The organism is Paenibacillus wulumuqiensis (assembly GCF_000971965.1).
Taxonomy (GTDB): Bacteria; Bacillota; Bacilli; order Paenibacillales; family Paenibacillaceae; genus Saccharibacillus; species Saccharibacillus wulumuqiensis.
This window is the reverse complement of the sequence record NZ_KQ040792.1, coordinates 461,374-519,044: the sequence shown is the minus strand read 5'-3', so window position 1 is coordinate 519,044 and position 57,671 is coordinate 461,374. Positions and strand designations below refer to the sequence as shown.

45 protein-coding genes (1 of these 45 running past the window's edge) are annotated in these 57,671 nt (G+C 50.0%); 16 read left to right on the top strand and 29 right to left on the bottom strand.

Annotated features, from left to right (window positions below; translation table 11 throughout):
* Positions 1-92: 92 nt before the first annotated feature.
* Positions 93-578 carry a hypothetical protein gene (locus WH45_RS02250; protein WP_046212747.1) on the bottom strand — a complete coding sequence of 162 codons (486 nt, stop codon included), beginning with the start codon at positions 576-578 and terminating at the stop codon, positions 93-95.
* Positions 579-772: 194 nt separating this feature from the next.
* On the opposite strand from WH45_RS02250, the gene WH45_RS02245 reads away from it, so the two are divergent.
* Positions 773-1,492, top strand: a complete 720-nt coding sequence (locus WH45_RS02245; protein WP_046212746.1) for a 3-ketoacyl-ACP reductase — start codon at positions 773-775, stop codon at positions 1,490-1,492.
* Between the two features lie 227 nt (positions 1,493-1,719).
* Entirely contained in the window at positions 1,720-2,304 is a 585-nt protein-coding gene (locus tag WH45_RS02240) for an LOG family protein (RefSeq protein WP_046212745.1), read from the top strand.
* Positions 2,305-2,450: 146 nt separating this feature from the next.
* On the opposite strand, the gene WH45_RS02235 is transcribed toward WH45_RS02240, so the two are convergent.
* From WH45_RS02235 to WH45_RS02225, 3 genes are all read right to left on the bottom strand, one after another.
* Complete coding sequence (locus WH45_RS02235; protein ID WP_046212744.1) at positions 2,451-4,157, bottom strand: methyl-accepting chemotaxis protein; 1,707 nt, start codon at positions 4,155-4,157, stop codon at positions 2,451-2,453.
* 407 nt (positions 4,158-4,564) lie between these two features.
* On the bottom strand, positions 4,565-6,106 hold the full coding sequence (locus WH45_RS02230) for a PucR family transcriptional regulator (protein ID WP_046212743.1): 1,542 nt from the start codon (positions 6,104-6,106) through the stop codon (positions 4,565-4,567).
* Positions 6,107-6,152: 46 nt separating this feature from the next.
* Positions 6,153-7,100 (bottom strand): aminopeptidase, encoded by a 948-nt coding sequence (locus tag WH45_RS02225; RefSeq protein WP_046212742.1) that lies wholly within the window; start codon positions 7,098-7,100, stop codon positions 6,153-6,155.
* A gap of 238 nt (positions 7,101-7,338) precedes the next feature.
* Between WH45_RS02225 and WH45_RS02220 the strand changes: the two genes are divergently transcribed.
* From WH45_RS02220 to WH45_RS02210, 3 genes are all read left to right on the top strand, one after another.
* Positions 7,339-7,872 (top strand): cysteine hydrolase family protein, encoded by a 534-nt coding sequence (locus WH45_RS02220; RefSeq protein WP_046212741.1) that lies wholly within the window; start codon positions 7,339-7,341, stop codon positions 7,870-7,872.
* Positions 7,873-7,995: 123 nt separating this feature from the next.
* The gene (locus WH45_RS02215; protein ID WP_046212740.1) at positions 7,996-8,841 is read left to right on the top strand and encodes a basic amino acid ABC transporter substrate-binding protein; all 846 of its coding nucleotides are present in this window, start codon (positions 7,996-7,998) and stop codon (positions 8,839-8,841) included.
* 3 nt (positions 8,842-8,844) lie between these two features.
* The gene (locus WH45_RS02210) at positions 8,845-9,513 is read left to right on the top strand and encodes an amino acid ABC transporter permease (protein WP_046212739.1); all 669 of its coding nucleotides are present in this window, start codon (positions 8,845-8,847) and stop codon (positions 9,511-9,513) included.
* Positions 9,514-9,618: 105 nt separating this feature from the next.
* On the opposite strand, the gene WH45_RS02205 is transcribed toward WH45_RS02210, so the two are convergent.
* From WH45_RS02205 to WH45_RS02140, 16 genes are all read right to left on the bottom strand, one after another.
* On the bottom strand, positions 9,619-12,531 hold the full coding sequence (locus WH45_RS02205) for a type 2 lanthipeptide synthetase LanM family protein (RefSeq protein WP_052723577.1): 2,913 nt from the start codon (positions 12,529-12,531) through the stop codon (positions 9,619-9,621).
* Positions 12,532-12,644: 113 nt separating this feature from the next.
* Positions 12,645-12,815, bottom strand: coding sequence for a class II lanthipeptide, LchA2/BrtA2 family (locus WH45_RS23705; RefSeq protein ID WP_200897648.1), 171 nt, complete (start codon positions 12,813-12,815; stop codon positions 12,645-12,647).
* Between the two features lie 80 nt (positions 12,816-12,895).
* Entirely contained in the window at positions 12,896-15,082 is a 2,187-nt protein-coding gene (locus WH45_RS02200; RefSeq protein ID WP_082096491.1) for a peptidase domain-containing ABC transporter, read from the bottom strand.
* Positions 15,083-15,092: 10 nt separating this feature from the next.
* A complete protein-coding gene (locus WH45_RS02195; RefSeq protein WP_046212738.1) occupies positions 15,093-18,248 on the bottom strand; it encodes a type 2 lanthipeptide synthetase LanM family protein in 3,156 nt (1,051 codons plus the stop codon).
* A gap of 88 nt (positions 18,249-18,336) precedes the next feature.
* Positions 18,337-18,513: a plantaricin C family lantibiotic gene (locus WH45_RS23330; RefSeq protein WP_152663464.1), complete on the bottom strand. Its 177-nt coding sequence runs from the start codon at positions 18,511-18,513 to the stop codon at positions 18,337-18,339.
* 204 nt (positions 18,514-18,717) lie between these two features.
* Positions 18,718-19,380: a response regulator transcription factor gene (locus WH45_RS02190; protein WP_046212737.1), complete on the bottom strand. Its 663-nt coding sequence runs from the start codon at positions 19,378-19,380 to the stop codon at positions 18,718-18,720.
* A gap of 22 nt (positions 19,381-19,402) precedes the next feature.
* Positions 19,403-20,668, bottom strand: a complete 1,266-nt coding sequence (locus WH45_RS02185; protein WP_046212736.1) for a sensor histidine kinase — start codon at positions 20,666-20,668, stop codon at positions 19,403-19,405.
* Between the two features lie 39 nt (positions 20,669-20,707).
* A complete protein-coding gene (locus tag WH45_RS02180; RefSeq protein WP_046212735.1) occupies positions 20,708-20,896 on the bottom strand; it encodes a hypothetical protein in 189 nt (62 codons plus the stop codon).
* Between the two features lie 15 nt (positions 20,897-20,911).
* Positions 20,912-21,643, bottom strand: a complete 732-nt coding sequence (locus WH45_RS02175; protein ID WP_046212734.1) for an ABC transporter permease — start codon at positions 21,641-21,643, stop codon at positions 20,912-20,914.
* Positions 21,621-22,556 (bottom strand): ATP-binding cassette domain-containing protein, encoded by a 936-nt coding sequence (locus WH45_RS02170; RefSeq protein ID WP_046212733.1) that lies wholly within the window; start codon positions 22,554-22,556, stop codon positions 21,621-21,623. The genes WH45_RS02175 and WH45_RS02170 overlap by 23 nt, the downstream gene beginning before the upstream one ends.
* Positions 22,557-22,671: 115 nt before the next feature.
* Positions 22,672-24,045 (bottom strand): sensor histidine kinase, encoded by a 1,374-nt coding sequence (locus WH45_RS02165; protein WP_235338221.1) that lies wholly within the window; start codon positions 24,043-24,045, stop codon positions 22,672-22,674.
* Positions 24,042-24,713, bottom strand: coding sequence for a response regulator transcription factor (locus tag WH45_RS02160; protein ID WP_046212732.1), 672 nt, complete (start codon positions 24,711-24,713; stop codon positions 24,042-24,044). Before WH45_RS02160 ends, WH45_RS02165 begins: the two co-directional genes overlap by 4 nt.
* Before the next feature lie 269 nt (positions 24,714-24,982).
* Positions 24,983-26,359: a TrkH family potassium uptake protein gene (locus tag WH45_RS02155; protein ID WP_046212731.1), complete on the bottom strand. Its 1,377-nt coding sequence runs from the start codon at positions 26,357-26,359 to the stop codon at positions 24,983-24,985.
* A 19-nt stretch (positions 26,360-26,378) separates the two neighbouring features.
* The gene (locus tag WH45_RS02150) at positions 26,379-27,515 is read right to left on the bottom strand and encodes a nitric oxide synthase oxygenase (RefSeq protein ID WP_046212730.1); all 1,137 of its coding nucleotides are present in this window, start codon (positions 27,513-27,515) and stop codon (positions 26,379-26,381) included.
* 370 nt (positions 27,516-27,885) lie between these two features.
* On the bottom strand, positions 27,886-28,368 hold the full coding sequence (locus WH45_RS02145; RefSeq protein WP_046212729.1) for a Dps family protein: 483 nt from the start codon (positions 28,366-28,368) through the stop codon (positions 27,886-27,888).
* Positions 28,369-28,510: 142 nt separating this feature from the next.
* Positions 28,511-29,278, bottom strand: a complete 768-nt coding sequence (locus tag WH45_RS02140) for an AIM24 family protein (RefSeq protein ID WP_046212728.1) — start codon at positions 29,276-29,278, stop codon at positions 28,511-28,513.
* 502 nt (positions 29,279-29,780) lie between these two features.
* Between WH45_RS02140 and bacA the strand changes: the two genes are divergently transcribed.
* The 3 genes from bacA to WH45_RS02120 all read left to right on the top strand — a co-directional run bounded on the left by bacA (position 29,781) and on the right by WH45_RS02120 (position 32,649).
* A complete protein-coding gene (gene bacA, locus WH45_RS02130) occupies positions 29,781-30,617 on the top strand; it encodes an undecaprenyl-diphosphate phosphatase (protein ID WP_046212726.1) in 837 nt (278 codons plus the stop codon).
* 227 nt (positions 30,618-30,844) lie between these two features.
* The gene (locus tag WH45_RS02125) at positions 30,845-31,216 is read left to right on the top strand and encodes a hypothetical protein (RefSeq protein ID WP_152663463.1); all 372 of its coding nucleotides are present in this window, start codon (positions 30,845-30,847) and stop codon (positions 31,214-31,216) included.
* Positions 31,217-31,308: 92 nt separating this feature from the next.
* On the top strand, positions 31,309-32,649 hold the full coding sequence (locus tag WH45_RS02120) for a hemolysin family protein (protein ID WP_046212724.1): 1,341 nt from the start codon (positions 31,309-31,311) through the stop codon (positions 32,647-32,649).
* A gap of 137 nt (positions 32,650-32,786) precedes the next feature.
* Here WH45_RS02120 and WH45_RS02115 read toward each other — a convergent pair whose 3' ends face one another.
* Together WH45_RS02115 and WH45_RS02110 are read right to left on the bottom strand one after the other, a co-directional pair.
* On the bottom strand, positions 32,787-33,851 hold the full coding sequence (locus WH45_RS02115) for an anthranilate phosphoribosyltransferase (protein ID WP_046212723.1): 1,065 nt from the start codon (positions 33,849-33,851) through the stop codon (positions 32,787-32,789).
* 20 nt (positions 33,852-33,871) lie between these two features.
* The gene (locus tag WH45_RS02110; protein WP_046212722.1) at positions 33,872-34,471 is read right to left on the bottom strand and encodes an ANTAR domain-containing response regulator; all 600 of its coding nucleotides are present in this window, start codon (positions 34,469-34,471) and stop codon (positions 33,872-33,874) included.
* 425 nt (positions 34,472-34,896) lie between these two features.
* Here WH45_RS02110 and nirB point away from each other — a divergent pair, with 425 nt between their 5' ends.
* Genes nirB through cobA form a run of 3 tightly spaced genes read left to right on the top strand, consistent with a single transcriptional unit; the run spans position 34,897 to position 38,548 of the window.
* Positions 34,897-37,365 (top strand): nitrite reductase large subunit NirB, encoded by a 2,469-nt coding sequence (gene nirB / locus WH45_RS02105; protein WP_046212721.1) that lies wholly within the window; start codon positions 34,897-34,899, stop codon positions 37,363-37,365.
* An 18-nt stretch (positions 37,366-37,383) separates the two neighbouring features.
* Positions 37,384-37,713 carry a nitrite reductase small subunit NirD gene (gene nirD / locus WH45_RS02100; protein WP_046212720.1) on the top strand — a complete coding sequence of 110 codons (330 nt, stop codon included), beginning with the start codon at positions 37,384-37,386 and terminating at the stop codon, positions 37,711-37,713.
* Between the two features lie 43 nt (positions 37,714-37,756).
* Positions 37,757-38,548 (top strand): uroporphyrinogen-III C-methyltransferase, encoded by a 792-nt coding sequence (gene cobA, locus WH45_RS02095; RefSeq protein ID WP_046212719.1) that lies wholly within the window; start codon positions 37,757-37,759, stop codon positions 38,546-38,548.
* 306 nt (positions 38,549-38,854) lie between these two features.
* Here the strand turns inward: cobA and WH45_RS02090 are convergent, their stop codons facing one another.
* Both WH45_RS02090 and WH45_RS02085 read right to left on the bottom strand, forming a co-directional pair.
* Entirely contained in the window at positions 38,855-39,808 is a 954-nt protein-coding gene (locus WH45_RS02090) for a nucleoside hydrolase (protein ID WP_046212718.1), read from the bottom strand.
* 217 nt (positions 39,809-40,025) lie between these two features.
* Complete coding sequence (locus WH45_RS02085; protein ID WP_324292912.1) at positions 40,026-40,928, bottom strand: diacylglycerol/lipid kinase family protein; 903 nt, start codon at positions 40,926-40,928, stop codon at positions 40,026-40,028.
* A gap of 450 nt (positions 40,929-41,378) precedes the next feature.
* On the opposite strand from WH45_RS02085, the gene WH45_RS02080 reads away from it, so the two are divergent.
* Complete coding sequence (locus tag WH45_RS02080; RefSeq protein ID WP_046212928.1) at positions 41,379-42,245, top strand: YitT family protein; 867 nt, start codon at positions 41,379-41,381, stop codon at positions 42,243-42,245.
* Between the two features lie 626 nt (positions 42,246-42,871).
* A complete protein-coding gene (locus tag WH45_RS02075; RefSeq protein ID WP_235338220.1) occupies positions 42,872-43,522 on the top strand; it encodes a DNA-3-methyladenine glycosylase family protein in 651 nt (216 codons plus the stop codon).
* A gap of 182 nt (positions 43,523-43,704) precedes the next feature.
* Here the strand turns inward: WH45_RS02075 and WH45_RS02070 are convergent, their stop codons facing one another.
* From WH45_RS02070 to WH45_RS02060, 3 genes are read right to left on the bottom strand one after another with little or no spacing between them, the layout of a single operon-like run.
* Positions 43,705-45,660: an ABC transporter ATP-binding protein gene (locus WH45_RS02070; protein ID WP_046212715.1), complete on the bottom strand. Its 1,956-nt coding sequence runs from the start codon at positions 45,658-45,660 to the stop codon at positions 43,705-43,707.
* Positions 45,657-47,393 carry an ABC transporter ATP-binding protein gene (locus tag WH45_RS02065; RefSeq protein ID WP_046212714.1) on the bottom strand — a complete coding sequence of 579 codons (1,737 nt, stop codon included), beginning with the start codon at positions 47,391-47,393 and terminating at the stop codon, positions 45,657-45,659. The genes WH45_RS02070 and WH45_RS02065 overlap by 4 nt, the downstream gene beginning before the upstream one ends.
* Positions 47,386-47,856 carry a MarR family winged helix-turn-helix transcriptional regulator gene (locus WH45_RS02060; protein ID WP_046212713.1) on the bottom strand — a complete coding sequence of 157 codons (471 nt, stop codon included), beginning with the start codon at positions 47,854-47,856 and terminating at the stop codon, positions 47,386-47,388. Before WH45_RS02060 ends, WH45_RS02065 begins: the two co-directional genes overlap by 8 nt.
* A gap of 376 nt (positions 47,857-48,232) precedes the next feature.
* On the opposite strand from WH45_RS02060, the gene WH45_RS22695 reads away from it, so the two are divergent.
* Positions 48,233-50,770 carry an S-layer homology domain-containing protein gene (locus tag WH45_RS22695; RefSeq protein WP_052723575.1) on the top strand — a complete coding sequence of 846 codons (2,538 nt, stop codon included), beginning with the start codon at positions 48,233-48,235 and terminating at the stop codon, positions 50,768-50,770.
* 157 nt (positions 50,771-50,927) lie between these two features.
* On the opposite strand, the gene WH45_RS22690 is transcribed toward WH45_RS22695, so the two are convergent.
* Positions 50,928-51,779, bottom strand: a complete 852-nt coding sequence (locus WH45_RS22690; RefSeq protein WP_052723574.1) for an alpha/beta fold hydrolase — start codon at positions 51,777-51,779, stop codon at positions 50,928-50,930.
* Between the two features lie 100 nt (positions 51,780-51,879).
* Positions 51,880-54,165 (bottom strand): ATP-dependent DNA helicase, encoded by a 2,286-nt coding sequence (locus tag WH45_RS02040; protein WP_046212712.1) that lies wholly within the window; start codon positions 54,163-54,165, stop codon positions 51,880-51,882.
* A 553-nt stretch (positions 54,166-54,718) separates the two neighbouring features.
* Between WH45_RS02040 and WH45_RS02035 the strand changes: the two genes are divergently transcribed.
* Together WH45_RS02035 and WH45_RS02030 are read left to right on the top strand one after the other, a co-directional pair.
* Positions 54,719-56,974 (top strand): helix-turn-helix domain-containing protein, encoded by a 2,256-nt coding sequence (locus WH45_RS02035; RefSeq protein WP_200897647.1) that lies wholly within the window; start codon positions 54,719-54,721, stop codon positions 56,972-56,974.
* A 550-nt stretch (positions 56,975-57,524) separates the two neighbouring features.
* Positions 57,525-57,671, top strand: partial view of a tripartite tricarboxylate transporter substrate binding protein gene (locus tag WH45_RS02030; protein ID WP_046212711.1) — the beginning only. It continues 885 nt past the right edge of the window; the window shows 147 of its 1,032 coding nt (coding positions 1-147); the start codon lies at positions 57,525-57,527; the stop codon falls past the right edge of the window.

Below are 57,671 nucleotides of genomic sequence, written 5' to 3'. Positions count from 1 at the left end.
CTAATCTATAATCATCATCGTCCAATTAACCGCAGCAGCACTGGGCTGGACCGGAAAGCCAGCTTCCATGGGAACACTCCATCTCAGCGGCATCAGGCGATCACTTCCAGGCCGGTACCTTCAGCAGCAGCACGGTCAATTGCGTCATAATAAGCTTCCAGCGAGCAGTCCACGATCTGTTCGAATACATAGCTGCTCACCTCGGGAACGAGCACACGGGCAAATTCCCATGCATTTTCCTCGATCCGCAGCGCGATGCGTGCACGCAGCAGCGGGTCGGTACACTCGTCGAGATCATCTGCCAGCTGTTCGAGCATCGGGTCCTCGGCATGGCCGAGTTCATGTGCCAGGATGATGGTGAAATAATCATTCACATGTTTTAAGGAACCGAATAAGTTAAAGCACTGTTCTTCGATTTCATGGAGATACAATGTGATCATGCGGCTGTTCATGCCGAACTTTCCGCCTACGGAACGAGGACCCGGAAATCTTTTTCTGGTGCGAACCCGTACATCACTATTTGCGCGATGAAGAAGAGTCTGAATGGTTGTTTTGACGTGACGTTGGTCCACAGGCATCCCTACACTTTCCTGAAATTTAGTTCGGTCATTTCAAGTTTTTGAAATTATTGAACTATTATACAAGAATATGTCGGAATATGTAACCAATTTGATTACCCTTTTACAAATATCGTGAAACATTTTTTTTGCGGGAACATTAGTAGTATACTATTGCCGTAGGATATTATCGTGAAAATGGAGGTTATCTCATCATGGAATTACGCAATAAAACAGCCATTATTACCGGTGCCGGCAAAGGGATCGGTAAAGCAATCGCCGAGGCACTCGCACGCGAAGGCGTCAATCTGGGTCTGCTCGCGCGCACAGCTGCCGATCTGGACGAACTGAAAAGCACACTGTCCGAACAGCACGGTGTACAGGTATTCACTGCTGCCGCTGACGTGTCCAACTCCCAGGAAGCCCGTGCTGCCGTCTCCGAACTGGCCGCTTCACTCGGTCATGTGGACATTCTGATCAACAATGCCGGTACGGCTTCCTTTGGCAAACTGGCGGAGATGGACCCGGAACAATGGGAACAGATTATCCGTGTCAACCTGATGGGCGCTTATTATGTGACCCATGAGCTGCTGCCGGCGATGATCGAACAGGGCAGCGGCGATATTATTAATATTGCTTCTACTGCCGGTGAGCGCGGCTTTGCGACAGGTTCGGCGTACTGTGCATCCAAGTTCGCCCTGCTCGGCATGACTGAAGCCCTGATGCAGGAAGTGCGCAAGTCCAATATCCGTGTCACTGCGCTCAACCCGAGCACCGTGAATACGCCGCTGGCGGTCAATGCCGGTCTGCCGATCGGCGATGAAGATCGTATGCTGCAGCCGGAAGATGTGGCTGAACTGGTACTCGCCGGTCTCAAGCTGCCTTCCCGTGTCGTACTGAAAACAGCCGGCATCTGGACCAATAATCCACAGTAATTCTTACCTTTTCCACCCTGCTATCCCCTGCCATGTATCATCCGGCAGGGGATTTTTGCTGTCGGATTGATGAAGGGTAGGCGTGCAGCGGAAAGCCTGCCCTATGTTTATTTTGTATAAAACGTTATTTATTTTGCATAAGACCTTATTTCCCAATGAACTGCGTAAATAAAGGTTATATATACTATGGTATACTGTAAATTATTCCCTTGTAAGGAGTGAACAGCATGAAGTCGATCTGTGTATTTGCAGGATCAGCAGCAGGACATCATCCCGATTACCTTCAGTATGCTGCACAGCTGGGTACTCATATTGCCGGTCTCGGCTACCGCCTGATCTACGGCGGGTCGCGTCTGGGTCTGATGGGTGCGGTAGCGGATGCGGCGCTGGCTTCCGGCGGCAAAGTGACCGGTATCATGCCGGGCGGACTGCTGCACGGCGAGCGGGTACATCAGGGATTAACAGAGATGATACAGGTGGGCAGCATGCACGAACGCAAAGCCATGATGCAGGAGCAGGGAGATGCCTTTATCGCACTGCCCGGCGGGCTCGGTACACTGGAGGAACTATTCGAAGTATTATGCTGGTCCCAGATCGGCATTCACAATAAACCACTCGGTCTGTACAATATTCGCGGCTACTACGATCCGCTGCTGGAGATGGTCCGGCACAGCATGAACGAAGGCTTTACCGGGGAATCCTGTCTGAGCCGGCTGTTCGTCTCTGACGATCCGGAGGAGATTATCCAAGCGGTCAGTCATGAACTGCCGATCACCTCGGATCTGCGCTGGAATCCGACCGGCTGCCAGTAAGCTGCCAGCTGCTCTTTTACTGACCAGTATGGTAGGCGGATTACGCATATTGGTTACTGCATCAAGCAGCAGACATTGCCTCGATTATTATAAATGCCCGCTGACGCACGGTGGTAATTCCACCGGTTCAGCGGGCATTTGTATGATTAGGATAATACTTTGGATACGGCAGATTGCAGCTGGCTGGACATCGCATCCAGTTCCTGTGAACCGGCGGCCAGTGTCTCCAATTCGCTCGCTGCCGTCTCGGAAATTGCCAGTACACGACTGGAAGCGGACAATGTATGCTCCATCGTCTCTTCCAGCTTGCTCATCATGCCGGTCACGCGCTTGGCATGTTCTACCTTCTCACGGGCAATCACGGACACTTCCTGTACGCTCGCTGCCGTTGTACCCACCGCCTGCCAGATCGCTTCCAGCGCTTCCCCGGAAGACTGGGCGGCTGCGCGTCCGGTATCCAGATGCGTCCGCCCCTGCTGAAGCATATCAACCGCCTGCTGGAGCGAATCGCTCATCTTGCTCGTAAATTCCTCGACCGAGTTGGCTCCCTCGCTGGCCTGTTCTGCCAGCTGGCGTACCTCGGAAGCAACCACGGCAAAGCCGCGTCCCGCTTCCCCCGCACGCGCCGCTTCAATCGAAGCATTGAGTGCCAGCAGATTGGTCGAACCGGCGATACCGGAAATGGTATGGGCGATCGATTTGATTTCCTTGGAATACTCCGCCAGCTGACCGACGATACGGGCATTTTCCACCGAAGAGCGGGCAAAACTGTCCAACGCATCAATCGTCTGGGCCATCGTTTCCTTGCCCAGCTGGGCGGTCTCACGGGTATACTGGGAATCCTGTACGGCGCCATTCACACGTATGGCTGCACGCTGGATCAGCTGTGACAGTGCATTCATCGTCTCCATCGAATCATGCAGTACCCGGCTGCCGGCTTCGGCGTTCTCGTTCATTTCCTTGTTGCTGACAACGACCTGGCTGTACGAGCTGCTCATCTCCTCCAGGGAACGTGAGAACTGCTCGGATGAGGAGCTGATCTGACTGGCCGAAGAATACATATTCTGGCGGATATCCTGCATCAGATGGGACAGATTGTCCATCATTGTACGGATCGAGGCGGACAGTCTGCCGATCTCGTCCCGGCTCGTTACTTCCGGCAGTTCCACCTGCAGACTGCCGCCGGCGACCTGCTCTGCGGCACGCGTGATCATGACGAGCGGACGCAGCATACGCTTGGTCAGCAGCCAGATTACGACAATCGCTGCGATGACTTCAAAAATGATAAACAGAATAATTCCCCGTTCAAACTCGTCACTGGCCTGCTCATACGGCGCATTCGGCACACCGACATACCAGATGCCGATAATATCACCGGCTGCATTGTGAAGCGGTACATAGGCGGCCTGATTGACCTGACCGACAACCTCGGCTTCACCGGTGTATGGCTGTCCCTGCTTGAGCACGATATTGCCAACCTTATCGGAAATTTTCGTGCCGACAGCACGGCTGCCGTCCGGCTTGATCACATTGGTCGCTACACGCGTATCCTGCAAAAAGAGTGTCGCGGTATCGCCTGTTTTCTTGCCAAAGGTATCCAGCCAGTCAAAATTATCGTTCATAACAGTCGTACCTTTGTACAACTTGCCATCCCGTGCTGACCACTCCCCCGGATACATGGCATCAATCAGCAGCATGCCGGTGTCCAGATCACCGAGCAGTTTTTTCTGCGCAGCTCCCACGATCTGATGATCCGCTTTCTTCACGGCATAATATCCGAGCATTCCGCTGCCGATGATAATCACCAGACTGATGAAAATCACCATTTTCTCCCTAAATCCCAATCTTTTCATAAACCCCTGATTCCCCCTCGGACATCGCTTTGTCCTCTGATCCACAATTGTGCCAGTTTCTTATGAACCTGAATATATTCTGCAGATTCTAGGATGCTGTATTCGATGACAGGTTCCGAAGCTGCTATTAACTAACTCAACACTACCTTTAATCGGAGGTAAGGGAAGATTAGTTAATATTTATTTACTTAAAATTTGAAATTCGGCGGGGATTTCAGCAAATTTCAGCAGTGATAGAATGGGATCTGCCGCTTGCCAGGTTGCGGTGGATTCCTTTATCCACTCCGGAAAGGAATAAAGGAAGGGCATGTTCTCCGGCTAGCCTGCCTAACAAAAAAGCAATGCCCCAGCTTTTTCAGCCGGGCATTGCTTGGTGTTGAAGAATCTATGGCAGACAGAACATCGAGTCAGTCTTCCGGATGCTCCATCAGGTAGTAATAGATCAGGCACATATGAATGATAAACTGCTGGTGCGGGTCGTTCAGGTCGATGCCGGTGATATCACGGATTCGGTCGAGCCGGTACTTGACCGAATTGCGGTGGATAAACAGGTGGTTGGCTGTATCCATCAGGCTGCCGCGGCTGTCCAGGTAAAAGAACAGTGTGCGCAATAGATCACTGTGATGCTCTTCATCGTACTGCCGGAGCCGACCGAGCTTGCGGTCGAACAGTTCGCCAAAGCCTCGCTCATCGACCGAGCCGCGCAGCAGGTGGTAAATCTCCACATCCTTGAATGCGGTCAGTGAACCGCCTCCGCTCAAGCGGCGCGAGATGGTCAGTGCGCTGCGTGCCTCGCTGTATCCATGGTGGATATCCCACAGCCATTTCGGCCGGCCGATGCCTGCGCGGTAGCCATGCAGATGGCCCTGACGGTCATTTAACCAGCCAGCGATAATGGTATCCCACGGGATCTCCTTCTCTTCGCCATCTGCAACTTGTTCCTGCTCCGAAGGTGGGGTAGGCAGGAACAAAATGGCACGGTTGCTGCGGAATTCCACATGGGGACGAACTCCATATTTGTCCGCCTCGATGGACAGTAGATGATTCATCCACTCTTCCTCGGGAGCCGTCTGGCCTTCGATCACGACAATCTCCCACTGCTGCGCCGGATTCATGCCCAGCTGGCGTCCGCGCTGCTCCACTTCCTGGCGCGGTGGAACCGGCGGGGTCATCAGTTCATCGATAAAGTTGCCGCGCAAACGGCTCTCCGTATCCTCGATGATCTTGTTGCGCATCAGCTCCAGCGCCAGTACCAACCGTGCCTGCTCCACACCGACCTCTTCCATCGCGTCCAGCTTTTCCTTATCCACGATCAGGCGGGCAACGCTGCGCCGATCTACATTGATATTCCAGCTGAGCGGATGATCTGCCTGCCGGTAATCCCATCCTGCCGGGGAAGAGACGATCGTGACGCCGGTATTATCAATCACGGCGACCGGTGCCTTGAGCAGATCGGATACATGGTCATTGACCGCCTGGATGCCGATATTCTCCAGCACCATCATGGTCAGCTTGCGGTACACTTCATCCGACCGCCGCAGCATGGAAGCCTGGCGATCCAGCACCTGTTCCATCACCGCCTGGGTAATTTCCGTATACGGAATATCCGGCGGCAGCTCGATCAGCGGCAGTCCGCATTCTTCACTCAACCGGATCGCCTCCTCCGGTATGCCCTGCAGAAAATGCGCCGGCTTGATCGCAAGACCGGCTGCCCGCCCTTTTGACAAGGCGACGATCATATTGGACAGTCGTCCGGGTTCATGCCGGATCGGATAGGCGGTTGTCATCAGCAGCACACCTTCCCGGACCCAGCCGTCCAGATCCGGGGTCTCCATAATATCGATAAATTGTACCGGCCGCTCCAGTCCGCGCGCTCCGCTGATGACGCTGGCGCTCCGAAGCAGCGGAATCTGCAGCAGTTCGCGCAGTGTTACTCCTGTTGTCTTCATTTCTGTTCACCGCCGTTATCGCAAATTGGTACTCTGTGTCCGTCCGTTAGTCCAGCAGTTCGCCGGCACGCATGATCAGCTGATCATCCAGATACACATCCGGCTGCTTCACCACGATATCGATATGTACGCCTGCCGCGACCGTACCGCCAAATGTATTATTGCTGCCAAAGGCCACATGGATCGTTCCATATACTTTCTCGTCTTCCAGCACGATGCCGGTGATACGGGCTTTGTCATTCGTACCGATCCCGAACTCGCCCAGCATGCGTCCCTGGTCATCTCCGAGCATACGCAGCAGTTCATCGCCTTTGTCTCCTTCGGCGGCCGTCAGTCTGCCGTCTGCAACCGTCAGCAGCAGCGGACTGCTCAGCGCGCCGAGCCCTGCTACCGAACCGTCTGCCAGAATCTGTCCTTCCGCCGTGCCTTCCAGAGGTGCGATATACGCTTCACCGGAAGGCAGATTGCCGGATTCACCGGGATTCAGATACAGACCGGTACTCGGTACGCCTTCTCTGCTGTCGATGGAGAAATTCAGGCTGTAGCCGCCCTTTTCGATCCGTACGGTGGAAGCGCGGGTCAGCATCGCTGTGACTTTTTCCGTCAATTCCTTGACTTTGGAATACTCGGCCGTGATTGCACCGTGGGTGAACATATCTTCGGTAATGCCCGGCATCGTCGCCACACGTGCACCAGCAGCTGCTGCCTGTTTGCGGGCAGAGGTATGGGTCAGGGAATAGCGGGTGACGCAGACGGCTACCGAAGCATTCATCATCGCCATGGCAATCGAGGCTGGCGGTTCTTCGCCTGATTTGCTGCGTTCCTGCATGACCATCAGCATCGATTCGGCGCCGAGGCGCTTGCCGGCTTCATACAGGGATTCTGCCAATTCCTTGCGGCTGTCATCGGTTACGACAACCAGGGTTTCGCCGGGCTGAAGACCCAGACAGTCAGTCAGTACGTTTTTGCTGATTTCAATCCGTTGTTCGTTCATATGTCTCCATCCTTTTCGTTCTTTTTCTCCGGCTCCTGGGAGCGGGTTGGGTTATACATATATTGTTCCATAAGTCCGCTCAAAACGCTAATTATTCAGCAGACTTATGCTGATCTGGAACCGCTGTGCAGAAGTGCCGGAATCGAACCGGGAATTTACATCCATGACAATAGCCCGATTTGCGGTATAATGAATGCTTGTTACATACTTTACTATGCTAAAGAGAGGATGATTCACCATGAAGCAGGCACTGATTATTATCGATATGCAGGAGATTTTTTTCACGGGTGAGGAAAATGCATTATACCGCCGTGAACCGCTGGTTGCGAACGTGAATGAGCTAATTGCGGGAGCACGCCGTCAGCAGGTACCGGTGGTCTTTATCCAGCATACCAGCTATACGCCGGGTGAGGATCTGTACGTAGATACGCCGGACTGGCAGATCTGCAGCCGCCTGTCCCGCATGCCCGAAGATACGGTTATCCGTAAAACCCGCTGGGATTCCTTTTACCGGACCGAACTGCTGGAATGGCTGCAGCAGCATGGGATCGAACAGCTTATCTTCGCCGGAGCCCAGACCGAATTCTGTCTGGACACGACTCTGCGCGCAGCCTACAGTCTCGGTTACCAGCATAATATTGTAGCAGCGGAGAGTCACAGCACACTCGATAGCAGGACACTGACTGCCGAGCAGATTATTCTTCATCATGAAAACGTATGGGATGGAAGATTTGCTGACCTGAAATCTATGGATACAATTTTCATTTCGTGATAAACAAGATATTCTCAAATGTATATGTAAAATAAACTAACATATATCGTATATTTTCATTGTTATCCCTTATATTTCTTGCTAGAATCTCTAATATACATTCAAATATTAGGGGGTTACATAGTGAAAAAGGGATATTTGTTAATTTTACTAACATTGGTAATAAGTCTGGTATCTGCCTGCGGGCAGCCACCTGCACAGGACCCTGCTCCTGCTGCCAGCAGTGAGACCGGTGAACCTGCCGCAGCCAGCGGACCTGTCAAATTCGCTACCGATGCTTCCTATGCACCGATGGAATTTATGGATCTGGATCAGGTCAAAGGATTCGATATCGACTTTATCGCAGCAGTCATCAAGGAAGCCGGACTGGAGCATGAAGTGACCAATGTCGGCTGGGATACGATGCTGGAGAGTGTACGCCAGGGCACCGAGTATCAGGCAGGCATCTCTTCGGTTTCCATTACCGATGAGCGCAAAGACAGCTATGAATTTTCCCTTCCCTATTTTGAATCGACCAATATCATTATGGTCAAACAGGGCAGTCCGGTAAAATCCGCGCTGGATCTCAAGGACAAAAAAGTCGCTGTCCAGAATGGCACTACCGCCGATATTCTGATGACAGGCATCATGGGCGACAACAGTGCCGGTCTCAGCAAGTTCGAAAGCAATGCGCTGGCATTGATGGAGCTGGACAGCGGCGGAGCCGATGCGGTCGTCGCGGATATTGCAGTGGTGCGTGAATATATCAAAAACAACCCGGATAAAAATCTGGTGAGCATCGCAGACTCCCAGAACTTTGATTCCGAGTATTACGGCATTATTTATCCCAAAGGCAGTGATCTGAAAGCCAAGCTGGACCCGGCGATTCAGAAGGTCATCGACAACGGAACGTACGCAGAGATCTACAAAACCTGGTTTGGCGAAGAACCGGATCTGACCAACCTCAAAGCAGCCATGGCCAAAGGCTAAGCCATGCAGGAGTTTCGTTTTGATATCATCCTGTATTATCTGCCCATGCTGCTGCGGGGAACCCTGCTCACGATCGGGATCTCCATTCTCTCCATTATTCTCGGCTCTCTGCTCGGTTTAATCGTCGGCTTTGGCCGGATGTCGGCACGCGCCTACTTCCGGCTGCCGGCGGCCTGTTATATCAATTTCTTCCGTGGTACGCCGCTGCTCGTCCAGATTCTGATCGTGCATTTTGGCGTCGTACCGGCGCTGGTCGGTCATACGGATGTGATGATCGCTGCTGTCCTGTCGATGACGCTCAATTCGGCGGCCTATACGGCAGAGATCTTCAGAGCGGGTATCCAATCGGTGGAAAAGGGACAGACCGAAGCTTCCCTGTCGCTTGGCATGACACATCGCCAGACGATGCGCTACATTATCCTGCCCCAGGCGATCAAGCGAATGGTACCTGCGTTTGGTAATGAATTTATCGTGCTGATCAAAGACTCTTCTCTGCTCACGGTCATCGCAGCCAAAGAGCTGATGTATTATGCCAATGTGATGCGTGGCCAGTATATGCGCATCTGGGAACCATATCTGACAGCAGCGATCATTTACCTGATCCTCACCTATTCACTGAGCAAGCTGCTCAACTGGTGGGAGCGGCGGATAAGCCAATTTGAACAATCTTGATATCTCAAGTCTTATAGCAACATGAAAATAAGCTCCAACGCATGGTTACATGATCCTGTAACTTTGCATTGGAGCTTATTCTTGTCATTCAGTGTGTGATCTCAATCAATCCAACAATAATACGGAAGGCAAATTGCCGGAATAACGACGCAACAGTGCATAGAGCTGACCGGTACGTCCAAGCATTAATCCGGGGCTGTAAGCATCATTGGCAACTCCATTTCTCCAACCTGTTGTATGCAAACTACAACGAAAAGTATCCATCCAGTTCGTGGCAAATAATTCGATTCGTTCCCGTTCACACACAAATTTTTCACTTTGTGAAAGCGTGTATAAAATATCAGCATTGCCCATTGTACCATGACAAAGTGAATTCCCCTGTTGATGTTCCTGTCCATGGAGCAGCAGATCGGAGAGCGATTCATTCAGCCAGTTCGGTGTTATGAATCCTTTTGTAGAATCGGCAATTTGACTGCGTCCAAGTACAATTCCTGCAGAACCGTGACACCACATCGGCGATGAACATCTCTGTCGGTTATCACGATTATCCTGCCATTGTCCGGTTGTCTTGCAATAAAATTGATCTTCAAAAGCAAGAGTCTGACCAATGATGTCCAGCACAGCCTCATCCTGTTCTACATGCGCAAAATATTCGGATAATGCATAGGCAATCCCTGTGATTCCATGAGAAAATCCTGCAAGAGGCTTACCGGTACCTGTATCGGGCAACCAATACGCTTTATCTTTCTCAACAATGACACGTCTGCACAGTTCGCAGCAAACCTGCTGTGCTGTTTGCTTGATCCGTGGCAGTAGTGTGGACTTGTACAGATTTACCAGTACTTTAAGAACGCCTGCTAGCCCTCCCATAAAATCGTTTTGCCGAATAGAAGGCAATTGTTCTGCAAGTCCATCCATATACTCATTATATAATCTCTGCCGTTCCTCTTCAGTGTATACAGACAGATGACGCAATCCATTAACGTAATACATATAGCAGGTGGAACCATAAAATGCGGAGTAGCTATCCTTATAAGCATTCAGCGGATACATATGTCGAATAGAACGATCGATATCGGCTACCATAGTCTCTGCCTGTTTGTCGTCAAACACTTCAGCATAGGCAGCATAATATAGGCCCATACCTGCAAGTCCATTGTACAATCCGAACCCCATCGGTCCTATTGTATGCTGTCCATCCGGCATGGAAACAACTGACAGCCACTGTGCATAGTCCGCAACTTCAAGCCGCTGTTGTGTAATATTTTGCGTTTCCAGACGAATAAATTCTTCAATGGAAGCGGATAGCGGAACACTGGATATTTTACTTGATCGGTTGGTAGACAATGATTTCTCATTTGCAGGTTTGGCTTGCTGATTTGCAACCATGACACTCATAGACATGCTGATTAGTTGAACCTGCTGCCTGATTTCTGCCTCATTAATGCCAGCCAGCCGTTCCAATACTTCATCGCTGGCACTATGATGCAAAATATTCACAGGTACATTTTCCCCTGTTGCTGACCAGAGCTGACGTGAAGATAATCTTGTAAAAAAGTAGGGAACATCTCCATCCATCATGTCCTTCAGCTCGGAAGGGAAAATAGCTTCAAAGGCATCATAACGTACATAGGCATTTCCAATAAAAGACAACACCCGTTTTCGCTCTTCCTCCTTTCGAAGATAATCAGGATGATATAAAGCTTCCAGATAGGTACTATATAAATAAGTAGGACGCATAATGATACGAATTTCCGCTTCGGCATATTTCTTAATCAGCGTTTTCAGATACGTATCCTTGCTCAGCCAGCCTAGCGTATCAGCAAAACTTTCTACAAGAATATGTTCATAATCATAGGCATATTGAACATATCCGTCATATGTCGGCATATTGCCATGACTAACCATTTCCTGTGTTTGCCGCTGAATGGAGATCCGGTCGCTTCCTATATTCACAACAGCTTCATTTTCAATTTTGCGCTTGTCCACATCGATCAGGGCACCAATATGATGCATTCCGCGTTCATCCGCAAAACTCGTGTAATCGAAGACTGCAGATTTCAGGATTGTTTTATTTATAATTCGCGATACATCCAGTGTAGGATGGCTTTCTTGATTTTGGGTATTGAATCTCGGACTGCCTTGAAATAAAGTTTCCAGATCAATTAGTATTGGACTTGCACCTGCAGCAATTACATTTTCATAATGGAAATCCGAGCTTTGAAATGCATAGATAAAAGCAAGCTGCATACCAAACTCATGATAAAATCTAGCTACTTCTTTAAACGAAGAGCAGGGTCGCGATTCCACATATTCCTGCCATCCGTATGTACCGCAATCTACAGACAAAGGTGTTTGCAGATTAGTGCTGCAGGTAACATTTACATGCTCAATCCATTCCCGATAAAACAAATCGACCTTCAGGGATCGAGGTTTGTATACCAGCTTTGAAGAACCAATATCCAATATGGCTACACTTTTCCCCTGCTGATGATCATCACCTGCCCCTGTACTCAGTTGACTTAATATACCCGAAAGGTGGAACGTCCGGCAAATGTAGTCATATTGTTCCACAAATCTAGAAATAATATGAAGGTTAAATGCAATAAACTGTTCGGTAGACTTGTTAATCAGCCGCCGCAATACCGGATATCTATTCATTATCCTTTCTACATTTTCTGTATCTCGCAGACTCTCAGCAAAATAGTCATAGTATCTGGAATTGCAATGCTCATCGTACTCATCAAATGTTTGATGGAATTCATAAATAATGGTCTTACCGACCATTCGATACAGCTTTTTTTTGTAATTGGTCATTATGGAATGCAGCAGCATATCTTGATCAAGCACTTCCTGATCCAATTGCTGCAGTCCCGAGCGGATACGGGTATAAACTGGCTGCATGTAGTAAGCAATAAAATGCTTAAAATAATCCTGCTCATCAAACAACGATGCCGGCATATGTTTTGTACTACCGGTAAGCATCAGCTCGTTGTACGGATCATTCAATGTTTTCATATCAATCGCCCCTTTCTTTCCAAATTGGCTACGTTGCTGACAATCTGCAAATGCAAAAAGAAAGGAATACCACAATACAGTATCCCTTTCTTTTTGCTTACCATCATACCGGTTTAGCCGTTACAGGATTCCACGATGGAAGCGCAACGAGTTGTCGGACAAATGGCCAGAGATACCGGAATGATTGTAGCCGGTGTACCGTTTGGTGTGGATTCGGCACCGCCTGCCAGTTCTTTCAGTTCTTTTTCGGACACCTGTGCGATTATCAGCTCTTGTTTTTTCATTTTAATTTCCTCCTTGTTATTTGGGTTTTGGATTATTGATTATGGATTAGCATTCTGACACTGAACAGCCGATACGTCTCTTAAATCGTTTGACCGTTTACAGCATCACCTCCTTTCAGCAAACCACTTATACTACCACTATGTTCCTGCGCGGATACGCGCCGCAGTTTACCTTTGTCTAGTTCGTATACATGATCCGCATGCTCCAGCCAGCTTTTGCGGTGTGTAATGGAAATAACAGTAATTGGCTTGGCATATAGATTGCGTAAAATGGTCTCTTCAGTAGCAGCATCGAGATTGCTCGTACCTTCGTCCACAAGCAAAATCCGTGGCTTTTTGGCTAGTACACGTGCAATAGCTATACGTTGTCGCTGTCCACCGGAAAGAGTGACTCCATTTTCACCAATAACGGTATAGTAACCCATAGGCATCTTTATAATTTCATCATGGATACAGGCATCTCTAGCCGCTTGAATAATATCCTCCATTCGCACATGCTCATTAAAATAGCGTATGTTGTTCAGAATCGTATCATTGAATAAATGCGTATCTTGAACGAGATAACCCATATGCTCACGCAGTGCACACAGATTGATATCCCTGCTATTGGTCGTTCCATAATGGATACTACCTCCAGCTGGCTCATACAATCCGGCCAACAATTTGAACAGAGTGGATTTGCCACTTCCCGTTTTACCAATTAGAGTTACTTTTTCAAAGGGATGCACATCCAGATTGATTCCGTCAAGTTCATAATGTTTTCCGTTATGACTGAATCGTATATCCCGAAGCTGAATGACATGCCGATCAGGCTGGAATTGCAAGCTTTGATCCTCGTTCAGATTCTCTTCATCTTCGCAGATAATGTGCTCTACCCGGTTAATCATTTCTTCCACCATTTTCATGGATTCCAGACTGCCGATGATAGAACCCAGCGGTGTCATAAAACGTCCTGCAATATTGGAAAATGCCACAAGCGCACCGAGTGTAAGTCCATTTCCCGGTAATCCTGCCATACCTATCACAAGAATACATAATGGCAGAGATAAGTTAATGGAATTGGAGATCGACCCGAGTAATGAGGAATATCCCATTCTTTTCTCAAAATGACTTAGCTGCAGTCCAAAATTATCCTTCAGCTGTTGTTCAATCGGTTCTGTCTTGCCAACTGTCTTAATAAATCCTACTGAGCGCAGCACTTCAATTAACTGTGCCTGAAACTGTGCCTGGCTTCCCACTTCCTGTTTGGTAAAGGTTTCGATTTTGGGTAGCAAGTATACCGTACTGATAATCTGGAAAACTGCACCTGCCGCCACAATTAGCGACAGCATCGGCGAGTAGGCAAGCATGACCACAAAGAAGGTAACCAGAAGACTAATATCCAGCAAAAAAGTAGAGGCAAGACGCGAGATCACTTCACGTATGACTGCGATATTATAAATTCTCGTCGAAATATCTCCTGTTGAACTGGATTCAAAAAATTTTAGAGGCATCACGAATAGCTTGTGCAGTACCTGTTCTGTCAAAGCACGGTTAATGTGTACTTGTAATCGAACAATAAACTTCATACGTAACAGGGACAGTCCGAAAAATAGAAACAAGGATGCCGCTACCGCTCCGCCCAGCCAGGGTACAGACCACTTCTGCTGTTGCTGGGAAGAATCAATAACATATTGGGTCAAAAAGGGAGCTGCCAGATTAAGAATTTGAAACACTACAGTCAGCAGTATAATGTACACCAACAGCTGTTTGTCCCCGCGCAAATACTTCCATAGCTTGTATACCAACCCTCGCCTTCGCATTGCTACCGGATTTATCAATCCATTATCCTGTGCTTGTATAGTTTTACTTGATTCAAGCGTTACACATGTTCCACTATAAGAACGAATAAAACTCTCGATAGATATGTCACTTCTTCCATAAGCGGGATCAATGATGGTGATCTTCAGATCTGTGCACCTTTCTACAATCACAAAATGGTTGTAATTCCAGTGCACCATAATAGGTCTTATTTCAACCAGTTTGCTTATCTCTTCGCATGTTTGCAAACGGTATGCCTTCAACTCATAACCGCGCTGTGCTGCAGCTTGCTTTAATAATGAAAGGCTTGCTCCATCACGCCCCAGCACAGGACCGTGACCGCGAAACTCGGCTGTATCAATCCGCTTTTTTCTTATTCCACTTGCGAGCATAGCTAGACAGGCGATTCCGCAATCATATTGATTCAGTTGCAAAATAACGGGTAGTTTTCTCGCAAATAACTGCATATGCCTCCTCCTACTCCGATAACGGTGTATGACTCAGTTCCAGGTCCAAAATATTGGGCAGTTCCGGATGACAGGCATACAGCATTCCATATGCAATACCGGCAAGTCCAAGCATCATATTGGGAGTTTCCACTTCATTTCCGACACCGCACTGATATTTCAGACGGCTAGTTGCACTTTCGATAATCAAATTTTTGCCCACATTTAACCAGGCTGGACGGTTGGTTTTTCGACCATACTGCATCAAAATCATTCCATTACCCATGTCTCCATGACACAGACTTTGCTCTCTTCCAAATCCGTCATGCAGTATATTGGGCAGTGCCATCTGTTGATCATGTACCGCCTGTAGAGCAACCTCGGAGTCACTCGAATTTGCCAACTCCAGACGAGACATCAAAATGCCGGGCGAACCATGACACCATGCGGATGTAGCTGCTTCCTGCACAGGTTTGCGCAAATCATTCCAGTTCCCATGGCTTGATTGGTTGTTTTCAAAATTCAGTCCCTTTTTTATTATTGTCTTCAGTTCCTTGTTATCCGTATATCTTTCCCACAATTGCAATGCATAGATCATGCCGGCGTTACCATGTGAAAAACCTGTCAGCGGCTTACCGGCAATGCCTTTCCACGTCACCTGTTGATCATCAATATAAATGGCACTGTCGAGAAGATGTTTTACACAACCTTCAGCCAGATCATGAAACAATGGATCCTGCTCGATCTCATATCCTCGTGCCATAACAGCCAGTGCACCGGAACTGCCGCCGATCAGATCCAATTCTCTATCATATGGCAGCAGTTTGGGAATAAGACTCGCAACGGTTCCTGCACCTTCATAAAAATGTCGCTTGCCTGTCATCCGGTAAAAATTTAGCAATGTATAAACAATCGAGGCAATTCCCGAGTATGCTCCAATTGATATACGCTCTCGATTATCTGCATTAATCTCCAGATTGGAATAACGTTCAATGACATCATCCATAATATGCTCTGCCCGCTGGCGATATTCCAAACCTTCCCCGGCTTTCCATAAACTCAGATTCAGAAGAGCCATCCCCGACAAGCCATCATACAGGGAATCACCCATAACAGACAAATTCCATTGTAGCTCTTCCACGCCTACAGGCATGGTGTTCAGCCAGGCATAAGTAGGTTTGTCCGATATACAGCTGTGATAAGCGCCAGCATGGATATACTCAGTCAGTCGTATAGCCTTCTCCTGAAGTAATGCTTTATATCCAGCTGCGGGTTCTTGCGTATAATCACTGTATTCTTTGCTAACAAATTGCTTGAGTACCGTTTGCTTTTGCTCCTCTGCCGCTAGCATAGATAGCTCAATGATTTGTAACTGAAAATCCTTATCTTCCATTGAAAGTCCAGAGATACGCCGCTGGACCATTTCCAGAGGAGATTCCCTGAAAAAGTCACCTATTTCTTTTCTTTTAGCCGTGTACAAATGTCTCTGGTTGAGATGAATGCTGAAATAAGGAATATCATTGTTAAGTAAATCAACAAATTCATGTATAACAAGTTTTTCGTAATCCGCTTTCCCTTTCGAATCCTCCCATATCTTAGACAGAAATACTTCACGATCAATAGAATTATGCAGAAACCGAGGATGAAAACTAAGTTCCAGCAAGGAAGCATATTTTACGGTAGGTTTGGGTATGAAGCGGATAATGGCTGCTGCTCCATGATCCTCAAGCAGCTGACATAATGCCTGTTTGTTACGAAATAACAGCTCGTACATCATCCCAAATCCCTGTTTAAGCTCCTTCACATATTGTTTTGGGTTGATAGCAAGCGTGTTCTCCAGCAAGGGCTGATTATAGCTTTCGTCTGTTTCGGTATATTCACGCTGAACCTGCATATAGGCGGTTTTGGCGTGTTTTAGTTGCGGTACTTTCAAGATGGATTGCGTTTTCCCTTGACGACCAATACCACTAATATCCGCTTTCCCTGCAAACAAAAATGGAAGTAGGCCAAGCGCACGAACCGATTCGTTCAATTTTTTCTCAGCTTGCTGATAGGCGGTAGCTTCTTCTTGATCTCGTTCGTACATTGGATGAAAGAGTGATTCCAAATCAATTAATACAGGTTGATCTCCATGTGCAATCAAATTTTCGGAATGGAAATCCACAGCTTGCAAAGTGTACAATAATGCCATCTGTGCTCCCATTCGCGTATAGAATTGTTGAACCTGCTGCTGATTGGCGCAGCCTTGGAAAGAAATATACTCTGCCCAACCATAATGCTTCCGTTCCAGTACTCCAGGCGCCTGTAGCTGCAAATCCGGAGCATTGGACATTTCGTTGGTAAAATGAATGATTTTCTCGTACAGTTTGTCAATAGATAGACTGCGCGGCTTGTAAATAAGCTGTCCACAGTTCAAAACCAGGCGGGTAACTTTGCGTCCATCTGAATGAGAGTCACCTATTCCCATTTCGATATCACGTATCTGTACAGCCTTTGATACTGCAAATAAGGCTGCAATTTGATCGTAATCTCTTTCAAATCGGGCAAATAACTCGTTCAAAAATTTTCTGTATTTACGTATTTCTCCTCCGAGTGCTCTCAGCAATACTGGATATTTTTCGAAAAATTTCTCCATATATGCTTTGTCCTGCAAACAATGATGGTGGTAATACTCATATTGTTGCTCGGGTGTTGTTCCCAACAACTTCCCTTGTTCACGGTTTATATTCATATCCAGAACGAGAGTGCGGTATGATATTTTAAGAATACTTTTTTCAAGCTGCTCCATGATCCGGCTTTGGATATGTGTAACGTTCTCCAGCCGCTGTTCATTGATGCGTGAGAACGGTAACAGTTGAGAAAAGTACGCTGTAATTTTCAAGGCAAAGGTATGGAACATAATATTGTCATTAATCTGATCAGGCTTAACCTGCTGAGAAGCTATAGTACACTTTAGATGCTCAAACACTTTCATTTTGAATCCAGATGTATGTAGCCCTGTATAATACAATTGTTTTACCTCTTCAAGATTGGATACCGACATAACATGCTGGATGCTTTCCTCAGCCAGTTCTTTATTTTGTTTATAGATCAATTCCAGATTACGATCGAGCAACTGGCATTCCGTATCTAAAACTTGTGGTCCTTTTCTTTCCTTGCTCATTAACAGATTGGTCATGGTTGTCATCAGATTCACATCCCCTTTTTTAGAAAAGGGAGATGTGTGCATCTCCCTGCATTATGGACTTGTGCTGTACATGGCTAAAGCTTTTCAATTAACAAAAGCAAGTATGTGTTGGACAAAGGCCGCATTCCCAAGTAAGTGTACATACCTTGCCGTCGTTACCCTGGGAAAGCCCCTGTACTTCTGCTCCTCCACTGAGTTCACTCAATGAAATTTCATTCAGTTCCATTTCGAGATTACCAGCGAAGTCATACCATTGTTCTTTCATTAAAATTCCTCCATTTCGTTTTTTTGGGAATATATTGTTTCATCATCCATATATTCCCTTGAGAACATCATAATCGATCCATGCGATTCCGTCAGCGAAAAGGTACCTTCGGAATAACGCCTTTAATTTGCGGTTTTCCGAAGGTATACGATGCGGACACGCAAAAGGAGCAGTGTTCGTAAACACTGCTCCTTTTTGCTGCCATCAAATCATACTAACGGATAAAAGGGAATATCTTTTGGCTTTAATCAACGCTTCAGTTCTGGACTTTACGCCTAGCTTGTTATACACACCTGTTAGAACATACTCTACTGCACGCTGACTGATTAGCAGTTTGGCGGACAATTCCCGATTAGTCATACCTTCTGCTACGCCCATTAAAATATCTTGTTCACGTTCATTTAATGTAATATCGCGTAGCGGTTCTTGCGCATCTTCCATGGGCTGCTCAATTGTACTGACTTCCTTCCTTCTGAGTTGCTTAAATAAATATGTAGGGATCAGCGTATCCCCGTGCATCGCACATTCAATGGCCCTAACCATTTGTTCTTCAGGCAATGACTTGCTAATAAATCCGCAAATTCCAATATTCACCATCATATTGAAATGAGTCGCAATATCAAAACCGGTATAAATAATGATTCTGGATGCAGGTTCATAATCCAGTATAAGCTTGGCCAACTCCATTCCATTCAGTTCTGGCATATACAAATCTAACAGGATTAAGTCATATTGCCGATTATGCAAGTGCTCCATAACCTGTCCGCTACATGATAGCAGCGTAACCTTCATGCTGCCCCGCCTTTCCAAGATTGCTTTTGTTCCTTGTGCTACACCGATATGATCATCAACCAAGAGAATATTCACGAAGTGACTCCTCCTTCAATGTCTATGATGTATATGATTCCGAAAGGAATTCACATTTAAAAAGCAGACCTTCATTGATATTGGAAACGATTGCGTATGTTCCGTTCATGCTCTTAATGCGCTCTTTGATTCCTGTCAATCCAAAATGGGTCTTCTGTTTATTTACTTTGTCCCAATCAATCCCTACGCCATTGTCCTCATATACCAATATGATTCTGTCTTCTTTTTGTAACAAACTTAATATAATATACTGGGCTTGCGCATGCTTGGCAGCATTATTCAATAATTCCTGGGCAATCCTGTATATATTGATATTGAACACTTCCGAAAATGAATCTTCAATATTTATACGACATATTAATTCAATTTCGCATCGATTTTGATTCCTATGTTGATCGACAAGCAGATTTAGACTTTCAACCAAACGCAGCTGTTGCAAAAAAGGAGGACTTAAATCAAAGCAGCAATCCCGCAGGTAACCAATATTGTGTTGCATTTGATTGTGCAATTGTTGTATGTCTGGATGCACATTACGATGGTGTTCAATGATTCGATTCATATGAATCATTTCTTGGATTAGATAATCATGAATATCGTGCGAAAGCTTTTTTCGCTCAGCTTCTGCAATCGAAAAGAGCATTTGTGCAACCAACGGTGAGGAATGGATCGAAGAAGCATGGGTGTGGATCAGTTTATCAACATTGCTATGAACGAGCAGCTGATTATGCAGCAGCAGCTGTACATGACATGCCAGCAGCGTAAAATATTTTTCCGTTGCGACGTCTGGAAGTGCTACTTTTTTACCGACACTATATAGATAGTAATGCTCCTGTAATCCTTCTCCCACCGATATGATCCAGTAGTCATCTGCATATTTCCACTGTCCCGGCGTTAATGATTCCAGTGACTTTCGTTCAAAAAATAGGGGTAGCCCATTGAAATTATTCTGCTGTTTATCATAAACAGAAATGAATATGTCCTGTTCTGACATAATCTCTTTCATTTCATCTTTGAGCAAGTTAATGATTTCCACAGCAGTGGCTGCATGTTGACATTTGCCTGCAAACTGGAGCAGCCGCTGCCCGGACAATTCCGGACAGGAAGTACTTTTTTTCTCTTTCCAAATAAGCACAAAGGCTATAAAAATCCCTACAAGCATTACTGTAAAAAATACATGGGAATAAGCGGAATATGCATACTGCATATGAGAAAAAATAAAAATCGGCACTATAGCAACCCATAATATGCCCACATACTTTATTGAACGAATCAGATGGCTATTCTCCATCCTATCACCCCATTTGTTAGAGTACGAAAGCACCCTTCTTTAGATGCTGCTCCATATGTAAGCAGCAAACAAAACAATATACATGGCAAAGGACCCTGTCATCCATTTTACAGGCTTTTTGGATAAATCAAGAATTCCTTTGATTCCATTGTTCAGGATCATTCCTACAAAAATAAATAATGTACAAGCCAACGCCAGCATAGAAAGTACAAATAGTACAGGTTCCACGATACTCATCCTTTCCTACATTCTTGTTTTATGAGAATACACATACAGACCTGCCAGGGAAATGGTCACATACGCAAACATAATGAATGCACCGCTGGCAGATAGAAGCACACTGGAATATCCCATGCTATGCTCGACCATTTGAATACTGAATCGGTAAATGAAAGAGAACGGAAAAGCAATGGATACATCGCTTGCCAACAAGATCGTCATAATCATAAAAGCAGCCACCCCGCTAACCATGACTACAATGATATTACGACTGACAAATGCAATCAGCGCCGCTACCGGAATCGTCAACAAACTGAGCGTAGTTGATGTAAAGGAAGTCAGTGGCAACTTCCAAAACTCGGAGGTTGTCATACCACTACCAAAAACGACGAACAATGTACCCAGATGAATGATATGATTTATAGCGGATATTAGGAATAACAAGATAAAAGCAGCAATTAGCTTGGACATTATGAGCTTGAAACGCGGATATGGATAAGACATCCAGTTCAATACGGTTTTATTTTTGAACTCCAGATAAAAGTAAAACCCCGAGAAAATGAAAATTACGGTCGGAAACAAAACCGAATATTGATTGAATACAAACATGTAAAATCGTGTCCATGTTTGTTCTCCCCCCATCGACAGCAAACCGATACCGTTAATAAGAAAAGGCAAAAAACTCAGAAAAAAGATAATATACAGTGATTTGAGACGCTTTAGCTTCATAAATTCATTCCGCAGCAGCAGATTCATAGCGATACTCCTTTGCAAGCAATTTCAAATACAGGTCTTCTAGGGATAATTTATAGCCTTCCAGTTCCTGTGCATTGGCTCCCAGCTGCAGCACATGTTTGCGCACTTCAATTGGGGGTAGAACGGATATAAACTCGACGACGTCGGGTCCTTTTGACAGAACGTGGCTGGAAAAATCCATAATGGCTTCTACTTGCAAAGTATTTGCAGTAGGTAAACGGTACAAATGCATTTCCTGTGTATTTTTGAAAAAAGCAGATTCGAAAATGATTTTCCCTTGGTTCATAATAATCAGGTCATCGGCCATCAGATTGATCTCACTCAGCATATGACTGGAAATAACGATAGTTGTGCCATTACGCAGCACTTCCTGAATGAGCATTTCCCGTACTTCCTTGATACCGTAAGGATCGAGTCCATTGGTCGGTTCATCAAGTAGCAGTAACCGTGGCGAATGGGCAATTGCCCTCGCTATGCCAAGACGTTGTTTCATTCCAAGTGAAGTTTGCGAAAACAACTTGTGCCTGTGTTCGTACAGCCCGACTTTTCGCAGTACGTCATCCACTTCCTTGGCTTGCTGCCGATGCAGATATCGAAGATGAAGCTCAATATTTTCAGATAAGGTCAGGTTATCGTAAAACCCTGGATATTCAATAATACTGCCGATTGTTTCGATTATTTTCGGGTCAGGCTGTTTGTAGAGATTACGGTCATCAAACCAGACGCTTCCGACACTTGGTGGAAAAATGCCCAGCAGTACTTTTAGCAGTGTGGTTTTCCCGGCACCATTTGGTCCCAGCAAACCGTAAATGCGGCCTTTCTCAAGCCGCAAATTAATATCCTGCAAAATGGCTCTGCCCTTGATGGATACGCCAAGCTGTTCAGTTCGCAATGCAGCATTCTGTTCTGTCATATACTTCATCCTTCCTTGAAAAGGTATGATTTCACTGTACATGCTGTAGTTTAAAAATAGTGGTAGCTTTCGTTTAAATTCCGTTTAAACTTGCAGGCAGCAAAAAAGGCGGAAACTACTCGATCTGAGCAGTCTCCGCCTTGCCGGATTTTAAATGAATATAGACAGATGTTCCTTCATCATGACTATCTATTGTACAGGCCAGTTCCATCTGTGCACACATCATGTCTATAATAGACATCCCAATCCCTGCACCCTTACGGGTAGAATGGGAGTGAATGCCCGGGCCATGATCCCGAATAGCAATCGCTATACCGGATGCAGTATTAATTGTACCGACAAAAACATAGCGTCCCTGTGCGGCATGACGTCTTACATTTTGAAAAACATTGTCCAGAATACGACGCAACCAGAGTTCATCTGCTTGCCAAATCATACTTTGCTCCAGCTGAACTTCAACCATAAAGTGATCCTGTTCAAAAATCGGATACCATGCGCTTAGCGAAGAACGGAGCACTTTGACGACATCGATTGATTGCCTATTCAATGGAAGTTTGCCGGCAGCCAGTAGCGAAAAAGAAGCTAAATTATCAATCAACTCGCCAACATAGGCTACCTTATCATTGATGACCTGCACAGACAGTTTTCCTTTTTCCGTCAATGGCTGTTCACTCAACATAAAGGTGTGACCGCGGATTACCGTCAATGGTGTACGCAAATCATGAGACAAATCGGCAATCAACTTGCGCCTCAGTTCCGCCTCTTCTGATTCCTTTTGTTTGCTGTTCCTCAGTTCATTCACCATTTTGTTAAAAGAATGTTCTACCTGACCAAGTTCATCTTCGTATTTCACATCCAGATTACGTGGTATACCATCATGATCCGTTTTTTGCATATGCTTTTGTAGGGTAACCAGTCTTTTCTGGATTCGTGCAAAAAAGAGCCAGGAACTAAATACAAACAATGCACAGACAAAAAATATGCCAATAAACCAGAAATGGGCATACCGGTCGCGCAAAATTTCCCATTGCGAGCCGATGATGGTACGCGGAGTCTCCAGATAGGCATATCCGCGCGCCTCGCTTCCCTGTAGGTAAGCAGCCAGCACCAGATGCTTATGGTTAGCCTGCTCATTCCAACGTATAATTTCGCTGACATCAAGCGGCTCATGCGGCAATTTCAGTTTGTCGGACGACGCATACAAAATGTCACCCTGATCGCTGATCCAGGCAATTTCAGAATAGCGATAATCTGGTGTTCTCCGCAAATGATCAATAATATCTTCTGTAGATTTGTTTTTCCAGCTTGCTATATCTTTTTGCCAACTGCTCTGCAGTTTGTTTTCTTCATAATAAATATGTTCTTGCTGATTCAATACATAGGTTAAAGTCATATAATAGATAAAATTCACTACCATAAAGGCTATGGGAAAAAAAAGCACTGACAGGATAATATGGAGCAGATATTTAGTCGATAGCTTCATATTCATTGTTTGATCCGATACCCAATTCCACGAATTGTTTCCAGAATCTCAGGTTCATTGGGATTATGTTCAATTCGCTGCCGCAAATAACGTATATGTACCATCAATGTTTTATCGCCTTCCATATAAGGCTGATCCCAGACATTCTCATACATTTGTTCTTTAGTCAAAATCTGGTTAGGATGGCGCAGCAAAAGATCAAAAATCTTGAATTGTTTGTCTGTCAAAAAGATTTCTTCTTCGGTTTGCTTGTTAACGATACGCTTCTCCTGTCGGTAAATAAGCAGATGTTTCAATTCCAGACAATCAGCCTCATTTTTGTTAAAACGACGCAGCAATACTTCGACTCTGGCCACCATCTCTTCTGGATGAAATGGTTTGGTCATATAATCATCAGCAAATTCGAGCCCTTTAAGCTTATCCTCAATAGCTGTCCGGGCAGTCAGAAGCAAGATCGGCAGCTGTGGATTGAGAACCTTCAGACGCTGTCCCACCGTAAACCCGTCGAGGCCTGGCATCATAATATCAAGAATGACCATATCAGCTTCGTTAACATATTCCTCATATTCATGAGAGGAAGTTAGCCAAACCGCTTTGTAGCCACGCTGCTTCAACATTTGACTAACAAAACCACCGATTTCCAGATCGTCTTCCATGTACAAGATATGACTCATTTCCGTTCCTCCTTCTGCAATATAACACAGGATACAGGATCAATTAAAAAAAGCTTATACCAATAAGGAGATTATTGCAAATATTGCAAAATCCTTCCGGTATAAGCGAAAATCTCTCATGCTATATCCATATTTGCTTTAATCGACAAGCAAAAGCCGGTTGCAAAAGATTGGCTGCTCCTACTTTACTATACCTGCTCTATTATCCCTGCGTACGAGCTGCATTTTCTCCAGGCTGCAGCTCGTGTTTACCGAAAAAACAATGGCCATCAACCAATCAACACCTTTTCTTCCGGATAGCTGTACTTGGCCGGACGTTTCGTCTGCGCCAGTGCAAAAGCCAGTGCCAGCGGACCCAGACGTCCGATGAACATCGTGATAATTATAATCAGCTTACCTGCAGGAGACAGATTCGGCGTCAGGCCCATCGAGGAACCTACCGTACCAAACGCGGACACCGCTTCATAGAAAATCGCCAGGAATGTAACGCTGGAACCATTCTCCGTAATCGCCAGCAGGATCGTCAACACACATACAATACCAAACGAGATCATAATAACCGCCAGCGCCCGGAATGCCATTTCGAAGCTGATTTTCCGCTGAAAGGCGTGAATCTCCGTACGCCCGCGAACGACGCTGTACAGACAGAGAATCAGGACTGCAAAGGTGTTGATTTTGATGCCGCCTCCCGTTGATCCGCTGGCTGCCCCGATGAACATCAGAATAATAAAAACAAATTGGGTCGCAGCCATCAGGCCTCCAATATGGATAGTGTTGTACCCGGAAGATCTCGGCATCATCCCCTGGAACATCGCCGCCCAGATTTTTTTTCCTGTACTCAGCGGTCCCAGTGTCGCCGGATTGCTCCACTCCGCTATCAGTACAAAAGAAATTCCAAATACGGTAGCGATCAGCGACGCTGTCAGCACCAGCTTGGTATTGAGCGAGAAGCGGCGCCAGCGGCGCTTTTGCAAAATATCCGTCAGTACGATAAAGCCCAGGCCACCGATCACAAACAGGGTAATCACGACGGTATTCACGACCGGATCACCGACATGGTCGGACAGACTATCCGGACTCAGCGCAAAGCCCGCATTATTAAATGAAGAAATCGCATAAAAGGCACCCTGGTACCAGGCATGTTTCCAGCCGACTTCAGGTGTCCAGTGCAGCGCCAGCGTAACCATCGCTACCGATTCCAGTACAAAGGCGATCAGGAAAATGTTCAGCGACAGCTTGACCAGTCCCTGGGTGGAGAACGCATTGGTCGCCTGCTGAATCATCAGCCGCTGCTTGAGCCCGATCTGCTTGCCCAGCAAAACGGCAAATAATACCCCGAATGTCATAAAGCCCAGACCGCCGATCTGGATCAGCACCATAATTACGATCTGTCCAAATACGGAAAAATCCGTGCCGGTATCCAGTACAGCAAGTCCGGTTACACATACTGCAGACGTCGCCGTGAAAAGGGCATTCAACCAGTCAACAGACTTGCCATTGGCGCTGGACACCGGCAGCCGGAGCAGCAGCGTACCGATCAGGATCATAACTGCAAATCCCATCGGTATCAACCGGGCCGGATTCACAAAGCTCTGCATCTGCTGGCTCATCCGGCGCGGTGCCTTGTTCCTTCCGAATCCTAGCATGTTCTAATTATTCATCCTCTCAATGAAACGGGCAGCCGCCTCCATCCGTGGTGCCGGTCTCGCTCCGCTCATATTTTTTGTCCTGATAAAAGAAATTCGGCGTAACCGTCCGATTGGGATACGGACGATGAAAAATATGCGTCGTTGCCGGAGACATGGGCGGAATCAGCCATACCCAGTTCCCGGTCACTTCACGCCCGGCTGCCGCCTCGCGCTGCTCGAACTTCTCAAATTGCGAAGCTGCCGTATGATGATCCACGATGCTCACGCCGGCCTGCTTGTATGAGTACAATACTGCTGCGTTCAGTTCCACGAGTGCGCGGTCCTGCCACAGTGTCGACTTACTGACCGTATTCAGCCCCATGATCCGGGCCATCGCCGGCAGCAGATTATAGCGGTGCTCATCGGCAAAGTTGCGGGCACCAATCTCTGTACCCATATACCATCCGTTAAACGGCGCAGCCGTATATTGAATCCCGCCGATATTCAGCCGCATCTCGGACACAATGGGAACAGCATACCATTTCAGCCCCAGCTCTGTAAATTCCGGAAAATCCGGGTGAATCATCGGCACTTCCAGCACATCCTGCACTGGAATCTCATACCACCTTGGAGCGCCATTATTCTCACTTATAACCAGCGGCAGCACATCAAAATCAGTGCCCGCTCCCTTCCAGCCCAGATGCTGACAGAACCGTGTGAAGGAGAGCGAAGAAGAGTCTCCTTTTACCCCCTGTTCCGTCTCATAACCGGCATACCGGATCAGCTGATGATTCCAGATGCGCGTCTCACGCCCCTGTGCATCACGCGGACGGAAAATGGTAATCGTCGGGCGGATTTTGCCGCCATTGGTTGCATACCGGATATGTTCCAGCAGCTCGGCAGCAATCCGGTCGGTACCTTCCACCTGCCGGGCATCGCGTACATCCAGATGATCCCAGAACAGGCGGCCGATACAGCGGTTGCTGTTGCGCCAGGCCATTTTGGCACCGTGACTCAGCTCTTCCAGCGTATGGGTATAGATGCCGTCATGCTCAATTTCTTCATATATTGCTTCCAGCCGGGTGGTCGTCTCGGCTTCACTTTTGCCAAGCTCTTCATAACACACACGGATAAAGGATTCTGCTTCCTGAACAAGCGGATAGGTTACCGCCATCTCGTCCACCTCATTATTTTATGGATTTCATTGAATCTATCCTGTACATACGGATAAACGGCGCTTCCGGATGAAGGCCGCTGATGGTCCTGTATCTTCGTCAAATGAACTTACTTAATATAAGTTTCTACCCATTATACGTGAAGCAGAAGTGATCTGGCAGTAACAGCAGCAAACTGTCACAAAATCAGCACACAAAGCACAGCAAAAAGCCTGCCAGGTAGTAGATCCGCTACCCGGCAGGCTGATGTAAGGCCATGCATAAATCAAATGGTATTCATTATTGTTCATAAGGGGGTATGAACCGGACTGCCTCAGCAGTTATTGCAGGTCAAAAGGGATGGGTTGCTGTATACGGCCGAACTGCAGATTAGCGGCCCAGGTAAGCGTTGAGCATCCAGGCAGCTTTCTCCACTTCACCGCGAATACCTGTCAGCAGGTCGGCAGTTGGGTGGTCAGCCAGCTCTTCAGCCAGTGTGATCGCTTCGCTCATCTCACCGGACAGGGTCGCAAAGTCTTCCACAACGGAAACGACCATTTGGTTGGCAGTTTCATTTCCTGTTGCTTCCAGCAGAGTGGACAGCTCCAGCTGTTCCTTGATGGTAGCGACCGGACGTCCGCCGATAGCCAGCAGGCGCTCTGCCACATCGTCCATATAACCGGTTACCTGATCATACAGTTCTTCGAATTTGGCATGCAGGGTGTAGAAGTTCTCGCCTTTGACATACCAGTGGAAGTTGTGAAGCTTGGTGTACAGTACGGACCAGTTGGCGATTTGAATGTTCAGTGCGTTATAAAGGGAATCGATCTGTGTATTCTCGGATGTATGGGTTTGATTATTTACAGTTGTCATAGTTAATTCCTCTTTTCTTTATTTTAAATTTAGACTTATTCTAATTCCTGATTTAATAATAACAGAACCTTTTGGATTTGGCTAGTCTTTTTTTATATTTTCATACCTGTTTCTGAAAAAGATTTTCCTCACTGCCTGCAGATCAGCTGTATGCCGCCAGCGGAGCCAGCCAGACCATGCCGGTGCCGCGGTATACGTTGACCAGTCCTTCACCGGAAGCGGCAGAGCCCATGCGGGTCTTGCCGGAGCGCTCCACGGTAAAGTTCAGCGAGTTGGACCACATCATCGCAAAGTTGCCGTCCACCTTGAGTTCATCATTTTGCAGTTCCACCACGACCGCTTCTTCCGATGGAATCGGCGCTTCCAGCGCGATGACGCCTTTGCCGCTGGCGCTCATATTGAACAGACCTTCCCCGCCCAGTACCGCAGAAGACAGATTGCTGCGCGCCGTCACGCCGATGCGCAGTGAAGTCTCACAGGCGAGGAACAATCCATCTTCGATCACCACTTCATCATTATCAACATCGATCAGCCAGATGTATTTGTAGGTAGGTTCCAGCAGAATCGTTCCTGTTCCTTTATAAAGTGGCTTGATCGCTCCCGTCCCGCTCGCTGCTCCGCCAAAAAAGCTGCGGACCGCCCCGCCTGCATCCTTGATCCCGGTCGTCATTTCCATCCGGCCGACAGTGTACTGCATCGCGCCTGCCTTCATCATAATCTCGCTGTTGTTCAGTTCGATCATCAGCTGCTTGCGGTGCATATTGCTGTGGGACATGTAATACTGCGCTGTAGCATCCACCACCGAGGTGGTGCTGAGATCCTTTATGTATTCCAGCACGGTAAAGCTGCCCAGTTTTTCCTTGATCACCGTATTGCTGTTATCTGTCAGATTGTTAATTACAAAAGCCATGATAAATCACTCCTTTTTGGTAATGGGGATATGCCGGGATGGTAGTTGGCTTCCTGTCTGCGCAGGTCTGCCAGAGATCCTGCTTCTATCTTAACGGAAGCGCGGCAGTAAGCAACGTTCTCTTCCTATATACTCCATATATTCAATAAGGGTTCTGAATTTTGAAATTTCTGCCGTTTTGTCACAAATAAATTAATCGACAGCTTTCGACCACATTCCTATTCCAAAGTAACCCTCAAATTCAATGTAAGCGATTGCTTTTGGTTGGTAGCTAACCTGTCCTAGTGCTTTCAGTTCAGAACCCGGTCCAGCAGACCAAAATCCACTTCTGTCAACGGACAGATGGCAAATTGACTGGTGCCCACTTTTTCTCATACTATGGTAGAAGCGTGGTTTGCTTTCTGCAAACCGAACATCATGTTGGAAATAGGCGTCATTGTTTATGTAAACCAAGTCAGGTATTTGCCATCCATGCAAATACACATCCAAAGGAGGTCCATTCGTGGATATTATTTCAGCCATTATTATGGGTATTATCGAAGGGCTCACCGAGTTCCTGCCGGTGTCCAGTACAGGTCATATGATTTTGACCGCTTTTCTGCTGGGACTGGACGAGAATTCCGAGCAGGTCAAATCATTTGAAATCGTCGTACAGCTCGGTGCCGTACTCGCCGTTGTTGTCCTGTACTGGCGCAAATTTATCGACATTCTGATGACGATTCCCGATTTGTTCCGCGGACGGCTCAAACAGGGCAATCGTCCAGGCGCTCCGCATCGTCTTAATATTTTACATATCGCACTGGCAATGCTGCCGGCTGTTGTGGTGGGATTGCTGCTGCATGACGTGATCAAAAAATACCTATTCGGTCCGCAAACGGTTGTATACAGTCTCGTGGTCGGCGGTCTGCTGATGATCTATGCCGAATGGCGCAAAGGTCGCAGCGCAGGCAATATGACGGTCGATGATATTACGTACAAGCAGGCTTTTGGCATCGGTCTGTTCCAGTGTCTGGCGCTGTGGCCGGGCTTCTCCCGTTCGGGTTCGACGATCTCCGGTGGTATCCTGCTCGGTGTATCCCACGTCGCTGCCGCCGAGTTTACCTTCCTAGTGTCCGTACCGATTATGTTCGGTGCAACCGGATATGATCTGTACAAGAGTGCCGAGTTCCTGAGTATGGACGATTTTGGATTTTTTGCAGCCGGCTTTATCACTTCCTTTATCGTGGCCATGATTGCGATCAAAACCTTCCTGAACCTGCTCAAGCGCCTGTCGCTGACCGTGTTTGCGATCTATCGTTTTGTGCTAGCTATCGTCTTCTTTGTTTTGCTGGCAATGTAAAATACAGCACGCTGGTCATGTGAATGGCTGGCGTGCTGTATTTTTATTTTCCCCTGCTGGCACGGTATTTGCCGTCCTGACGGAAAACGTAACAAAAAGAACATTGGTTTTTGAAACGATATCCTGTAAAATACGTATAACTTTAACTAATGTCATTTTTGTGCCTGCCTGGCACAGGGATTACGATAACGGACGGCTCTGCCGTCCCGACAAATGGGAGATGCTACTTGGATAATTTACCTTCTCGAAGGCGGCAGATGAGTGCACTGCTCTTTAGCCTGGTCATGCTGCTGTTCTGCCTGCCGTTTCAATCGGCAGACGAAACAGACTATGACTTTGCCGTTACGAACGGAATCAATCCGTGTAATATGTCATTCGGCTCAGCACGCCATACCTGTAACACAGATGACGGCAATAATATGCCGAATCTGCCGGCGCTGATGTCATTGACGGCCTTTTTTGCAGGCCAGACACGGATTGTGGCGATAGACCGCGCTCATCTGCTTTCCTCTATACCCCTCTTGCTTAAGCGCCTGCTTTTGGCCGCGCTCAAGTATCGGTCCAATTATATGGATAATGTGTCCGTACCTTGTTCTTAGCGAGGTTCATCGTCGTCACAGAGCTGCCATACGGCGGCATATCATAATCCAAATTGTATCGATGCGCAAACGCGCGAAGGGAGAGAATTTTTTTGTCAGACGGTGGTATAAATATAGGTCTTAATCTGACCTTGTTCGTTATTTTGATTATTTGTACGGCGTTTTTTGTTGTCGTGGAATTTGCAATTGTAAAGGTGCGTCCGAGCCGGATCGACCAGCTCATCGCCGAAGGGAACAAAAAAGCACGCTCGGCCAGACAGGTCATTTCCAATCTGGATGCCTACCTGTCCACGTGCCAGCTGGGGATTACCATTACGGCACTCGGACTTGGTATGCTCGGGGAGCCTACCGTTGAAGCGGTACTGGAACCGGTATTCCATGATATGAATGTACCTGCAGCGCTGTCGCATATTTTGTCCTATGCAATCGCCTTGATTTTGGTAACGTATTTCCACGTGGTGGTCGGTGAATTGACACCAAAAACCGTAGCCCTGCGCAAAGCGGAGCTGGTGACCCTTTACACGGCACGTCCGATTATTATTTTCAACCGCATCATGTACCCGTTCATCTGGCTGCTGAACGGATCGGCGAACGGCCTGTGCCGTCTGATTGGTCTGAAGCCTGCCAGCGAGAATGAAGAAGCCCACTCGGAAGAGGAACTTCAGATCATTCTGAACGAGAGTTACGAGAGCGGCAAGATCAACCAGAGTGAATTTGGCTATGTGAGCCGTATCTTTGCCTTTGACGAGATGATCGCCAAGGAACTGATGGTGCCGCGTACCGATATGGTCTGTCTGTTCACCGATAAGACTCCTGCCGAGAACCGCGAGATTATCCGCAGGGAGCAGTACACCCGTTTCCCGGTTGCCGAAGGCAGCAAAGATAATATTGTCGGTATGATCAATACCAAGCAGTTCTTCCTCGCGGCTGAAGAGCAGGCGAATCTGAATGTTGCTTCCCTGATCCATCCGGTCATGTCCGTATCCGAGACGATTCCGGTCAAGGATCTGCTGAAACGGATGCAGCTGGAAGGCACGCATATTGCGGTTCTGGTCGATGAATACGGCGGTACTTCGGGTATGATCACAATCGAGGATATTCTGGAAGAAATTGTCGGTGAGATTCGTGACGAATTCGATGCGGATGAAGAGGATGAGATTCAGCGGATCAATGAAGATCATCTGATCGTGGATGGTAAAGTATTTATTAACCGCGTGAACGATATTCTCAATATCGAACTGGATGATGAAGAGCTCGATACGATTGGCGGCTGGTTATACGGCCAGCGTCCCGACCTTCCGGCCGGTGCCGTGTACGAATTCGAGAACCTGAGCATCCGTGTGCTGCGCCGCGGTGTACGCCGCTACCGCAAGCTGGAGATTACCCGCAAGCCGGTAACTTCCAATGACGAAAACGATGAAAACAATGAATAACAGACCGTGTACCGATTCAGTGACAGGCTTTGTTCGCTGAATCATGGATACATCGGCTCTACCAAAATAGCATGCACAGCAGCCGCTTCCCGGATTCCGGTGAAGCGGCTGCTTTTTTGTGTATATTCTACTGTCTTTCAGTATACACTGCCGGTCGGCAGCATATTGGGCTGCTCACCGCGCATCAGGCTGCCCCACTGCAAGTACAGCTGACGGGCCTGGCCGCTCTCCAGCAGTGCTTTGGCATCGTATACGCCCTGTTCGACCGAACCGGATCTGCCGGCCAGGTAGAGGCGGTAGGCGCTGTTGAGCAGCACCTGGTGGGTAAAGGCCCGGTCGGCGGTGCCAGCGAATACCTGCTCGGTCACAGCGATCTGCGTCGCCGCTGTCCAGTTCATCTCCGGTACGGACATATCGAGAAAGTACGCTTCCGGATCAATAATCTCCAGCCGGGCTTCCCCATTCTCCACCCGGTAGGTACGGGTCGGACGGTCGATGAACAGATCCTCCGAGCCTTCCGGCCCCTGCACGATAAAGGCCCGTTCATAGTCCAGCCGCAGCAGCAGCTTGGACATCCGCTCAAAAAAGGTATTATGAAATACGCCATAGACCAGATACGGCGCCTGACTGTAGTTCATCAGCTTCTCGGCCGTATTCAGCACGGTTCGCACACCGATCTCTTCACGCAGCTGGCGCAGTTCGCCAAGCGGCGGACACCACTGCTCAGCCGCCACGAACAGCAGCCCCGTCTCGGTCGCCGCATGCAGCGCCTGATCGCGGGTCAGATGATGGGTATCCACACCCATCTCCCGCAGCAGCACCGGCAGCGTCACTCCCCATTTGGGCGGCAGCGGTTCACTGCCATGCAGCGTCACCGGCACACCTGCAGCGGCCAGCACAAAGGAAGTGGCAAACCCGGCGATAAACGATTTGACCCGTCCGTCATACGGCCCGGCGCAGTCCACTCCCCCTCCGCGAAAAGGTGTCCGCCAGGACAGCTGCCGGCATACATCCACAAACGCCTGCATCTCGTCCACATTTTCCATTTTCATGCGTTCCGCCATAAAAAAGGCGCCGATCTGTACATCGGATGCCTGTCTGTGCATTATCATACTGGCGACATGCAGCGATTCTTCGTAACTCAGATCACGGGAACCGCGCTTGCCGCGTCCGACTTCCTTGAGTATCTCGGTCATATTCATGTCAGATTCCTCCTCTGGCTCTACGATTGCAGCAGCTGATGCGCTTTGACGATGGCGGTCGCCACATCCACCATACGTTTACGTTCATTCATGGCCTTTTTGCGCAGCAGATCATAGGCTTCCGCTTCGGAAATATTTTTCATGTCGGCCAGGATGCCCTTGGCCATATCGATCCATTTGCGCTCTTCCAGCCGGGACTGCAGCTGGCTGCGCTCACTGGCCCACTGCTGCCGCTCCATGCACTGTCTGGCTGCAAAATGCAGGGCCCAGTGCAGCTCACGGTCACACATCGAAGGCGTAAGTATGCCGTCTATCGCAATCTCGGTCTCACAGGCTTCCGCAGAGGAAGAGGCGGTCTGCTGACTGCACCACCACAGCAGTGGAATCGGCCGGGACTGCGATAGCAGCTTCTCCCATTCGGGGATCTCCTCAATCGGCAGGTCCAGTACGGCCGCATCCGCTTCCCCGAGCAGCCGGAGCACGCGGGCAGAGCTGTTTCCATCGGCGACCTGTACCTGATAACCGTTCTCTTCCAGCATCATCTCGGGGAATAGGCCCGCTGCTGCCCGATTCGGATCATCCATGATATTTTCCATTCGAATAACGAGTAAGGAACGCATTATACAGATACTCCCTCCTATCCTGGTCCATCTGGTGCAGCAGAAAAGTTCACATATTATCTGTGAATAAGCTTTTATATGGATAAATCACTGGTAAAAATGAAATGAAATACAGTTTTTGATATTTTTCATGTAAACATAATTAACTTATAATTTCAAATAAAATTTTTATGTTATTTATATTGACACATAGTTATACATGTCTTATAGTTAGCGCATAAGTAACGAGAGGATACAATGATGTATCTGATAGAACGGCAATGAAGCCTGTTCCGTTATACTGCAAGCTGCGCTATTGCTGCGCCCTGCCTGCCGTGTAACCGGACAGGCTTTTTCTATTTTCATCATCTATTGTCTGTTCTGTCAGCAAACAGCCGCTCCGTCATATACAAGAGATGAATGGATACCTGGAGGGAGAGATTCGGATGAGAGAGAACAACCAACCGATCAAAAAGCTGGTACTGGCCGGCAACGGAATGGCCGGTGTACGCATGCTAGAGCATCTGCTCAAGCTGGCTCCGCAAGCTTATGAGATTACCATTTTCGGTGCAGAACCGCATCCCAACTATAACCGGATACTGCTGTCGTCGGTGCTTGCCGGTGGAGCAGATATGAATGATATCATCATCAACCAGCTGGACTGGTATACCGACAATGCCATCACCCTGCATACCGGCGATCCGGTCGTGCAGATTGATCCAACTGCCCGCCGGGTCATCTCATCCAAAGGCATTACCGCCGAATACGATGAACTGATTCTGGCGACCGGTTCCAGCGCCTTTATCCCGCCGCTGCCCGGCTCGGACAAAGACGGGGTCATCGGCTTCCGCGATATCCGGGACTGCGAGACGATGATGGAGACGGCCCGAACGCATCAAAAAGCCGCTGTCATTGGCGGCGGGCTGCTCGGACTGGAAGCGGCGCGCGGGCTGCTCAATCTGGGTATGGACGTCACGGTCATCCATATCAATGAGCATCTGATGGATCGCCAGCTCGATCGTCCGGCAGGACTGATGCTGCAGCAGGAGCTGGAAGCACAGGGTATGAAATTTCTGCTGAGCAAGCGCACCGTCGAACTGACCGGCAAGCGCCGGGTACAGGGATTGCGCTTTACCGACGGTACCTCGCTGGAAGCCGATCTGGTCGTCATGGCAGTCGGCATTCGTCCAAATATCCAGCTGGCCCAATCCGCCGGATTGAAGATCGGGCGCGGCATTCTCGTCGACGATTATATGCGCACCAACGTACCGGGCATCTCGGCGGTCGGCGAATGCGCGGAACACCGCGGCATCGGCTATGGACTCGTGGCACCGCTGTATGAACAGGGAACCGTACTCGCCAAGCGGCTTGCCGGTGTAGAGACGCTGCCGTATGAAGGCTCTGTCACCTCCACCAAGCTCAAAGTATCCGGCGTGGATGTATTCTCTGCCGGTGAGTTCCAGGATACACCGGATACCCGGTCGCTGCGGATACAGGACGATATCGATGGCATTTACAAAAAACTCGTTATGCGGGACGGACGGCTGATCGGCGCCGTACTGTTCGGAGACACATCGGATGGCGCCTCCCTCTTCTCCCTGATCAAGAGTGGTGAATCGGTCAAGGGCCGGGAAAAGGAACTGCTCACCGGCCAGCCAGCCGTCGGAGCTGCTGCCGTCTCTCCGCTCCAGCGGCTGGAAAGTATGCCGGATGACGAGATTGTCTGCGGCTGCAACGGAGTCAGCAAGGCTGCTATCGGCGATGCGGTTCAGAACAAAGACTGCAATACGATGAAGTCACTCAAAGCCTGCACCAAAGCATCCGCTTCCTGCGGCGGCTGTGCACCGCTCGTCGAAGGACTGCTGCAGCTGTACGCCGGCGACAATGCCGGGGCAGCGGTCAAGGAAGGCATCTGCGGCTGTACCTCACTTGACCGGGACGAAGTGGTGTCCGAGATCCAGCGCATGGGACTCAAAACCGTACGTGAAGTGATGCATGTGCTGGACTGGGCCGAACCGGAAGGCTGCTCCAAATGCCGCCCGGCCCTCAACTACTATCTGGGCATGCTGTGGCCCGGCGAATACGAGGATGAAAAAGAATCCCGGTTCACCAACGAACGCTATCACGCCAATATCCAGAAAGACGGCACCTACTCGGTCGTGCCCCGCATCTATGGCGGCGTCACTTCACCTGCCGATCTGATGAAAATCGCCGCTGTCGCAGAGAAATACAATGTGCCGCTCGTCAAATTCACCGGCGGACAGCGTCTCGATTTGCTTGGCATTCAAAAGGAAGACCTGCCGAAGATCTGGGAAGAGCTGGACATGCCATCCGGTCATGCCTACGGCAAAACACTGCGTACCGTTAAAACCTGTGTCGGCGACACCTTTTGCCGGTTTGGTACCAAGGATGCGATGGGTATGGGGATCAGGCTGGAAAAAGCATTTGAACGCATGGATACTCCTGCCAAGGTCAAGCTGGCGGTCTCCGGCTGTCCGCGCAACTGCGCCGAATCTGGTATCAAGGATGTGGGCATCGTTGCCCTGGACGGCGCCTGGGAGCTGTACGTGGGCGGCAATGGCGGTGTGAAGATCCGTGCCGGTGAGCTGCTCTGTACGGTGAAGACGGAGGATGAAGTCATGGAGTGGACATCTGCCTTTCTCCAGTATTACCGGGAAAGTGCCCGCTGGAATGAGCGTACCGCCGCCTGGATAGAACGTGTCGGTCTCGATTCCATCAAGGAAAAGCTGGCCGATACAGATACCCGTCAGGCGCTGGTCAGCCGGATCGAAGAGACACTGAGCTACACAACCGATCCATGGAAGAAGATTATCGAAGACGACAGCCTGCGCAAAAACTTTGAAGACCTGAGCGGAGCAGCAGCACTGAGCGGATCGTCACCGGCACGCCACTAATCTAAGGAGGGATCAGCGATGAACAGAATGCAAATCGCCCACATTTCCGATATCGATGTCAAAGGATCACGCACCTTCACCCTGGGAGAGACGGAAGTCGCCTTGTTCCGACTTAGCGACGGCAGCATTCACGCTGTCGAGAACCGTTGTCCCCATAAGGGCGGCAAGCTGTCGGAAGGCATGGTCTGCGGCACCACGGTTCACTGCCCGCTGCATGACTGGAAAATCGAACTTCGCAGCGGCAGAGTCCAGGAACCGGATGAAGGCTGTGTGAATACCTTTGCGACCGAGATTGACGAGCACAGTGGGTCCATCTATATCACGCTCCCTTCACTGGCAGCCAGGTAGGATACAGCAGGTACGTATTTAATCTTTATAAGGAGGCCATGCGATGAACAGAGGACAGGGAATGGTAAGCATCATCGGCGCAGGACCGGGCGATCCGGAGCTGATCACGGTTAAGGCGCTGCGGCGGATCGAGCAGGCCGATGTGATTCTGTATGACCGGCTCGTCAGCGAGGAACTGCTGCAGTACGCGCGTCCGGAAGTACGGCGAATCTACTGTGGCAAGTCCCCGGGTCTGCATCATATGAGTCAGCAGGCTATTCATCGTACACTGCTGCAGCATGCTTCGGCCGGACTGCATGTGGTGCGGCTCAAAGGTGGCGATCCGCTCGTCTTTGGCCGCGGCGGCGAAGAAGCGCTGTTCCTGCAGGAGCATGGCATGGACTATGAAATCGTGCCCGGTGTGACGGCAGCGATCGGCGCGGCGGCAGGTGCGGATATTCCGCTGACGCATCGCGGGATAGCGACTTCCTTTGCCTGTGTGACCGCCAGCCGTGCACAATCGGAAGCTGGCAGCGAATCCGCCGGAGATGGAGTGCGCTGGGATCTGCTCGCCGGCAGTGTGGATACGCTGGCCATTTACATGGGCGTCAGCCAACTGCAGCAGATCTGTACCGAACTGGTACGCTATGGACGGCCTGCCGACACGCCGGTCGCCATTATCGAGAATGGTACGACTGCTGTCCAGCGGGTGCTGACCGGTACGCTGGAAGATATCCATGCGATTGCACAGGCCGCCCGGCTAGGCAATCCGGCGCTGATTATCGTCGGTGAGGTCGTGCGCGTCCGGGAACAGTTGATGCAGATCCGGCAGCAAGCACAGACCATGATCGGGTGAAGTCCAATATAATCATTTTACACCGGTGTTGAAGCTGGCATACCGGAAAGGCTGTAAACCGCTTGGTGGAGCGACTTTTTCTTCGTCTTCGGAATGCTGACTTGCCTGCAGGACCACGAACCGGGCTCAAATTAAACACCAACAACCATTTGCCATTATGCAAAAAAGCTGTTCCCTGCGTACCCAGATGGATACGTGAGGAACAGCTTTTTTGGGATTGGATTGTATATGGGGATGTATATGACAGCATGCTTGTCTTTCATATATCTGCAATTCGATACCGTCAGATTCCGCCTGCCAGGGACTTCAGTAACGTGCCGGTGCCGCCTTTTGAGCCAGTGCGATCATATAGTCGGAGAACGCCTGCGGATCGGTATCATATACCAGATTCACCGGGCGTCCGTCTGCTTGTTCCACCGTTCTGCCCTGGGAAGGACCCTCCGGAATGACGATGCAGTTGATCGTTTTCTTACTCACCAGCTCCGGCTTGCCGATCGACAGTGTCGTCAGCACATCCCAGAAATAGTAGGTGGAATTGTTCTCCATATGGACGAGCGGCGGGCAGCAGGCATAACAGTTGCCGAGGAAATCGACACCTTCATACCGGCGCTCGGATGCCCAGCGCTTGCGAATCTTCAGATCCAGCGGCACTTTGATCGTGCTCTCCAGGGCGACCAGATCAATCTCGATACCGCTTTGCCATACACGGTGAGCGGCTTCCGGGTCCCAGAATACATTCCATTCTGCCGTACCGTCATGCTCGGGCTCATCCACATTGCCGCGCTCGAATCCGCCGCCCATCCAGACCAGCTTGTTGATCTTGTCTTCGATCTCCGGCGCTTCATCCAGCGCGCGCGCCAGATCGGTGAGCGGTCCGGTGAACAGCAGCGTCGTCTTGCCTTCGGTCGCCAGCAGCTGACGAATCATATGGCGGTGAGCCGGCAGTTCGGACAGCGGTGCTTCCATCGTACCGGATTCATTCAGAATCGGCAGTGCATCCACATAAAAGGTATGCATCCGCCATGCCGGCGGGAACGGATTTTTGCCACGTGAATTGGATTTAGCCGTCTCCGGTGCATAGGTACCAAAACGATCGATAATTTTGCGGCTCGCATCCGCTCCCGGCTCCAGATAGCCGTCGGCCGGAATAACCGATACGCCGGTCAGGCGAACATTATCCATCTGCAGCAGCATAAACAGCGATACCAGATCATCGACACCGGCATCATGGTTAAAATATACGGATTGAATCTGTGACATATTATTCCATTCCCCCAATTTCATGCTGATCGGCGAAACGATTCTGCCTTATCCCAGGCCAAGAGCGCTTCCCTCTATGGAAGCGCTCTTGAAACTCTGCGGCTATTCCTGCTGTGCATCCTCGCTTCGACTCTACCTTGCTCTCTCCTATTATGGGGGATAGCATACCAAATCGCTAGAGTTAGTTCCCTGATCTGTCGTCTCAGTCACCTGTCAATCAGCCCGAGACCGGCTGTTCGCCAACCAGAAAAGTCAGCTTGCCTGGCAGCACGCCCAGCTCTGCTGGCGTCTCCAGATAGATTTCCCCATCCGTATCCGCCGGCATCGGCTGCTCTGTCCGGATATTCAGGCGGCTCGTCTGGATATATTCGATCGTACTGCTCTCCGGACTCCACTGGCCCGGCGTCTTGCGACTGAGCAGCTCTCGCAGCAGCGGCAGTCCCGCTTCCCGGATAATCAGCACATCCAGCAGTCCGTCCTCCAGCGACTCATCGTGAAATGGCAGCGGATTAGTCCCGAGATAGCGGCCATTGGCAGCATAGATCATCACCGCTTCACCGGCAATCTCTCCTCCGTCATGACTCAACTCAAATCGGAACGGCTCTGCGGTCCGCACCGTCTGCAGGGTACTGAGAAAATATCCCAGCTTGCCGAAGGCCCCTTTGATATCCGAATTGATATTCTGGGACGTCTCCGAGATCAGTCCGATTCCATAGAAGTTGGTAAAATAGTGCCCATTGGCAGTGCCGATATCCATCGTGCGGGTGCGCCGTTCATTGAGCACCTCTGCCGCTCTTGGCAGCTGCTGGGGCATCCACAATGTACGGGAAAAGTCATTGCATGTGCCGCCGGGCAGTACTCCAATGACCGGAGGTGACTCCAGTACGGCCAGCCCGTTCACACATTCATGCACCGTTCCATCTCCACCCAGAATATACAGTACATCGTACTGCTCTCCCAGCTCGCGGCAAATCTGCTGGGCTTCTCCCGGCTCGCTCGTACGCCGTACATTCAGTTCAGGCAGCTCCGCAGACAGAATACCAAGCACCGCTCCAACCTGTGCGCTGTCTACCGAACCCGCATTGCCGTTATAGATCAATAAGCCTTTGCTATACATCATGAATTCCTCCTGTCGATAATAGGGAATAATCAGCTGCTACGGAATATATTTCAAACATAAGCAAGCGATTTCAGGACATTCCGGTATATTTTCATCGATTGGTTGAGATATAATAGGAATTGGTCGTGAAATCTGCCCTTTTTGCAATTAATTGATTAAATTCTGCTTTTTATTGGGCTTGCAGCTTTTTTTATGATATAATTTATATAGGTATATTATCATTTTTAATTTGAGATAAGTAAATATTGTTGAATAGTTCGATACAGGCGCTATCCGGTTACAGTATATTTACGTATAATACAGGGGATTTCAAACACCTGAATTGTATTTACTTTATAACTGTCTATAATCCGGTCTGCGATCCGGATGGTGATCGACAGGAATGCTATTGCAGCGCGTATGGAATTAATCAACAATCCTGCCTACATTACTGGAGAGAGAGGATTGCGTATGCCAAGAAGACACCGTAAGCTTACCTTTGCCCAATTGCTCGCCAAGTTCATCTTTATCACCACAGGTGCCGTGATGATGGCGGTCGCGCTGGAGATTTTCCTGATTCCGAACAGTGTAATTGATGGCGGAATCACCGGTATTTCGATTATTTTATCAGAGCTGTCTTCGATTCAGCTCGGGATATTCATTTTTATCATTAACGTACCGTTTCTGATTATCGGCTATAAGCAGATCGGTAAGACGTTTGCCTTTTCCACCTTATACGGTATCGCCGTCATGTCATTAATGACTGTCTACCTGCACGATGTGCCTGCACTCACCGATGACAAGATGCTCGCCAGCATGTTCGGCGGGGTGATTCTCGGCTTCGGGATCGGGCTTGTTATCCGGTTCGGCGGCTCGCTCGACGGAACCGAGATCGTCGCTATCCTGTTGTCCAAGAAATTCCATATGCCGGTTGGACAGATCGTTATGCTTATCAACGTATTTATCTTTGCGGCTGCCGGATTCGTCTTCGGCTGGGATTCCGCGATGTTCTCCATTTTCACCTATTACATCGCCGCCAAGGTAATGGACATTGTGGTTGAGGGTCTGGAAGAATCCAAATCCGTCACCATCATCTCCCAGGAATACGAAGAAATCTCCCAGGCGATCATGGACCGTCTTGGACGCAACACAACCTTCATGTATGCCAAGGGCGGTTATTCCAAGGAAGACACACAGGTAATCTACTGCGTGGTCAGCCGTCTGGAACTCGCCAAGCTGCGCAATATTGTGCATGATATTGATGAGACCGCATTCCTCGCGGTCGAGCATGTGAGTGAAGTGATCGGCGGGAATTTTGAGAAGAAGAGTATTCACTAAGACAGCGATTTGAATATTATTTGATGGAGGAAGCCACCTGATGAGTGATCATGGTGGCTTTTTCTTTTGAGGACTTCAGAGTAGCGTGCTAAGGGGGTGTGCGGCATTTATTCAACGTTTAAGTTTAGTGCAGTGGCGGGGATTGCAGCATTCACTCCAGAAAGGAATAAGAGCACGTCCTCCGGTTAAGCCTGGAGATCCCTGAATTGGATATTGGAAATGGGGATCTCCAGGCTTAAAGGTCGTCCTTTGCTCTTATTTCCTTTCTTGCGTTACGTGGAATGATGTCATTGGCTGCTTGTTGATTTACTTCGCGTTTAGCTTTAGCTTCATAATACCTCAGTATTGGTGGAGCAGCTGTATTTCTTCGTCGTTAGTGGGTAAATTGGGTTGGTTTCTGCTAGGCAGTTTGGTTGGTCGATGGATCGGATTTTTTAAATGTCATTCTCCGAAGATATACATTTGCGATTTGAAGGATGGGTTCTCTTCTAGTGGTTAGCTGGTACAATACATCTATATCGCTGTCATGGCAGCTGGGGGAGGGGTTATTTATGAGCAGTTCTGATAGGCAGTCATCGGATCGAGCCAGGGTGGCTAGGATGGTGCTTCAGTTGGAGGGGGCTAATATGCGTGAGCTTAGGGAGGCTGATCCGAGGCTTGGGCGGTTGATTGAGTTGATTGGGCCGCTGGAGATTCCGCTGCGGGCTGATCCATTTGTGTCGTTGGTCTCCTCGATTATTTCCCAGCAGCTGTCGGTCAAGGCGGCGGCGACGATCTGGGGGCGGGTTACCGAATTGTGCGGGCCGGAGATGAGCGCGTGTACGATGGCTGCCTTATCGGATGAGCAGCTGCGTTCGGTCGGGGTCTCGATGTTCAAAATCCGCTATATCCGCGATCTGTGCGACAGGGTCATGAGCGGGGAACTGCCGCTGGACCAGCTGGATGAGCTGCCTGACGAAGAAGTGATGAAGACGCTCGTCGCGGTAAAAGGCATCGGGCGCTGGACAGCCGAGATGTTCCTGATCTTCAGCCTCGGGCGCACCGGTATCCTCTCTCATGGCGATGCCGGACTGCAGCGCGCGGCCCGCTGGCTGCATAATATGGAGGAACGCGACGATGCCGGCTATACCCAGCAGCATGAGCTGAACTGGGCCGCCTATCCGACTGCTGCCTCCCTCTATCTGTGGGAAGCGATCAATATCGGCTGGGTGGATTCGGGGAAAAGCTTCGACGAGTACAGTGCCGGCTTATCCGGGGATACTTCTGCCGATAGCTGAAAATTGTAATGATCCACATATCCCTACGCTTGCACACGGATCTTCTACAGATACGGATTTTCTCCAACCTGCACATAAAAGGCCCGTTAACCGGATAGCATCCTATCCAATCAACGGGCCTTTTCATCTTTTCACTATTACCTCGCTTGATATGCTGCATCCCTGCAGCACTGTTACCGATCTCAGCCGGCTTCCTGTCCGGAGAACTGGCTGTTGTACAGGTCGGCGTAGAATCCGCCGCTTTCCAGCAGTTCCTCATGGGTTCCCTGCTCGATCACTTCACCATGGTTCATCACCAGGATTAGATCCGCTCCGCGAATCGTGGACAACCGGTGCGCTATGACGAAGCTCGTCCGTCCCTGCATCAGCTCGTTCATCGCCTGCTGGATCAGCACTTCGGTACGGGTATCGACACTGCTCGTCGCCTCATCCAGAATCAGGATCGACGGATTCGCCAGAATGGCGCGGGCGATCGTCAGCAGCTGCTTTTGCCCCTGGGAAATGTTCGACGCTTCCTCATTCAGCACGGTATCATAGCCTTCCGGCAGCGTACGGATAAAATGGTCCGCCCGTGCAGCTTCGGCTGCCTGTATAATCTCCGCTTCGGTCGCATGCTCGCGTCCATAGGCGATATTATCGCGGATCGGACCGCCGAACAGCCAGGTGTCCTGCAGCACCATACCGAACAGACTGCGCAGCTCTCCGCGTGACATCTCCCGGATATCCTGACCATCGATCAGGATGCGTCCACCATTCAGTTCATAGAACCGCATCAGCAGATTGATCAGCGTCGTCTTGCCGGCGCCGGTTGGACCGACAATCGCGACGGTCTGGCCGGCTTTTACATGAATGTTCATATCCTGAATGAGCAGCTGATCCGGCTTGTAGCCGAACTGTACATGCTCAAAATCCACATTGGCCTGGAATCCCGGTCTTGTCACAGGCTGCGTTGCCTGATCGGCTGCGACTGAACCAGCAGCTGTCCCATCTGCATGGCTGGCTGCGGAAGTGGCAGCTGCAGCCGGAGCAGCAAGTGTGCCCGGCAGATGATCTTCTTCTTCCTCTTCATCCAGCACCTCAAATACTCGTTCTGCCGACGCAATCGCCGATTGGATAATATTCGAGATATTGGCCAGCTGGGTGATCGGCTGGGAGAACTGGCGCGCATATTGGATAAAGGCCTGAATCCCGCCGATTCCGATGCTGCCGCGCGTCACCATGATCCCGCCGACCACGCAGATCAGCACAAAGCCGATATTGCTGACAAAGTTCATCAGGGGCATGATCGTACCGGAGATAAACTGTGCTTTCCAGCCGGAATCATACAGATCATTATTGAGCGTATCAAATTCCTCTACAGCCTTGCGCTCCTGTCCGAATGCCTTGACGATCGAGTGACCGGTATACAGCTCTTCCACATGCCCGTTCAATCGTCCCAGGGCCGCCTGCTGTCCGGCAAAATGCTTTTGCGAACGCTTGGCGACAACAATGGTCACGATCAGGCTGAGCGGAATGGTAAGCACGGTAATAAGCGTCAGGATCGGGCTGAGCGTCAGCATCATGATAATGACACCTATCAGCGTAACGATCGACGTAATCATCTGCGTCAGACTCTGCTGCAGGGTCGTACTGATATTGTCCATATCATTGGTGACACGGCTCAGCACTTCCCCGTGCGTATGCCGGTCATAGTAGCGCAGCGGCAGGCGGGTCAGCTTGCCTTTGACTTCGCGACGCATCTCGTAGACGGTATTCTGGGCAACCCCTGATATAAAATACTGCTGCAAATAAGCGAACAGCGAGCTGAACAGATACAGCCCGCCCAGCATGAGCAGCAGCCGGAAAATGTAATCAAAATTAATCTCGCGCCCGCCGGTAACACTGGTGAACAGCTCATCCGTCGCCAGTCCAAGAATACGCGGCGAGACAATGCTGAACAATGTACTGAGAATCGCCGCGGCCAGTACACCAATCAGCGGCACCCAGTGGGGCTTGAGGTAGGCGGTTAGACGACGCAGTGTTCCTTTAAAATTTTTGGGTTTGGCCCCCGGCAGCGACATGCCGGGCGGGCCGCCCGGGCCACCCATGGGTCCTCCCTGAGGCTTCGCTGATGATCGGTTTCTCGATGGTTCACTCATGCGATTTCCTCCTCGGACAGCTGGGAAGATACGATCTGACGGTATACTTCACAGGTGTCCATTAATTCACGGTGTGTGCCGATACCGGCCATACGGCCTTCATCGAGCACGATAATCCGGTCGGCATCCATCACGGTACTCACCCGCTGGGCGACCATCAGTACAGTCGCCTCGGTCGTCTCCTCGCGGAGGGCAGCGCGCAGCCGGGCATCGGTCTTGAAGTCCAGTGCCGAGAAGCTGTCATCGAAAATATACAGCTCCGGCCGCCGTACCAGCGCCCGCGCAATCGACAAACGCTGTTTTTGCCCGCCGGACACATTGGAACCGCCCTGAGCGATCTCCGACCGATAGCCTTCCGGCATACCCGAGATAAATTCATCCGCCTGCGCGATACGGGCAGCATGGATTATCTCTTCATCGGTCGCCGTCTCGTGGCCATAGCGGATATTGTCCGCAATCGTGCCGCTGAACAGCATCGCTTTTTGCGGAACATAACCGATCCGAGACCGCAGGGCAGACTGCTCCAGCTCACGTACATCGGTGCCGTTCACTTCGATCCGGCCGCTGCTCACATCATAGAAGCGCGGAATCAGATTGACCAGCGTTGACTTGCCTGAGCCGGTACCGCCGATAATCGCGGTCACTTCACCTCGTCTGGCTTCAAAGGTAATATGCTCCAGCGCAGCCTGCTCGGCGCCCGGATAATGAAACGTCACATCGTCAAACTTCAGCGTCACCGGCTGCTGACGTTCATTGGACAGCTGTACCGGTTCTGTCGGATTCACAATATCCGGCTGCATGTCCAGCACCTCATTGATCCGTGTCGCCGAAGCCGAAGCTCTCGGTACCATGACAAAGATCACCGATAGCATCAGGAACGAGAACAGAATCTGGGTCGCATACTGGACAAAGGCCATCAGGTCACCGACCTGCATCCGTCCGTAGCTGATCTCCACACTGCCAAAGCCGATAATCGCAATAATCGAAAAGTTCAACACGATCATCATGACCGGCATCATCAATGCCATCAGCTTGTTGACCCGGATCGCCGTATCGGCCAGACCGCGGCTGGCACCGTCGAACCGTTTGTTCTCATAACGATCCCGGTTAAAGGCACGGATGACCCGGATACCGGTCAGATTCTCGCGAATGACCATGTTGAGCTTGTCCAGCCGGGTCTGCATTTCTTTGAACAGCGGCATTCCTTTGCGGCCAATCAGGAAAATGGCCAGACCGAGTACCGGAATGACCACGACAAAGATCAGCGACAGCTGAGCCTGCTTGGAGATCGCCATGATCAGACCGCCCAGCATCATCAGCGGGGCCATCAGCATCATGCGCAGCATCATCGTCAGCACCTGCTGCAGCTGGGTAATATCATTGGTCGTACGTGTAATCAATGAAGCCGTACCGATACGGTCAAATTCCTGCAGCGAGAAGTTCTCCACATGCGCAAATACGCGGCTGCGCAGATCACGCCCGAACCCGATCGCGACTTTGGCCGAAAAATAACTGGCCGTGATCGAACATAACATCCCAACCGCGGCGAAAATAATCATATAGGAGCCGATACGCCAGATATACGGCGTGTTACCGGCGGCAATCCCGGTATCCACAATATCCGCCATCAGCGTCGGCAGGAACAATTCCGACATCGTTTGCAAAAAAGTAAGCACCAGAATAAGCCCTATTATTGGATAATAAGGCCGCAGCTGGCGGAGCAGTCTAGTCACCCAGACCATCTCCCTTATGGGCAGGTTCTACCGGTTCAAACACCCGATCCTGGAAATACTCAAATACACGTCCCAGCAGTTCGGACAATTTGCGGCTGTCCTCTTCGCCGAGATAATCTACCAGTCCTTCAAAAGAAGTCTTGAAGACAGCCAGGGACTGATCCATAATGGTCTCGCCTTTATCCGTTAAGGTTACACGAACCGCGCGGCGGTCAGTCTGATCCATATTGCGCTCCACCAGGCCATCATTTTCCATGCCCTTGATTAACTGGGTTACCGTCGGAGAAGTGACACGAAGCATACGGCTCAGTTCGGATACCTGAATCCCGCAGCTTTTGCAGTCTTCCTGATTGCCGATACAGATCAGTGCCATAATCTCACTCGGCTTATAGCCGGCGACCGGCTTTTGGCGCCAGTCCGCTCTGCGGAACAGGCGGAATGCACGCAACAATTCCTCACCCATTGGTGATATTCCTTCAAACTTCAGTTCTTCATCCACAGTCATTCACCCCGAGATCTATATACTATTATTTAGTTAGACTATTTATTAGGTTACCTAATTTTATAACTCTCATTAAATTCTTGTCAATCATTAGTTATATCATACCATTACTTCACCACATTTTAAGCTTATTCTTACAAATTAAGAATGTTTGTTACCAAAATATTGGTAAATGAACAATATTATCACCATATATTGGGGGTAAATTCGGCTAATTTCGACATTTCTATTTTTTTTGCCATATAAATGTTAAAAATAACAAATATTTTACGATAAATAGTAATAGAGTATTTGCAGATTTATGCAATTCTCAAGATATAAAGGAGGTTAATTGAATATGAGAAGGAGCAGGCTGCGTTCGCAACATCACGTATCTCTCAAACCGCGCGTTTGCGGCTGGCTGGCTGTCTTGCTATTGCTGCCCTCTCTTCCTGTAAATGTTCACGCCGATGCACTGGCACGGCATGAGCAGGTAGGCAGAGACACTTATCTGGGCGGTTCGTATATTGAGCTGGGTATCTCCGAAAGTGGTACACTGGGCACATCCAGTGACAGCCCCGCCGGATTCCACCCTGGTCCGCTTCGTAAAACGATCGGACTGAATACCGATAGCGACGGTTATGATACAGGCAAGGAAATGACCAGCGGCGACTATGTGCTGCCGGGCAGTCCATCCGAAGGATTTACGGTCGGCTACCGTTCCGCGCCAAAAGCCAGTCCACAGAGCTTTACCAATGAAGAGCAAAACGGCAGTATCGAAGTACCCGGCACTACGGAAGATATTTCTACCGAAGAACAGCTCGCCGCCAAAACAACCGGCACCACGCTGGACAAAGCACTCGGAGTCGAACAGACGATTTCATTCAAGCCAGGAGACTCTTTTTATAAAACAACTATTCATCTCACCAACACCAGCGTAACCGCCTCCGTCTACGATGTTCATTATATGCGCTTCCTCGACCCTGATATGGATGCTGATCTGAATGGCGACAACAGCACCATCAACTGGGTACCTTCCAATCCACCACAAGATCCCGATGCGATTGCTGCGGCAATCGGCAACAAAAGCGATAATGTATTTATGTATGTAGCCAGCGACCCGCGCGCCCAGGCTTCCATCGGTTTCAGCCGCAATCCTTACAGTGAACCGGCATTTCGTGCAGACGGAGGCATCCACGTGGCTGCAGCAGCTTCGGATGACTGGCTGACACTGGCCTTTGACGCCGGTAATCTGGAGCCGGGCGAGACAACAGAGCTGGTCTTTTACAGCAGTGTAGACCCGGATATGAACGGCGCACTGGCTGCGATCCATGCGGATTACACCACTGCTCTGAATGATGCGCCAGCCGATGTTACACTTTCCGACGATACACTCACCTGGGATGCACAGCCGGGAACGGTCGTTGGGCAATTCTCTGCGGTGACCGAGGATACGTATGCACCGATCATCTATACTCTTGTTAACGGCGAGAATGACCGTGACAACAAGTTCTTTGCTATTCGCAACAACCGTCTGGAGATCGATGCACCACTGACTCCTGGCGTAAGCAGCTATTCGATCCGCGTACGTGCTACCGGACCAAAAGGCGGCATGCTGGAGAAGGCATTTACCATTCATGCCCAGGCACCGGACCGCAAGACCGAGCTGACTTCACTGTCATTGGTCAATGGCTCGCTTACTCCTATGTTCCAACGGGATGTAACTTCGTATGAAGCCAACATGAACGCCGGAGCAGAGGAAATAACCGTATTTGCCAGCGTATATGATCCGGATACCACCCTATCGGTAAATGGTGTAACTGTGACCGAGCAGGTATACGGCACCCAGCAGCTGAAATATTCCGAGCCGCTGAGCAGCAGCCTGACTGCCCTTGACCTGCAGGTGACTGCACCAAATGGCAAATTCAAAACGTATACGATCAAGGTAAATGCTGCTGCAGATACGCCAGTACAATCAGAACCTGTACCTGCACAGCCAGAAACTTCGGAATCGGCTGTATCCACACCTGTGCCATCAGCACCGGAACCGGCAGCTTCCACACCGGTCACTGCTGTACCGGCACCCACACCAACTTCTGACACCTATATCGCACCAGGGCCGCCGGTTACGATTACGTTCCCAATCATCCCTATGGTTCCGGTAGATCCGGGTGCACCTGCCCCTGTATTTGCAGGCGGCGGTGGAGGCGGAGGCGGCGCTTCCCGTCTGGATGATATTGTTCCAACCGGAGAAGCATCTTCCGAGGCAGCAGCCCCTGCCGCAGACAGCAAACGCAGCAAGTCCGGCAGTACCGCCAAAAAATCCGTAACAACCAGCGGATATATCCAGGGGTACGAGGATGGCACATTCCGTCCGGATCAGCAGGTTACCCGTGCTGAACTGTCTGTCATGCTGGAGCGCCTGCTGAACGGCAGCGAGTCGGTCAGTGCAGCGAGCACTTCCTTTAAGGATGTTCCTGCCACGTACTGGGCTTCCGGCGGTATCCAGCTGATCCAGTCCTACGGCTGGATGAAAGGCTACCCGGACGGCAGTTTCCAACCAAGCAAAGCCATGACCCGTGCCGAGCTGGCGTCTCTGATTGCCCGCTGGAAAGAACTCGATACAGCAGCGGATAGCAATTCCTCCGTACAGGCATCCGATCTGAATGGAACATGGGCTGCCGCTTATATCCAGCAGGTCGTAAGTGCCGGATGGATGCAGGGCTACCCGGATGGCAAGTTCTACCCGGACAAGCCAATCACCCGCGCAGAGATCGTTACTGTACTGAACCGTCTGCAGGATAGCTCTACAGACAATGCCACAACAGCCGCTTCCTGGAAAGATGTACCCGCGAAGCACTGGGCATATAATGCGATCAACAAGGCCTCTCATTAATATCTTTTGTATGTATAATTGATTGCAATCTTAAATGCACAATCACAAAAACCTCCTTTTCCCGCATGAATCCATGTTGGGGAAAGGAGGTTTTTTGGTGGGTTGAGTTTGGGGATGATTTGCTATATACAGACCGTTATCAAAGTAATTAACTGTGCTATTCCATGGTCCCGTACATTAAAAAATGCTGCAGCCGGCGGCCCAGTTCCTCGGGCTGATCCAGCCAGGGATAATGACCACAGTCTTCAATCGATATAAGCACTCCCTGTGGCAGTTTGTCCGAGAGCTGCCGCACCACTGAAACCGGCCTCGGATCATTCTCGCCGTGAATGCACAGCACCCGAACTGCCATACCGGCAAGTGCCTGCCGGAAAGAATCGGTCGCAAAGTAAGCACTAACGCTGTCTATCAGCTGACGGTTCACTTCATTATTTAGATACTGCCCGTCTACACGCGGCAGTTGGTCATATTGCTCCTGCCGCACCAGATCTGTCCTGACGCTGAGCTCGCGTATACGATCAGAGGTATGCTGCCACAGCTCTCCGGTCAGTGTACCCAATATGGAGCGCAGATGGATATACTCTTCCCGATCAACAGAATTCATGGCTGCCAGACGATTGATCCGGTACTGCTCATGCCATGCCGGATCAATGCCAGTGCCGGATAGATAGATCAGCGCATCCACACGGTGCGGATAATGAGCTGTATAAGCCAGTCCCAGTGAGGCGCCCCAGGAATGACCGCATATCATCCAGCGTTCCATCCCGAGATGTATTCTCAGCTGCTCCAGATCCTCTATAAATGTCTCCAAATCATAAGGACCTGTCTTCCCGGAGCGCCAGCTGCCGCGCTGATCATAACGAATCACTCGCAGCAGCCGCTGATCCAGCAGCGCAGAGACCGGCTCCATATAATCGTAGGCACCCGGCCCGCCATGCAGCAGTACAATCGGCAGGCCTGTTCCTTCATCCGTGTACCAGAGCGGTATTCCGTTAATCATGGCCATCATAGACTTACCTCCCAGCTCTCCCTTATGTACGAGTTGGATGCTGCAATCATTCTTTTTTGGAAAATGATCTTCGAGCAATGCATACCACCCGTCTTCTGCCTTACTCCGGGCGCCACTCCGGTGGCAGCAGCTGTACATACGGACGCTGGAGGAAGCGGTCATCAACCAGCAGCAGCAGGCCGCGATCCTGCTCGGTGCGGATCAGTCGTCCGCCGGCCTGCAGCACTTTGTTCATACCGGGATACACATAGGCATAATTGTACCCGCTGTGTCCGCCCTTGCTGAAGTGCTCGCGGATCATCTCCCGCTCCGGTCCAAGCTGCGGCAGACCGACGCCGACGATGATGACACCGGTCAGCCGGTCACCGGCCAGATCGACCCCTTCACTGAAAATACCGCCCATCACGGCAAACCCGGTCAGTGTACGCTTGTTGTCACTCTGAAAAGCATTCAAAAACCGGTCGCGCTCTTCTTCCGCCATATTGGACTGCTGAATCAGCACATCCGTATCCGCACCCAGCGTCTCGAATACGGTCACCACATCCTGCATATACTGATAGGACGGGAAAAAGGCCAGATAATTGCCCGGACGCTCATTGACCAGCTCGGCCAGCAGCCGGGCCAGTTCATCCCGGGTCTTTTCCCGGTCACGGTAGCGTGTCGACAGCGGCACAATCCGCACTTCCAGCTGCTCTCTGGAGAATGGAGATGGAATCGAGATATTATAATCTTCTTCATCCGCACCGAGCATATCCCGGTAATAGCCGATCGGTGACAAGGTAGCGGAGAAGTGGATGACCGAGCGATAGCCTTTGGCCGTCTGATGCAGCTGCAGGGACGGATCGATGCAGAACATGCGCAGCAGCACATTGCTGCCGTCCATCTCGGCATACGTAATATGGCTCTCCATATCGTAGATCCGCCCGATACGAAGAAACGCCTGCACGGCAAAATACGTCTCCAGCAGCTGATCCGTATCCCCGCTACCGCCCTGCTCCAGCAGCGTCACTTCCGCCCGGATCGTGAATTCTTCCAGTAGCTTGAAAATCTCCTCCGGCGCCTCCCGGCTCTGGATAAAGTTCTTCTCGCCCATCTGCTTGCGCAGCCGGATAAAATATGCGTTGACCGCACTGGCAATCTTGGACAGCGATTCCGAGGACTGCTGGTAATCCCTTTTCAGATCGAGAAAGTCCGACTTGTTCAGTGCTGCCGAGAACATGCTGCGTCCTCGGTCGACCAGATTATGTGCCTCATCCACGAGCAGTACGGTACTCTTGCGCTGATCATCCGTTACCCGCTTGAGCGACACACGCGGGTCGAATACATAGTTGTAGTCACAGATAACCGCATCCGAGGCATACGACGCATCCAGCGATAGCTCGAACGGGCAGACATTATGCTTGCGTGCATACTGCTCGATAATATCTCGGGTCATCATCGTCTCTTCGGTCAGCATATCCAGAATCGCCCCGTTGATCCGGTCGTAATAGCCTTCCGTATAGGCACAGTTCTCCCGTCCTTTGATCCCGTCAGCCGTGCAAAAGCAGACTTTATCCTTGGCGGTAATCGTCACCCCGTGCAGATGCAGCCCGTTATTTTGCATCCGGATCAGTGCATCTTCGGCATTGGCGCGGGTTACGGTCTTGGCAGTAATATACATGAGACGCTCGGCACGTTCATTGCCGATACTTTTGATGACCGGAAACAGGGTCGAGATCGTCTTGCCTGTACCTGTCGGCGCTTCGGCGAACAGATTGACCTGCTCGCCAATCGTCTTATAGACCGCTCCGGCAAACTGCCGCTGCCCGGACCGATAGCCCGAGAAGGGGAACGCCAGCTGTTCGATGCTGGCATTGCGTCTGCGGCGGTGCTCGGCCAGCATCTCGGCGTAGGGTGCATACCGGGCAACCGTATCCATGGCAAAGTCGACCAGCTGCTGGCGGGTACGGATACGTTCCAGCCGGGTTTCTTTGCCGCTGCTCTTATGCACATAGGTGAGCTGGATACGTACCTGCTCCAGCCCACGATCCAGAGCCAGCATGTAGCCGTACATCTGCGCCTGTGCCCAGTGTACCTCCCGTCCGTCGCCGATATCCTCGGCCGAGATGGAGGTGGACTTGATCTCGTCGACAGTCAGCAGACCATCCTCGTCGATCCATAGTCCATCACAGCGTCCCTCGATCCGGAACAGCAGATCATGATAGGGGATCTCTGTCTTGAGGTGTACCTCCTTCTCGCCCTGTTCTCCGTAGCCCTGCTGGATCTGCTTGTGGATGCGTGTGCCTTCCTGCATCGACTGGGCGACCCGGAATCCGGACTCGATGCTGCCTGTACGATAAACGTACTCCACCAGCGGACGGACAGGAATATCGATGATTGTTGTCATGTGGGTGTCTTCCTTTCATGGTGCCTGCTATATAGGTTCAGATGGTCTGTTTATGTTCGCGCTGTGTTCATGGTTCTTATTGTACTGTACCCTTTATTATCTCACAAAACGTCAATCCCGAGACGCAGGTGATCATTTATCATTAGAAATCGGCTGTTCATCTATTCACACGCATGGTGCCACTGACCTGCCGATTCCAATACGCACTTCCGGTACTGCTGTTCGACCGTATCGGATGTTTCTTATATAATAGCAAAAGATGGATAATATGGAATCGAGACCGATTGTGGATAAAAGAGCGCATGGTCGGTGTCCTGTCTGCAGCCTGCAGCAGTTCGTCATGCCCGGATTACATACAGCACCGATGATCTCAAGCACAAATGATCTACCACACCACCCTATATCATGTAGCAAACCACACTGCGTATTCATTCCTCTCCATTTACAATTGTAAGCGCAATCTTGAAGTGAAAAGGTACCGTTTCCATATATATTACAGCATCGGGTTTCAGGGAAATAACCGATGCATTCAAGGAAGGATGAAGACTGCTGCATGTTCCGACTTCGATTAAAGTTCCTGCTGCAAAACAAACAGACCCGGCTCATTCTGCTGCTGACCCTCTGTCTGTCGCTGCTGATTACCGCGATTGGACTGTTCTCGTATTCCCGCTACCGCCAAGAGCTGGACAGTGAGCTGAATACACCGAATATTGAACTGCTGCAGATCAATCTCGATGTGACCAACCGTGCTTTCCGCGAATCGGACAACAAGGCGGTTGATGCTTCCTTTCAGCCGGATGTACTGCAGTATATCCGGCTGGGTGAAGAGGCCAGCCCTGCACTGACAGCCACAATACAGCAGTATCTGCGTACCGCTGCCGCTGACCGGGAGATCCGGTCAATTGATCTGATCCGGTTCAGCGATCACAGCGTGATCTCCAGCGAATCCGGCTATAGCAGCTGGGACAAGGCACCCGACCGTACATGGACCGACTGGATTGAGCAGGTACGCAGCAAGCCGCTGCTGATCGAGCGCAGATGGCAGGGCACCGATCCCGATCAGGGAGAGACCGAGCTATTGTCGCTGGCACGGCCTGTACTTACCGGCAGCCAGGTCACCGGAGCGGTGCTGATTAATCTGGATTATGACCGGTTTTTCTCGAACTTTTATATTCATCTGTCCAGCTCGCAGTATGTATATGATCTGGATGGACGACTCATTTATCCCAAGCTAAGCAGCTCTGTTCCGGCGGATGGCATGCAGCAGGTACTCGCAGAACTGGGCGTACAGCCGTATGCCTATGTGGAGCTGAACGGGCAGAGCTATATGGCGAACCAGACGTTCTCCGATGTGACCGGATGGCGGCTCGTCTCCCTCGTCCCGACCGAACAGCTGCTCAAAAATGTAAAGCTGGCCCGCAATATGATGCTGCTGCTCTCGCTGATCTCCATCCTGATCGGCTGTGCAGCTATCTATTCCTACAGCTATGCGGCTTTTCGTCCGCTGCGCCGGATCAACCGATTGCTGCATCCCGAAGACCCGGACGGTTCAAGGCAGTCACTGTATGATCTGGAACCGGTGATCCACAAGCTGGTCGGTGACTTTCACAGCAAGGCACTCGTCGCCGAGCGCAGCCTGCCGGAGCTGCGGACCAAGTATGTACAGGATGTGCTGCACCGCAATATCGGGCCGCAGGAGATGCATAGCAAATGGGGGCAGTATTTCCAGGATTGGCAGCCGGGTCCGTCAGTGATCCTAGTCCTCTCGATCGACCGCTATTCGGAATGGTCTGCCGCCTACTCCGAGTCCGACCGGATGCTGCTAAAGTACGCACTCAATAATATGATGGCCGAGATTCTGGAGCCGTACTGGAGGACGGTCGGGATTACCGGAGAACAGGACAGCTTTATCTGGATGGTACAGTCGCGTCTGGCACAGACATCAGAAGAACGCCGAACGCAGCTGCAGCAGGATGTGCAGCGGATGATGACCATCGCCAGCGAACATCTGCGGCTGTCGCTGTCTGCCGGAATCGGTACGGAGATGCCGCATATCTCCGAGGCTCCCGTATCTCATCAGGAGGCCGCAGCAGCATTGTCCCGGCGTCTCTATCGGGGATATGGAGCGATCCACTGGCCAGATCATGAAGTCCATATGACGCAGGATGGGATGCCGGATGATAGCTGGCGGCGGGAACTGCTGCATGATGTGGAGCAGGGGGACAGCGAGACTGCAATGGTCTGGCTGCACCGCTGGTGCGAAGAGGTGCGCGTACATCAGCCGTCCCCTTCCGCTGTCCGGCTGATGATCCATCGGCTGCTGGAACAGCTCATGGACACCGCTGCCCGGCGGCATCTGTCCCTGCCCCCGGATATGGTCAATTACCATCATCATCTGTTATCCACGATGAATCTGGATGACATGGAACAATTGTGTGCCCGCACGATCACCCATCTGACCGGACAAATGGATATCCAGCGCAGCTCCCGCGAGCATCTGCTGGTGGAAGCGATCAAGCAGTACATGCAGCAGCATTTGAGTGAAAATATCGGTCTGCCGGATGTGGCCGAGCATGTGCAGCTGAGTGTATCTTCGGTCAGTGCCCTGTTCAAGGAACAGACCGGCAGCACAGTCTATGATTATCTGACCCGCTTGCGGCTGGATCATGCCTGTGAACTGCTGCGTGACAGTAATCTGCGGATTGCCGATATCGCCGCCCAGGTCGGCTACCAGAACGAGAACAGCTTTATCCGGACCTTCCGCAAGCACAAATCGATCACCCCCGGCAAATACCGTGAGCAGGTCTGATCCGGTTTGATCAGCGGCATGATATACATGCAGACAAGCTGCCGCGAGGCAATATGCAGATCGGCCAGAACATATGCAGATCGGCGAAAGCCGCGCGGTTCCGGGATTTTTGCAGATGATAACGAAGATTAACCGATAGATGATTCCCTTCATGGTGCGCTAGACTGAAGCTGTAACAGACGGCAAGATGGGCTCGCTGCTCTTGTCCGGATAGATCGGATGAAGTGGCAGCAGCCTGTTTATAACGGACCTGGTATACCGGACTCTGGCCTAGCGATGATCATTCGATCAGCAGCTGACGATGCCGACGGTATACTGCCGTCTGTCCGATCCGTACAGCGCGCATGGAGGTGAGCAACCAATTCTGCATACAGGTTCGGTCGACTGATTGGACCGATTCAGGACTGTGTCATTAAGGAGACGATACTGGAAATAATGGACAGACCGATGGAATGCAGTACCTGTTCCCTTATTATGAGCCTGTTCCGCGTATCCGCTTCCTGAATCGGCAATTAGAACACCGACCTGCAGCGAAGAGAGGGAGTTTGCCGTGACTACTGACAATCGCAGATGGCACCGCTGGAAAAAGTACAGCAGCCTCGCTGCCGGATTGATTGTTGTTGTTGGACTGGTTACTTTTTTTACCGGGCATTGGTCGGCTGTTCCGTTCTATGCCAAATCCGCGACCGATTATCCG

Excerpts from the sequence above, each read along its gene's own strand:
- WH45_RS02170 (WP_046212733.1), bottom strand. The coding sequence starts at position 22,556 with ATGACAGAACAGAATGCTGCATTGCGAACTGAACAGCTTGGCGTATCC.
- WH45_RS02200 (WP_082096491.1), bottom strand. The coding sequence starts at position 15,082 with ATGCAGTTATTTGCGAGAAAACTACCCGTTATTTTGCAACTGAATCAA.
- WH45_RS02060 (WP_046212713.1), bottom strand. The coding sequence starts at position 47,856 with ATGGGTGAGGAATTGTTGCGTGCATTCCGCCTGTTCCGCAGAGCGGAC.
- WH45_RS02140 (WP_046212728.1), bottom strand. The coding sequence starts at position 29,278 with ATGGCTTTTGTAATTAACAATCTGACAGATAACAGCAATACGGTGATC.
- WH45_RS02115 (WP_046212723.1), bottom strand. The coding sequence starts at position 33,851 with ATGAATATGACCGAGATACTCAAGGAAGTCGGACGCGGCAAGCGCGGT.
- WH45_RS02245 (WP_046212746.1), top strand. The coding sequence starts at position 773 with ATGGAATTACGCAATAAAACAGCCATTATTACCGGTGCCGGCAAAGGG.
- WH45_RS02145 (WP_046212729.1), bottom strand. The coding sequence starts at position 28,368 with ATGACAACTGTAAATAATCAAACCCATACATCCGAGAATACACAGATC.
- nirB (WP_046212721.1), top strand. The coding sequence starts at position 34,897 with ATGAGAGAGAACAACCAACCGATCAAAAAGCTGGTACTGGCCGGCAAC.
- WH45_RS02155 (WP_046212731.1), bottom strand. The coding sequence starts at position 26,359 with ATGCTAGGATTCGGAAGGAACAAGGCACCGCGCCGGATGAGCCAGCAG.
- WH45_RS23330 (WP_152663464.1), bottom strand. The coding sequence starts at position 18,513 with ATGAAAGAACAATGGTATGACTTCGCTGGTAATCTCGAAATGGAACTG.
- WH45_RS02235 (WP_046212744.1), bottom strand. The coding sequence starts at position 4,157 with ATGAAAAGATTGGGATTTAGGGAGAAAATGGTGATTTTCATCAGTCTG.
- WH45_RS02225 (WP_046212742.1), bottom strand. The coding sequence starts at position 7,100 with ATGAACGAACAACGGATTGAAATCAGCAAAAACGTACTGACTGACTGT.
- WH45_RS02070 (WP_046212715.1), bottom strand. The coding sequence starts at position 45,660 with ATGAGTGAACCATCGAGAAACCGATCATCAGCGAAGCCTCAGGGAGGA.
- WH45_RS22695 (WP_052723575.1), top strand. The coding sequence starts at position 48,233 with ATGAGAAGGAGCAGGCTGCGTTCGCAACATCACGTATCTCTCAAACCG.
- WH45_RS02160 (WP_046212732.1), bottom strand. The coding sequence starts at position 24,713 with ATGAGTCATATCTTGTACATGGAAGACGATCTGGAAATCGGTGGTTTT.
- WH45_RS02165 (WP_235338221.1), bottom strand. The coding sequence starts at position 24,045 with ATGAATATGAAGCTATCGACTAAATATCTGCTCCATATTATCCTGTCA.
- WH45_RS02080 (WP_046212928.1), top strand. The coding sequence starts at position 41,379 with ATGCCAAGAAGACACCGTAAGCTTACCTTTGCCCAATTGCTCGCCAAG.
- cobA (WP_046212719.1), top strand. The coding sequence starts at position 37,757 with ATGAACAGAGGACAGGGAATGGTAAGCATCATCGGCGCAGGACCGGGC.
- WH45_RS02075 (WP_235338220.1), top strand. The coding sequence starts at position 42,872 with ATGCGTGAGCTTAGGGAGGCTGATCCGAGGCTTGGGCGGTTGATTGAG.
- WH45_RS02210 (WP_046212739.1), top strand. The coding sequence starts at position 8,845 with ATGCAGGAGTTTCGTTTTGATATCATCCTGTATTATCTGCCCATGCTG.
- WH45_RS23705 (WP_200897648.1), bottom strand. The coding sequence starts at position 12,815 with ATGAAAAAACAAGAGCTGATAATCGCACAGGTGTCCGAAAAAGAACTG.
- WH45_RS02230 (WP_046212743.1), bottom strand. The coding sequence starts at position 6,106 with ATGAAGACAACAGGAGTAACACTGCGCGAACTGCTGCAGATTCCGCTG.
- WH45_RS02110 (WP_046212722.1), bottom strand. The coding sequence starts at position 34,471 with ATGCGTTCCTTACTCGTTATTCGAATGGAAAATATCATGGATGATCCG.
- WH45_RS02090 (WP_046212718.1), bottom strand. The coding sequence starts at position 39,808 with ATGTCACAGATTCAATCCGTATATTTTAACCATGATGCCGGTGTCGAT.
- WH45_RS02040 (WP_046212712.1), bottom strand. The coding sequence starts at position 54,165 with ATGACAACAATCATCGATATTCCTGTCCGTCCGCTGGTGGAGTACGTT.
- nirD (WP_046212720.1), top strand. The coding sequence starts at position 37,384 with ATGAACAGAATGCAAATCGCCCACATTTCCGATATCGATGTCAAAGGA.
- WH45_RS02220 (WP_046212741.1), top strand. The coding sequence starts at position 7,339 with ATGAAGCAGGCACTGATTATTATCGATATGCAGGAGATTTTTTTCACG.
- WH45_RS02085 (WP_324292912.1), bottom strand. The coding sequence starts at position 40,928 with ATGATGTATAGCAAAGGCTTATTGATCTATAACGGCAATGCGGGTTCG.
- WH45_RS02195 (WP_046212738.1), bottom strand. The coding sequence starts at position 18,248 with ATGACAACCATGACCAATCTGTTAATGAGCAAGGAAAGAAAAGGACCA.
- WH45_RS02250 (WP_046212747.1), bottom strand. The coding sequence starts at position 578 with ATGCCTGTGGACCAACGTCACGTCAAAACAACCATTCAGACTCTTCTT.
- WH45_RS02175 (WP_046212734.1), bottom strand. The coding sequence starts at position 21,643 with ATGAATCTGCTGCTGCGGAATGAATTTATGAAGCTAAAGCGTCTCAAA.
- WH45_RS22690 (WP_052723574.1), bottom strand. The coding sequence starts at position 51,779 with ATGATGGCCATGATTAACGGAATACCGCTCTGGTACACGGATGAAGGA.
- WH45_RS02240 (WP_046212745.1), top strand. The coding sequence starts at position 1,720 with ATGAAGTCGATCTGTGTATTTGCAGGATCAGCAGCAGGACATCATCCC.
- WH45_RS02185 (WP_046212736.1), bottom strand. The coding sequence starts at position 20,668 with ATGGAGAATAGCCATCTGATTCGTTCAATAAAGTATGTGGGCATATTA.
- WH45_RS02035 (WP_200897647.1), top strand. The coding sequence starts at position 54,719 with ATGTTCCGACTTCGATTAAAGTTCCTGCTGCAAAACAAACAGACCCGG.
- WH45_RS02205 (WP_052723577.1), bottom strand. The coding sequence starts at position 12,531 with ATGAAAACATTGAATGATCCGTACAACGAGCTGATGCTTACCGGTAGT.
- WH45_RS02150 (WP_046212730.1), bottom strand. The coding sequence starts at position 27,515 with ATGGCGGTAACCTATCCGCTTGTTCAGGAAGCAGAATCCTTTATCCGT.